Source organism: Variovorax soli NBRC 106424, assembly GCF_001591385.1.
GTDB lineage: Bacteria > Pseudomonadota > Gammaproteobacteria > Burkholderiales > Burkholderiaceae_C > Variovorax > Variovorax soli.
Window position 1 is genome coordinate 1 of sequence record NZ_BCUU01000018.1, and the last position, 57671, is coordinate 57671.

Genomic DNA, 57671 nt, shown 5'->3' on the forward strand with positions numbered 1-57671 from the left:
CGGCGGCGCTGGCGCCGCCAGCGCGCGTGCCGGGCGCCACAGCGCGTTCGGGAGCCGGCTCGGCCGGCCGCGCCGCGCCCTCCAGCCGTTCGGCGAAAAAGCGCAGCACCGGGTCGAAATCGGGCTCGGCGCAAGCCAGGCGCATCAGCTCCAGCGCGAACGGATCCACGTCCAGCAGGCTGCGCATCAGGCCCAGCCGGTGCCCCAGGCGCAGCGCTTCTTCCAGCTGCGCGCGTGCACGCGGCGCGCGCCCGCAGCGATGCTCGACGATGGCCATCTGCAGCCGCAACTGAGCCGTCAGGCGCTGGTCGCCGCGCGTGACGGCGAGATTGACCAGGGGCGCCAGCCGGGTGGCGGCATGCTCCAGGTCGCCATGCGCCAGGTCCCATAGCACTTGGGCGCGCTGCGCCATCAGCGCCACCTCGCCAGAGGCACCGCGCTCGGCACGCGGATGCTTGCGGTGCAACGCCTCCATTCGCCCGCGCAGCGCATCAGCCGCTTCGAAGTCCTGCAACTCCAGGCGGCGCTGGATCTGCGCATGCAGGCTATGCGCCAGCAGCCGGTCCAACCCCAGCTGCTGCGCATGGTCCTCCAACCGCTCCAGGTAGGCAAAGGATTCGAGCCGGCGCCCTTCCAGCCAGTGCGCGCTGGCAAGAACCGTCATCACGCGCAGCATGGAGTCGGGGATGGACAAGCGTTCCAGCACCTCCACCCGCGCTTCCAGCAGGCGCAGCACGCCGGCCATGTCGCCGCGCTCGTAGAAGGCCTCGCCCAGCAGCGCGGCGGCCATGCAGGCGGGCTCGACGAAGGCGCGGCCGCGCGATTCGGACTCATGCAGCACCTCGCCGTAGACGCGCTCGGCCTGGGCGATGTGGCCTTCCAGCGCATGGCTCAGTCCCACCAGGCAGCGGCCCTGCAGGCTGCCCGAGGCGGTGCCCAGCAGCGGCACGCCGTCGACCAGAAGCGGCGGCGTGTTTGCCTGCACCTGCCGGGCGCGCTCGTACTCGCCCAGCTGCAGGTAGATCCACGACAGCAGGTTGACGCGGCCGCCCAGTGAAAAGGCCTCGACCGTGTCCGGAATGGCCAGCAGTTGCGGCAGCAACGCGGTGGCAGCCTCGCTGTCGTCGCGCTGCACGGCCAGGGTGGCGCGCATCAGCGTGAGGATGTGGCGCTGGCGTGGCAGCAGCTCGCCGCTGCGCGCCAGCAAGCACTCGATGATCTGGGCGCACGCCTGCATCTCGCGCGCGGCCATGAGCAGGCGCAGGCTCCACAGCTGCAGGTCCACGTGGGACTCGATCTGCGCTTGCGGCAGCTGGCGCAACAGGCCGAACAGGCGCCGCAGCTCGCCGCGCGCCGACAGCGGCTGCGCCGCCTGCTCCACGCGGGCGGCGGCGGTCTCGGTCTCACCGGCCAGCAGCGCATGTTCCACCGCTTCGTCCAGATAGCCGTGGGCATCGAACCAACGGAAGGCCGCCAGGTGCAGTGCGCGCCGCTCGTCTTCGGACCGCTGGTCGAAGCGCAGGCGCAGGGTCTCGCGCAGCAGCGGGTGCAAACGGTACCAGCTCTCGCCCTGCTTGCTTTGCACCTGTGCAACGAAGAGGTCGTCGGCCACCAGGCGTTGCAGCAGACTCGCAGCCTCGGCATCGGCGCCAGTGCGGCCGGTAAGGGCAGCGCACAGCGCGGGGCCGAAACGGTTGCAGATGGACGCGCCTACCAGCAGTTCCAACTCGGTCGGCGCCAATTGCGCGATCACTTCGTGTTCGAAGTAGTCGGCGAAGCCGCGCGCGTCCTGCAATTGCGCGCGCGCCAGTTCCAGCGGCGCCGCGGCGCCCCGGCCGCCGCGCTCCTGGCGCTTCTTCCAGTCCACCGACAGCAGTTGCAGGCCGGCGGCCCAGCCGTCAGTCAGCTCGTGCAGCAGTTGCGCGTCGCGCTCGCCGATGCCGGCGGCGTGTGCTTGCAGGAAAGCAAGCGACTCCTCGGGCGTGAAGCGCATCTCGCGCATGTCCAGTTCCAGCACCAGGCCCTGTGCGCGCAGCCGCGCCAGCGACAACGGCGGCGTGCCGCGCGAAGCCAGCACCAGGTGCAGGTTGGGTGGCGAAAAGTCCAGCATCCACTGCAGCGCCGACAGGGCCGCGCGCGAACCCAGGTGGTGCAGGTCGTCGAGCATCAGCACCACCTCGCGCGGATGGGCAGAAATGCCGCGCACCAGCGCCACGATGGCGCGCTCGGCGCTGTCGGCATCCGCGCCGGGGTCGGTCAGCAGGCTGGCCTCGCGCGTCATGGCAGGGTCGATCTGCGCGAGGCTCGCCAGCAGGCAATCGAGCAGGCGCGTGAGGTCATCGTCGCGCTCCGACAGGCTCAGCCACGCCACGTCGAAGCCCAGCGGCAGCAATGCCTGGCGCCAGGCGATCAGCAGCGTGGTCTTGCCGCAGCCGCCCTGCCCCTGCAGCACTACGCAGCGCTTGCGCCGCGCCTCCAGCAATTGCGCAATGAGCCGCTCGCGCCCGGCGATGCGGCGCGGCGCCTTGGGCGGCACCAGCTTCGTATCGAGCAGGCGGTCGGCGACCGCGCTGCGCGGTGGCTGGAGGGATTTGGAAGAGGCCATGGAAACGGGCAATCAGTGCTCGGCGATGCCCGCCGGGCCTGCGGCATTGTGCGGCAGCAGGCGCCGCCTTGCAGTCGGGACGCACCCGATGCGCAGCCTGCTCGCATGCATCACACCCACGCGGCCACCCGCCTACCCGCAATGGGTAGGGCGCAAAAAGCCCCTCGCGAATAACTTTGAGCCATCGACAGCCACCCCAACCTAAGGAGTCCCACCATGGAGGTCCAGCGCAGCGTCTACCGCGAAGACCACGAGATGTTTCGCACCACGGCACGCCGCTTCATCGAGCGCGAATGCGTGCCCCACACCGACGCCTGGGCCCAAGCCGGCAAGGTGGATCGCGAGCTGTGGCGCAAGGCCGGCCGCGAAGGCCTGCTGTGCCCCATGCTGCCCACCGAATACGGCGGCGGCGGCGGCGACTTCGGCCATGCAGCGGTGCTGTCCGAAGAGATGGCGCGCGCTGGCGTGACCGGCCCAACCTTCGGCATGCACTCGGACATCATCGCCCCCTACATCCAGCGCCTGGGCACGGAAGAGCAGAAGCAGAAGTGGCTGCCGCGCTGCGCCAGCGGCGAGACCATCCTGGCCATTGCCATGACCGAGCCGGGTACCGGCAGCGACCTCAAGGGCGTACGCACCACCGCCGTGCGCGAGGGCGACGAATACGTCATCAACGGCAGCAAGACCTTCATCAGCAACGGCCTGATGGCAGACCTGATCGTGGTGGTGTGCAAGACCGACCCCAAGGGCAGCGGCTCCAAGGCGATGAGCCTGATCCTGGTGGAAGCCGACCGGGCCGGGTTCCGGCGCGGCCGCAAACTGAACAAGGTGGGTCAGCCCGCGCAGGACACGGCCGAGCTCTTCTTCGACAACGTCCGCGTGCCGGTGAGCAACCGGTTGGGCGGTGAAGGCGAAGGCATGTACGCGCTGATGCACGAGTTGCCGCAGGAGCGCTTTCTGATCGCGCTGGGCGCGGCCACGCAACTGGAAACCTGCCTGCAGCACACGCTCGACTACGTGAAGGACCGGCGCGTGTTCGGCCAGACCGTGTGGGACTTCCAGAACACCAAGTTCAAGTTGGCTGACATCAAGGCGCAGGCGGTGGCCGTGCGCACCATGGTCGACTACTACCTGGGCGAGCACATGCGCCGCCGCCTCACGCTGGAAGAGGCGGCCATCGCCAAGCTCTTTTCCACCGAGACGCTGGGCCGCGCCATCGACGAGATGGTGCAGCTGCACGGCGGCTACGGCTACATGCTCGAGTACCCCATTGCCCGCGCCTTCGTCGACATGCGCGTCACGCGCATCTACGGCGGCACCAGCGAGGTCCAGCGCGAGCTCATCGCCCGCAAGCTCTGATTCCACCTTCCCCAAAAAACAAGGAGACCCTTCCAATGACCCGCAATGTGTTCGTCGCCGGCGTCGGCATGATCAAGTTCAAGAAGCCCGGTGCCAGCGAGCCCTACGACGTGATGGGCGAGCAGGCCATCCGCCTCGCGCTGCAGGATGCCGGCATCGACTACGGCGAAGTGCAGCAGGCCTATGCCGGCTACGTGTACGGCGACTCCACCTCGGGCCAGAAGGCGCTGTATCGCGTGGGCATGACCGGCATTCCGGTCATCAACGTGAACAACAACTGCGCCACCGGCTCCACTGCGCTGTATCTGGCGCGCCAGGCTGTGCAAAGCGGCGCCGTGGACGTGGCGCTGGCGGTGGGCTTCGAGCAGATGAGCCCCGGCGCGCTCAAGTCGGTGTGGACCGACCGCGCATCGGCGCTGGAGCGCGCGCTCGACCTCACCGACGAGCTGGTGGGTCAGCCGGAAATTCCGGCGGCGATTCGCCAGTTCGCGGGGGCCGGCCTGTCGCACATGCAGAAGTACGGTACCAAGCTGGAGACCTTCGCCAAGATCCGCGCCAAGGCCAGCCGCCATGCCGCGCGCAACCCGCTGGCGGTGTTCCGCGACGAAGTGACGGCCGAGGAAGTGCTGGCCACGCCCTGGCTGTGGGAAAACGTGCTGACGCGCCTGATGGCCTGCCCGCCCACCTGCGGCGGCGCTGCCGCGGTGCTGGTGTCGGAAAGCTATGCGAAGAAGCACGGGCTGCGCACCGACGTCTTCATTGCCGGCCAGTCGATGAGCACCGACACGCCCAGCACCTACGACTCGCGCGACATGATCCGCGTGGTGGGCTTCGACATGACGCGCGACGCCTCGCGCCTGGCCTACGAGCAGGCCGGCGTGGGCCCTCAGGACGTGGATGTGATCGAGCTGCACGACTGCTTCGCGCAGAACGAGCTGATCACCTACGAAGGCCTGGGCCTGGCGCCCGAGGGCGAAGGCCCCAAGCTGGTGGACGACGGCGACAACACCTATGGCGGCAAGTGGGTGGTCAACCCCTCAGGCGGCCTCTTGTCCAAGGGCCACCCGCTGGGCGCCACGGGTCTGGCGCAGTGCTACGAGCTCACGCACCAGCTGCGCGGCACCGCCGAGCAGCGCCAGGTGGGAGGCGCGCGCATCGCGCTGCAGCACAACCTGGGCCTGGGCGGCGCGGGCGTGGTCACCATCTACCAGAAGGCCTGAGGCCCACAACCTCAAGGAGCAATTCAGATGCTGGACCCCAAGCACATCGGGCTGAAGCTGCCCGCCTTCCAGGCCACGGCTGAGGCGGGACGGCTGCGATTCTTCGCGCAGGCCATTGGCGAAACCAACCCGATCTACATCGACGAATCGGCCGCGCGCGATGCGGGTCACCCGGGCCTGCCGCTGCCGCCCACCTTCCTGTTCTCGCTGGAACTGGAAAGCCCCAGCTCGGCCTGGCGCGACGACATCGGCATTCGCATCGAACGCATCCTGCACGGCGAGCAGACGTTTGCGTATCACCGCATGGCATACGCGGGCGACACCTTCACTTTCGAAGGCCGCATCACCGACATCTACAGCAAGAAGGGCGGCGCGCTGAGCTTCGTGGTGAAGGAATCGCGCGTGACCAACCAGCGCGGCGAGCACGTGGCCGACCTGCGCAGCGTGATCGTGCACAAGAACTAGAGCCGAAAGACCATCACATGAACACCACGCTTCAAGTGGGCGACAGCCTGCCGCCCCTGGCCCTGCCGCCAGTCGACCGCACCATGCTGGCGCTGTTTGCCGGCGCCTCGGGCGACCACAACCGCGTTCACATCGACATCGACTTCGTCCGCGCTGCCGGCATGCCCGACGTGTTCGCGCACGGCATGTTGTCGATGGCCTGGCTGGGCCGCCTGCTCACGCAGTGGGTGGACCAGCGGCGCATTCGCAGCTTCGGCGTGCGCTTTACCGGCATCACCCACCTGGGCCACCGCATCACCTGCAGCGGCAAGGTGGTCGAAATCGTCGAGGTGCAGGGCGAACGCCGCGCCAAGGTGCAGATCCAGACCACCAATCAATACGGGGAACAGAAGATCGTCGGCGACGCCGAGATCGCGCTCTGACAGCCCGCCCACACATCACTTTCATTGCACCCAAGGAGACATTGACATGGCAGGAAAACTCGAAGGCAAGGTCGCCCTCGTCACCGGCTCGGGCCGCGGCATTGGCCAGGCCATTGCCCTCAAGCTCGCCAGCGAAGGCGCACGCATCGTCGTCAACGACCTGGACGCCGACCCCGCGCAGGAAACTGTGGAGATCATCAAGAAGGCCGGAGGCGAGGCCGTGGCCTGCGCCGGCAGCGTGAGTGCGCCGGACTTCGCCGAGCGCTACATCAAGACCGCCGTCGACACCTACAAGGGCATCGACATCATCGTCAATAACGCCGGCTTCACCTGGGACGACGTGATCCAGAAGATGACGGACGAGCAGTGGTACGCCATCATCGACTGCCACATGACCGCGCCCTTCCGCATCCTGCGCGCGGCCTACCCCGTCATCAAGGCTCAGGCGCTGACCGATGCCGAGGCGGATCGCGAGGTGTTCCGCAAGGTGGTCAACATCTCCTCGGTGTCGGCCCTGAACGGCAACGCCGGGCAGATGAACTACTCGTCGGCAAAGGCCGGTGTGATCGGCATGACGCGCGCGCTCAGCCGCGAGTGGGGCCGCTTCAAGGTCAACGTGAACGCGGTGGCCTTCGGCCTGATCCACACGCGCATGACCAACGCCGATGCGCATGCTGGCGCCACGGTGAAGATCGACGGACGCGACATCCGCGTGGGCCTGAACCCCGAGCTCTTGAAGATGCACGCCAAGACCAACCCGCTGGGCCGGGGCGGCACGCCCGAGGAAGCAGCCGGCGCCGTGTACCTGTTCTGCACGCCCGAGTCCAACTACATCACCGGCCAGACCATCGCGGTGGCAGGCTCGCCCCAGTAAGGCAAGCGAAAAGCGGCGGCCCGCGCCTCGCGCGCGGCGCCATGCCGGGCAAGGAGACAAGCGCGATGAACGCGAACGACATTCTGATGATGAAGCAAGGGCTGGTGCGCCACGCCGACGGCGTGTACACCGTGGGCGGCCAGGGCAACTCCCTGGTGGTGGACCTGGGCGAGGGCCTGCTGCTGGTGGACGCCGGACCAGGGGGCGCCATCACACGGCGGATGATTGCGCAGGTGCGCGAGGCCCTGGACAAGCCGGTGCTGCACATCGTCTATAGCCATGGCCACATGGGCTACAACAACGGCGTGTCGCTGTGGCTGGAAAATGCCGCCGCGCGCGGCGAACCGGTGCCGCAGGTGCTGGCGCACGAGCGCGTGGCGCATCGCTACGGCCGCTACCGCGAAACCGCTGGCCTGCAGGCCTACACCAACACCCGCCAGTTCCGCACCCCTTACCCGGCGCAGCCGCCGGCGCACTGGTTCCGTCTGCCCGACCGCAGCTACGCTGAGCGCCTGTTGATCGTGGGCCGCGACCGCGGCGTGGAGCTGTTGCACGCCCCCGGTGAAACGGACGATGGCACCGCCGTGTGGATACCGGATTCGCGCACGCTCTACGGCTCCAACGCCTTCATCAAGGCCTGCCCCAACTCGGGCTCGCCCTACCGCATCCAGCGCGACGTGCTGCGCTGGGCACGAACGCTGGAGATGTTTCTGGCGCTGAAGCCGGCAGTTCTCATTCCCGAATTCGGCAAGCCGCTGGTGGTCGACGACGAGATTCGCGACGCGCTGAACACACCGGCGCAGGCCATGCGCTACCTGCACGTGGAAGTCGTGCGCCGCATGAATGCCGGCATGGGCGAGCTGGACATCGTGCATGACGTGTCGCTGCCGCCCGAGCTCTTCAACGGGCCCTTCATGAAGCCGGTGTACGGCTGCGCCGAATACATGATCCGCGACATCTGGCGCAGCGAGAACGGCTGGTGGAACCGCAACGCCACCGACCTGCACCCGGCAGCGCCGGCCGACGCCGCCCGCGCCGTGCACGCGGCCCTGCCCGATGCGCAGCGCGTGCTGGCTCATGCGCAGCAGCTGGCCGACACAGGCCAGACGCAACTTGCCCTGCACGTGGTGGACTTGCTGGCCCTGGCACCAGGCGACGAGGTGCCGCTGCGCGCCGCGCGCGAACTCAAGGCCCGCCTGTGCCGCGAACGCGCCGCGCAGCAAAGCTCGGTGGTCTCGCGGCACCTGTACCTGAGTTCCGCCGACGATCTGCTGGGCCAGCCCATCGGCGGCACCGAAGCACGCAAGGAGGAAACACCATGGGCATGAACGCCATCGCCTCGGCCGATGAAGGCGCGACCCCACAAGCCAAGTCCAAACCCGCCGCAAGCAGCGGCACCGGCGTTCTCGCGGGTGCGCAGCGCATGCGCGACCTGGTGCCCGGCGTGCATACCCTCGGCGGCCAAGGCAACACGCTGGCCCTCGAGACCGCGCGCGGCGTGGTGGTTGTGGACGCCGGCCCCGGCGGGCCGGTCACGCGCGGCATGATCGCGCACCTGCGCACCATCACCGAACAGCGCGTACTGGCCATCGTCTACAGCCACGGCCACGGCGGCTATAACGCGGGCGTGCCGCTGTGGCTTCAGGACGCGGCCGAGCGCAACGAACCACCGCCCTTGCTGATAGCGCAGCGCAACCTCGCGCGGCGCTACCGGCGCTACCTGGAAACCGCTGGCCTTCAGGCCTGGCTGAACAGCCGACAGTTCCGCCGCCCGCTGCCGCCCGCCACGGCGGCCGAGTTGCCGATGCCGCACATGAGCTTCGACGACACGCTGCTCATCGACGGCGGCGACCGCCAGGTGGAGCTTATCGCCGCACCCTCGGAAACCGACGACGCACTGGCCGTGTGGCTGCCCGCCGAGCGCTTCCTGTACGGCGGCCCGTCCATGATCCGCAGCATTCCCAACATCGGGACGCCGCTGCGCACGCTGCGCGACCCAATGCGCTGGGCCGCCACGCTGGAGCGTCTGCACGCGCTGCGCCCGGCCATGGTGCTGCCCGAGTTCGGCCGGCCCATCACCGAAGCGCAGGAGATCGAAGAGGCCTTCCAGATGCCGATCCGCGCCCTGCACTATCTGCGCGGCGCCGTGGTGCAGCGCATGAACGCAGGCATGAGCGAGCGCGAGATCCTGGCCGACATGCACTACCCGCCTGAGCTCTTCGGCCACAAGTTCATGCGCCCTATCTACGGCAGCCCCGACTACATCGTGCGCGACATCTGGCGCAGCGAAAACGGCTGGTGGGACCGCAACCCCACGAACCTGCATCCCGCGCCACCAGCCGAGGCCGCGCGCGCTGTGTTCGAAGCCCTGGGCGACCCCGCCGCCGTGCTGGCCCATGCGCAGGCTCTGGCCGATGCTCGCCAGACCCAGCTGGCCCTGCACGTGGTCGACCTGCTGGCCGACGCCGACCCGCAGCAGCCGGTGGTGGCAGCGGCGCGCGAACTCAAGGCCAGCCTGTGCGAGGCGCGCTCGCTGCAATGCAGCTCGGTCGTGTCGCGTCAGATCCTGCGCAGTTGCGCCGAGGACCTGCGCGGGCAGCCGATCGGTGCCACCCGGGCGCAGGACCCGCCCTCGGACTTCTCGTGGGACTGACGATGACCACGGCACCTCCCATCACGCTGCACCGCGGCCCCGGCGATGGCCTGTCGCTACACTACGCCGCGTGCGGCGAGCGCGGCCGGCCGCTCATCGTCTTCCTGCACGGCTTTCCGGAATGCTGGTGGGCCTGGGAGCCCTACCTGCGCGAGTTCGGCCGCGACCATTTCGCCATCGCACCGGACACGCGCGGCATCAACCTGTCGGACAAGCCCGCCGAGCTGCGCGACTACCGCGCGCCGCGCGTGGCGCAGGACATCGTGGCCCTGGCCGAATTGCTGGGCTACCAAGACTTTCTTCTGGTGGGGCACGACTGGGGCGCCTCCATTGCCTACTCGCTGGTGCTGGCGCACCCGCAGCGGGTTCGGCGCCTGGCCATTCTCAATGGCGTGCATCCGGCCGTGTTCGCACGCGAGCTGGCGCAATCGCCAGCGCAACGCAACGCCAGCGACTACATCAACCTGTTTCGCCAACCAGATGCGGCGCAGCTGCTGACTCGCGATGGTTGCGCCTACCTGCTGGACATGTTCGCCGACGAACCCGGCGGCGCCCTGCCTGCCTGGCTCGACGACGAGGTGCAGGGCCGATACCTCGCCGCGTGGTCGCAGCCCGGTGCTGTGAATGGCGGCCTGAACTACTACCGCGCCTCGCCTCTGCACCCCGCCCAGTCCGATCCGCGGGCTGCCTTCCTGGCCGAGCCGGAGAAGCTGCGCGTGCCCATGCCTACGCTGGTGCTGTGGGGCGAGCGCGACCGCTACCTGCTGCCCGGCTGCATCGACAGGCTGGAGGCCTTCGTGCCTCAGCTGCGAGTGCATCGCCAGCCGCACTGCACGCACTGGATCGCGCACGAGGAACCTGCATGGGTGATGCGCCGCCTGCGCGAGCACTTCGCCTGAACGCGCATCACGAAAGCAAGAGCACATGAACACACCCCAACAACTCTTCGGCCTGCAAGGCCGCGTGGCCCTGGTCACCGGCGGCAGCCGCGGCCTGGGCCTGGAAATCGCCTCTGGCCTGGCTGCCATGGGCGCGCGCCTGGCCATCTCGGCGCGCAAGCCCGACGACCTGGCCGCCGCCCGCGAGCAGTTGCAGGCCCAGGGCGCCGAAGTGCTGACGGTGGCCAACGACCTGGCTGCGCCCGAAGGCCCGCGCGAGCTGGCCGATGCCGTGCTGGCTCACTACGGCGCGGTGGACGTGCTGGTCAACAACGCCGGGCGCGGCTGGGCCGAGCCGGCCGAGCAGATGCCGCCCGAACGGCTGCGCCAGCTGATGCGCCTGAACGCCGAGGCACCTTTCGAACTCGGCGCGGAGTTGGCACGACGCAGCATGATCCCGCGCGGGTGGGGCCGCGTGATCAATGTGGCTTCCATCCTGGGCCTGCGCACCCGTATGCCCGTCGGCGGCCGACCGCCCATGGCGGCGTATGCCACCAGCAAGGCGGCAGCGGTGCACATGACGCGCGCTCTGGCAGCCGAGTGGGGCCGCTACGGCATCACCGTCAACGCCATCGCGCCAGGGCCTTTTCCTTCTCGCATGAACAGCTCGCTGGGCACGGTGGAGGCCGACTTCGTTTCGCGCACGCCAACCGGGCGCCTGGGCCGCGAGGGCGATCTGAAGGCCGCCGCCATCTTCTTCGCATCCGATGCCGCAGCGCACGTCACGGGCCAGGTGCTGGCTGTCGATGGCGGCATGTCGCTAGTGATGTAAGCGCTGCTATTGGATTTCCGTATGCACACCAATGCAACTTCCTACGCCGAACGCCTGCGGTCCTTCATGGATCAGCACATCTACCCGAACGAGGAGCGCTTCTTCCGCGAGACCGAGGAACTCGGCCCCTGGGCCGTCCAGCCGGTGGTGCTGGAACTGCAGGCCCAGGCCCGTGACGCCGGGCTGTGGAACCTCTTCATGCCCGACACGCGCTTCGGTGCCGGCCTGGACAACCGCGCCTACGCGCCGCTGTGCGAGATCATGGGCCGCTCGCACCTGGCGCCGGAAGTCTTCAACTGCAACGCGCCCGACACTGGCAACATGGAGGTGCTGGCGCGTTACGGCACGCCGGGGCAGCAGCAGCAATGGTTGATGCCGCTGCTGCGCGGCGAGATCCGATCCTGCTTCGCCATGACCGAGCCGCAGGTGGCTTCCAGCGACGCCACCAACATCGAGTCCTCGATCGTGCGCGACGGCGACGACTACGTGATCAACGGGCGGAAGTGGTACACCACGGGCGCGACCGATCCGCGTTGCCGCATCGCCATCTTCATGGGCAAGAGCGCGCCGGAACACCCGGACCGGCATCGACAGCAGTCCATGGTCCTCGTGCCCATGGACACCCCTGGCGTGAAGGTGCTGCGGCCGCTGCCGGTATTCGGCTTCTACGGAGTGCCTGACCGCGCCTCGGAGGTGCTGTTCGAGAACGTGCGCGTGCCAGCGGCCAACATGCTGCTGGGCGAAGGCCGGGGCTTCGAGATGGCGCAGGGCCGCCTAGGTCCGGGGCGCATCCACCACTGCATGCGCCTGGTCGGCCTGGCCGAGCGCGCGCTGGAGCGCATGTGCCGCCGCTCGCGCGAGCGCGTCGCCTTCGGCAAGCCGGTAGCCGAGCAAGGCGTGACGCTGGAGCGCATTGCGCAATCGCGCATCCTGATCGATCAGGCGCGGCTGCTCACGCTCGATGCCGCCCGCGTGATGGACGAACAGGGCAACAAGGCCGCCAAGGTGCAAATCGCGATGATCAAGGTGGCGGCCCCAGCCATGGCCTGCCAGGTGATCGACTGGGCCATCCAGGCGCACGGCGGCGGCGGCACCGGCAACGACTTCGGACTGGCGCGCAGCTACGCCACCGCACGCCTGCTGCGCCTGGCCGACGGGCCCGACGAAGTGCATCGCAACCAGTTGGCCAAACTGGAGCTGGCCAAGTACGCCGGCTGAGCCGGCACTTGAGGGCTACCCGTGCGGCACAACGCTGCGCGACGAGATCATGCGGGCCAGGCCGTGTCCCGCAGGTCATGGCTTGCCACTTTGAACGCGGCCACACCCACGGTTAGTGCGGCGGCAGCCTGCACGCGGTCAGGATTGCCGTTGAAGCTCAGAGTGGGGGAATCCCGCCCTCCCCGGATAGGGTGGGCATTGCGAGGAGGGGGCCAGCTAACTTCACTGCGTTCTCGCAACCACCACAGAGCTCATCCCCTCATGAAAAGATCCCTCATCGCGCTGGCCGCATTGGCAACTTGCGGCGCGGCGTCTGCGCAATCCTCCGTCACGCTCTTCGGAGTTCTGGACGCAGCTGTCAGCTACTACGAGCAAACCAGCAAGTTCGACAGCAAAGGCGTGCCCAGCACAACACCACGCCCCGACCTCAAGCAAAGCCAATGGGCGCTGTCCAACAGCAACCTTGCCGGCTCCCGAATCGGGTTTCGCGGCCAGGAAGACCTGGGTGGAGGCCTTTCCGCCGGCTTCTGGCTCGAAGCGACGCTTTGGAACGATTCAGGAATCGCTGGTCGCGGGCCACTGCTCTTCGATCGTCGCTCGACTGTGAGCCTGTCCGGGCGGTTCGGTGAGGTGCGCCTGGGCCGTGACTACACCCCGACGTTCTGGAACGATGCCATCTTCGACCCGTTTACCACTTCCGGTGTCGGAACAAGTCTGATCGCCCAGACCCTGGGGGGCGCCCTGCCAACGTTGACGCTCAATCGTGGCAACTACGCGCGCAAGAGCAACTCGGTGGGCTACTTCCTGCCGGCAAGCCTTGGCGGTTTCTACGGCCAGGCGATGTACGCGTTCAACGAGAACGTTCAATCGGATGCCATCCAGAACGACCCTGCTGCCTCCAACAATTCACGAACGGCACGCTACGTAGGCGGGCGCTTCGGATATGCCAACGGCGCGGTGGATGTCGCAGCGGCCTATGGAGTTAGCACCATCGGCGACAACTACGTCTTCGGTTTCACCACCAACGTCAACACCTTCAACCTGGGCGCGTCTTACGACTTCGGTCCTGTCAAGCTGTACGGCGAGTACTCGCAGGTCGATGTCAAGACGGACTTCGCCAATCAGGCGCGCTTTCCGTTCACGCCGACGCTGACGCCCCAACGAGATGTGGACAGCACGAACTTCCTGGTCGGCGTCAGCGTCCCGGTGGGCCCGGGCATGATCAAGGCGTCGTACGCGCAGGTGAAGGCGAAGTACTCCAGTTTCACGCAGACAGGGACGGTGCCATTGGCAACGTCCGAGCCGCAGGCCGACAAGTTCGCCTTGGGCTATGTGTACAACCTGTCCAGGCGAACAGCGCTCTATTCGACCTTCGCCTATACGAAGAACAAGAATGGAGCGGCCGTCGGCGTGGTCAACGTCTCCTCGGCGGATGTCACCCCTGGCTACACGAACATCGTCAACTCGTCAGCGCCCGGCTATCGTGCCGACAAGGGCTACGGGTACGACTTCGGCATTCGTCACTCGTTCTAGTGCATCGCGCAGCCGGTCCCATCCAGCTATGCTGGGCCGGCTGGCGGGCGCTATGCTCGGCGCCTAGCCTCGCATGGCAGGTGTTTTCCAAGCGAAAGTGAGCTGCGGGATTGAGGGATTGAGGCAAGAATTCAACGCGCTCGCTGCGGGGAGCTAGCTTCCTACCGCCTCGAAGAGATTGCCGTCGCTTCACGCAGCGTGAAGATCTCAGAATCGACGACCGATTCCAAGGTGTTGGCAGACATAGATCCCTTGCGCGCCGCCGCCATTCCGGCTCCGAAGGCTAGCGAGTGGCTGCAACTTGCGCCGCCGCTATGCGCCTCCCTACCATTTGAAGCGAACGCCCACGCGGCCGCTCCAGCCGTCGCTGTTGGCGCCGTCCAGCGAGCGGTTGTAGTCCACAGAGCCGAACGCGCTCGCGTTGCGCGCGATTTGCCCTGACAGACCGACGCCGACCTGCGCCCAGGTCGAGGCGCCAATCGGTGCACTGAGCGCCACCGGATTAAAGCCCTGCAGGCTCGCGAAGTTGGTTGTCGCGTCGGAGTCGAAGGCATGCCAGATATTCAGGCGTGCCCAGGCTGTGAGGTCTTGCGCTTCGCCTTGCGCGACGCGGCGCGTCAGTCGCGCGCCGATGCGGCCATAGAAGGTGCTGGTGTCGTCGAACGAGATGCGGGCGAAGCTGTCGGCGCTGTCTTCGAGCTTCGTCCATTGATAGACGAGTTGGCCCTGCGGCTCGAGCGCCCAGCCCGGTGCGAGCACGAAGGGGTAGCCGGCCTCGAGCGAGGCCGCTACGCCCCAGCCATCGGTTTCAAGCTTCTCGGCAAAGATCGACTTCGTCTTGACGTTGTCGTAGCGCGTGCCCTGCAGCACGCCATCGACGTACCAGCCCGAAGCGCCCTTGCGCGTCCAGTAGCCGCCAAGCGAGTAGCCGTACATCGATGCCGTGCCGGCCGAGCCTCCGTAGACGGCATCGACGTTGCTGTCGATGTGGCCCATGGCGATGTATGCGCCCGCGACATCGCTTTGCCCTGAAGCGTCGACACGGCGAAGCAGCTCGATGCCGGTCTGCACACCCGCTTCGTTGTAGTCGTAGGACGGGCCGTTGTGCGTGAAGTCGTCGAGGCGATCGGGGTTGGTGCTGGCACTGCCATTGCGAGCTTCGCCGCTGGCGCCGAACACGCGCCCCCAGGCGCCCATGCGGCTGAGGCCTTCGCTCGTCGCGGTAACGCTGTCCTCACCTGCGCGGTCGTGGTACGTGCCGAGCATGGCGATGCCAAGCCGGTTCGCGAGCACGGGGAGGGACATGTCGAGCGGGACTTCGACACGGTAGTTGGGCAACAGCACTGTTGGCGCGACGGATCGCGGCGAGCCATCGGGTGGTGCAGGCGCCGGAGGCGGTGCCGCAGCTCCTGGAGCCGTCAGCGGCAAGGTCGTTCGCAAAAACCAGCTCTCGCCATTCGTCGTCCCGCCCCGGACCAACAGGTATTCGTACGCACCGGCCGCCGCCCGCGCGCCCAGCGCAAACGCCGAACCCGCTGTCGTCGCGCCATTGGCTGCATCGACCACCACGATCCCGTCGCCCGTCGTGAGCGCTCCGCCCCCACCCGCATTGGTGATCTGCAGCGTTGACGCCCCGCTCCCACTGCCGCCGTTGATGACCAGCTTGTCGGACGGCGAGTTGTCGACCCCCAGGACAGTGTTGAGCGCCACACGGCTGCCGGGCGCGCCGACATAGCTGTTGACGGTCAGCGTATTGCCGGGCGTTCCGCTGACGGCGCGGACCTGCGCCAGTCCCGCGTTTTGCAGCGTGCCATTGATCGTGAAGCCGCCGTTGCCGCCATCCAAGATCGCTGGCTTGGCAAGCGACTGCACGCCCGGCTTGCTGGACGCGGTGGCTGCAGGGGGGGCCACTGTCGCGCTCGCAATCGCATTGGCCACCTTCAACACACCGTTGTTCACCACGTCGCCGGTCACGCTGCCGTAGCCACCCAGTGTCGCGCCCGGGTTGACCAGGACCGTGCCGCCGCCACTCAGCGCGGCGCCGGGGCTGGTCGAGTCTCCGACCACGAGCGTTCCCGCACTCACTGTCGTACCGCCGCCATACGTGCTGGCCCCCTGCAGAATCAATGTTCCTGCGCCTGCCTTGGTCAGGGCGCCAGCACCCGTCATGCCTTGCTCGACGATGGCTTCAAAGCCTTGGGTGTCCAGCGTGCCCCCGCCGGCCTCGATCGAGACCGGCCGCGTCGCAGACAACTCGAAGCTGCCCAGCCATTGCAGCGTGCCGCCGTTGAAAGTCACGCCGCCCGTGGGCGCGCCGAGGACGTTGTCGGCCGGCATGGCCAGCACGCCCTGCGCGAGCAGGGTGCCGCCCGCGTAGGTGTTGCCGCCAGCCGACGAGGGTGCGAGCGTTACCGTGCCCGTGCCCTGCTGGACGACCCGCCCGGTGCCGGAGATCAAGCCGCTGAAGGTGAGCACATCGGAGCGGTTGAATGCCAGCGTGCCGTTGTTCGACACATCCCCGATGAAGCTTCCCGTCGTGCCGCCATCGCCCAATTGAAGGGTGCCGCCGTTGATGGAGGTGTTGCCGGTGTAGGTGTTGCTGCCGGTGAGAACGAGCGTTCCGGCATCGGTCTTGTCGAGGCCGCCGCTGCCCTGGATCACCGCACCGATCGTGGCGGTCATCGCGGCGCCCGCGGCAGTGCCGTCACCCACGCGGATGATGGTGTCGGGCGTCGTCGTCGTCAGCGGCTGGCCGATGACCGTGTAGCCGTCGACTGCGAACTGGGCGCCGCTGAAAGTCACCGCGCCTGCGCTGTTGTCCACCGTGACGATGCCGGGCGTGCCCTGGAAGACCGCGAAGCCGTTAGGCTGCCAAGATGCATTCACCGTGCCGGTGCCCTCGGTCCACGCGTCGATCGCGGGCGTTGCCAGCCATGTGCCCGAGCCGCCGTTCACGGTGGCGTTGTTGAACAGCGCGCTGTTGTTCCCGTCCCAGAAGTTCAGCATCAGGCCCTGCGTGTTGACCAGGTTCACCTGATTCGCCACGGAGGTCTGCACGAAGAACGGACCGCCGGCGGGCATCGCGCCGAGGTCGAGCCCCTGGTTGTTCAAGGTGCCGCCGTAGTTGATCAACCGGTAGACGCCCGGACCGAAGTTGCCGCCGGCCGGCTGCGTGACGTTCAAGGTGCCGTCGAGCGAGAGATTGCCGCCCACCACGCTCAGGTCGTTGAACGCGCCGCCCGGCAGGTTGCTCTGGCCGAGTTCGTAGTCGAGCACCGAGCCGGCCGACAGCGAGAGATCGCCGCCGATGGTCAGCATGCCCGGGCTGGCGCCCGGTGCGAGATGGCCGCCGTTCTGGACCGTCGCCGCGCCGGCGATGCTGCCGGTGCCGCCCAGCGTCGCGCCGTTCTGGACGGTCGTCGAAGCACTGGCGAGCGATCCGTTGACCCGCAGCGTGCCGGCGCTGACGGTCGTCGCGCCCGTGAGGGTGTTCGCGCCGGCGAGCGTCGTGATGCCGGTGCCGGACTGGGTCAGGGTTCCGGTCCCGCTGATCACGCCTGAATAGGTGAGTGCGTCACTGCGATTGAAGACCAGGGCGGCGTTGTTGGCGATGTTGCCCGCCAGGCTCCCGGTGGTGCCGCCCAAGCCCACCTGCAGCGTGCCCGCAGAGATGGTGGTGCCGCCGGTGTAGGTGTTGTTGCCGGTCAGCGAGAGCGTGCCGGCCCCGATCTTCGTCATGGCGCCGGCTCCGCTGGCAACGCCGCGATACTCGTTTGAGAAGCCGTTGGTGTCGATGGTGCCACCGCCTGCAAGCAACGTCACGGGACGGCCAATGAAGGACGTCGATGCCAGGTAACGAAGGGTCCCGCCATTGAACACTAGCGGGTTTCCGAGCGTACCCAGGTTATTGGGGTTGTTGAAGGCCAGCACGCCCTGGTTGATGATCGTCGCCCCGGTGTAGGTGTTGTTGGCCGTGAGGGTCAGCGTTCCCACGCCGTTCTTCGTCACCGACCCGTTGCCGCTGATGACACCCCCGTAGTTGACTGCGTCGCTTCGATTGAAAACGACCGTGCCGTTGTCGGTGATGTTGCCTGCCACGGTGCCGCTCGCTGCACCGGTGCCGATATGCAGTTGGGTTCCTGCCTGCACAGTGACAGGACTGGTCAGCGTGCCGCTCACGCGCAGCACGCCGCTCTCGACCTGGGTGTTGCCGAACGCGCCGCTGCCCGACAAGGTCCAGTCGGTCCCGGTCATCCGCAAAGTCTCGAAGTTGGCAAACGCGTTGGAAGCGGTGCCTGCCCCCTCGAGGATCACGCCGTCGGTTCCCGTGCCGCCGTCGGCGAGTCCGGTCACTTGGGAACCCGTTCGCAAGGTCAGCGAGTCATTGCCTGCACGCAGGTCGATTGCGGTGCCGACATCGCTGCGGATGACGCCGGAGTTGATCAGGTTCTCCTGGCCGTTCACCCCACGCACCGCGAAACTGCGCTCGCTGATGATGGAGCCCGTGTTCTCGATCCTTGCAACGAAGGCCCCTGCGACGGTGTTGGACAGCACCCCATCGGCATTGATGCCCGATGCCCGGATCGTGCCGCTGTTGAACAGCGCGTTGTTGTCGCCCTGCATGAAGACGCCGAAGGCGTCCCGCCCTCCAACGAGGAGATCACCGCTGTTGATGATGGTGCTGTTGCCGTCATCTGCACGCATGCCGTTGCCGCGCTGCCCGCTGGTGTTGACGGTGCCGCGATTTTCCAGTGTGTTGTTCGCGCCGGAAAGCACGTAGAGGCCATGCGCTCCCGTCCCGCTGACGTTCACCGTTCCCCCGTTGCGCAGCAGGTTGTTGGTGCTTTCGGCGATTTCCATGCCGCTGGAGCCGAGCCCGCTGGCGGTGATGACGCCGCCGGCCAGGTTCTGCAGGGTGTTGCCCTGGCCGCTGAACACGAACATGCCAAATGCACGGTTGTCGAGTTCCGAGGCGCCGCCGGAGGTGGTAATCGATCCTGCATTGGTCATCGACGAGTCGCTCGCTTCGAGCAAGAGCATCCCGTGCGAGGCCTGGCCCCGCGTCACGATGGTGCCGTCGTTGCGCAGCACGTGGCCGATTCCGCCGCTGGCCGCAATTCCGAAGGCTTCGTTCAGGTTGGATTCGATGACGCCGGTGGCGGTGTTCGTCAGCACCGTCCGGTTGGTCTGCTGTGCATACATCCCCGAACCCTGGAAGGTGTTCAGCGTGATCTGCCCTGCGTTGATCAGCTGGTTGCCATCGGTGCTGGCGGCCATCAGGCCGGTGGCGAGGTCGCCGTTGACGTTGATTCGCCCGCCGACTTCATTGCGCAGTACGCTGTTGGCCCCGATGCTGGCAAAGGTCAGGGCGTTGAATCCGGTCGCTGTGAGTGTCCCGAAGTTGCGCAGCACGCTGTCGGCGCCGAGGGCGACCACGCCGATGCTTCCCGCACCTGTGGATACCGGTTGAATGCTTCCGAAGTTGTTCAGCTGCGCGCCCGGCCCCAGCGTGATGAGGTTGGTGCTCCCGGTGAGTACCGCATCGGCGTTGATGTTGACCGTCACGCCGGATGCCGCGGACGCATCGAGCGGTACCGTCGTAGGCGCGGGTCCAGTGCAGGTGACGGTCTGGCCGTTGGCTGGCGGGTTGGGCAGGCAATCTGCCCTGGCAAGCCTGGAGCTCATCGATGCGAAGAGGCCCGCGACGACAAACGCCGAGACGGCGGCGATTTGGCGGGTCAATGGGGCGATACGTCGGCGACCCCGAGGGTCTGTGCGCTGCCTCCGCGGCGGCGGCACTGGAAGCAAAGACATGGTCGCTGGCACTCCTTGTCGTACACCTTCGCAATCCCGTCGGATTCCTGAATCGCTGCCGCGGCGTTTCTATCATCCCCACTCGCGATTGCGCAAGGGGCGGCATTTCCTACGAATTAGGGTTCAGTTCGCAGGGCGATCCCCCGCCGTTGTCGACACGATAGAGACGTACTTCACCGTCGACTGCAGCTTGGAAACGTCGGCTCAGGGCACGAAGCCGCAGATTCGGCCTGCCCTCCCCTTCAGCGGCTTTCGCTGCGGAGCCGTCTTGAACTGCAGTAGCCAGAGAGCCGAAACCGGCCGGTCGGCGGCAATTGCCCATCGTGGATACCATACTAAAAGGCCCTATGACCGATGGTCACAGGGCCAACCTCCCCTGCTACTGACAGCAAACCTTAGGGCGTGATGATCACGCGCCAGAAATCGAAGTTGTCAGGTAGGACATCAGCTCTTCCAGCTTGCCTTCGTTGCCCTGCACCTTGATCGCGCCGGAGCCCACCGCGTCCTTGACGCGTGGTTTCCTTGAGCATGATCTTGTTGAGGTGTCGCGCGTCAGGGTTCCTCGCGCCACCGCTTGTGTTGGCCCTGCCCCCCTCAAGTGGCCAGCCACCCTACCTTGAGCGCAAGAAACTTCTAGGTGATTCCGCATGTTGGGAGCAAGATGACCCATCGCAGCGTCTTCGCTTCGAGCCTGAGGAAATGCATGACGAAAGTTCCGCTGAACGCGCCCCTGCTGAACGCAAGCGCGGAATGCTTTCTCGGCCATGATGCGGCGGATGCTGTACAGGCATCCAACGCCCACTACTTCGGTTCGGAGGAGATTCTTCTCAGAAGGGCATCCCCTCGGAAGTACAACCTCCTTTGCCATGACACCAAGACGCGGGTTGTCGTTGGTGGCGAAGGCATCAACGAAGGGGACATGATCCCTTCCATCGTGTCCGAGGGGGCCATGGAAGCATTCTGTGCGTTCCTGATGCACAACCGGCGGCGAGCGCTGTATCTCCATGCGGAGTCTTCGGCTGAACCTTGCGGCCATACCGACTACTACGAGTTCTCCGCCTGGTCTCAAGAGCCGCCCCCGGCGTAGAAGCCCTTGGCCTCATTCATCAGGGTCTGGCTCGTGTCGACTCTCGATATTCTTCTACTCGTTGCATTGGTCTTGGGCATCACTCTGTCAGTGCAAATCGGATGCAGTGCGGCGCAAGCTATCAAGAGGCGCCGCCGTGCTCGCCGCGATTGCGAACGGTCACGCGAGATGCGGCGGGCATTCGAGGGGCTCCCGACCAAGTTGGTTACACCGCCTTCGGCCGCGTCCATCGTGCCTTCCGACAGCTAGGGGTGCCTTGTGCTCGTCGAAATCGTCATCCTCGCCCGCCGGTCTTGCTGGTGGATCCCCTTTGCCAGGAGCAATTGCCGAGGAGAGGTACGCAGGCAACGTGTCATCTTGGACTATCTCGACTGCAGGGGCGCTAGATTCGTCAATTGCGAACTCGTCTATGCGGGCAGTGCGTCATTGAACTTGAGCGGTTGCACCATGGACGGTTGCAGTTTCAATTTCGTTGGAGCAGCAGCTTCAACGGTGATGCTGCTCAAAGGAATCGATCGAAGTGGCTCTTGAGAAATCATCGATCGGCTATTCGAGGGGCCCTCGAATCGCTGAGCCCACGCCAGCAGCTGGATGCCAATTTGGCCGGCAGCGACAACAGGATTCGGATCGGGCGCGCCTTTGCCCTTTGCGTCTGTGACGGCGTCGAGACTCTGCTCGTGCGATTTGCTGCGGAACAACGACTGACCGGGCCGACGCGAACTGAATATGAAGTGCGAACCGCCGCTATTTAAGCAATTGCTGGCGGCAGATATTGGTGCCCGTGGCCGTGAGCCGCAGCGATCCACCTGACCACTCAAGCCAGGACAGTTCGACAAGCTCGTCGATCACAACGGCGCCAATCTCACCAGCGCGCTTGAGATGCAACAGGTCCGCTACGTGGGGCAGTTCGACGCGAAGCGCGTCCCGTCGAAGAGTGGAAAGAAGCGCTTTGCTCATACTGGCCTTTCATGCCGTTTTGGATCCAGCGTACCACTCGCGCGTAGGGGCATGATGTCTACGCAGAACACCTTCAAGATAGATCACCTATACTGACTTCATCGACCGTGGCTTGCTCGTTGCCTCGGTCCTTGAGACACCTCGCGGCAGTCGCTGGCCGCCCAGGACTCGTCTGGAGCCTTCCCATCTGCCTCCAGGCCATACCGTCATCTACTCTTCGGCGAGCTTCATCTTCGGCCCCGTCCAATGGATACGGCGCGGGCCGGCACTCATCACTCCACGGTTTGCTGCGCGGCGATTTGGCCCTTCGGGGGAGCCGGCGCTTGGGCACGCTCCTCAGTGAGCAGCCTTCATCTTTTCAGTCCTTATGCAGATTTCACAGGCCCACGAGGTGGGCAAGTACCTCGTCACCCCAATGACGAAACTCAACGAAGCCGGCCGCTATTCGGCGTCGGTTTCCATTCGCCGCGGCATGCACGATCGCGTGTTTCGCCTCATTCCCCATTTCGACAGCGCTGCAAGCGCCGCGCGCTACGCGCTGGCGCAAGGTCGCCAGCTGGTGCTGAACAACCAACTGACCTGAGCGTCTGTCCGACCGATCACTTGAGGGAGTTTTGTGGGCAAGGAAGAACTGATTGAAATGCAAGGGCGTGTCCAGGAGGTGTTGCCCGACTCGCGCTTTCGCGTCACCCTGGACAACGGCCACAGCCTCATCTGCTATTCGGGCGGAAAGATGCGCAAGCATCGCATTCGCGTCCTCGCCGGCGACCGCATCTCTCTCGAGCTGTCGCCCTACGACCTCAGCAAAGGGCGCATCACATTTCGTCACATCGAAGCGCGCGCTCCTGGCACACCCGTTCCAGCGCCTCGGCGCAGACGGTAGCCAAACTGCCGGAGATCAAGCTCTCCGGTCTCAACCAGACCCCCATCCTCCAAAGAAAGAATCTCATGGAAAACAAACTCTACGTCGGCAATCTTGCCTTTTCGATGCGCGACGACACGCTGCACCAGCAATTTGCCAGCTTTGGCCACGTCTCTTCGGCCAAGGTCATGGTGGACCGAGACTCGGGCCGCTCGAAGGGCTTCGGCTTTGTCGAGATGGGCTCCGCCGCTGAAGCCCAGGCCGCCATCCAGGGGCTCAATGGAAAGCTGGTGGACGGCAGGGCCCTGACCGTGAACATCGCGCGGCCCATGGAACCGCGCGGTGATGGCTTCGGGGGCGGCGCACGTCGCAGCAGTTCTTACGGTGCGGGTCGCAATCGCTATTGACAGCGCGTCCACCGGCATCCGCAGAGACGGGCATGACCCTTGGCGGGGTCGCGCCCGTGCCGAGGCTGTGACGCCCGTCTAGACAGTGAGTCCAGATAGAAACGCCGTCTCCGCTCAAGCAAAAGCGCTACCGAAACAATCGCGCATCTGCCCCAAGTCATCCAATCCCGCTTCAGCGGGCTTTTTCATTTGCCGATCTTCGAGTTCAGCGTCTCGGCAAGGTAGTTCGTCGCCATGCACGACAACTCCGCCCAGGCTCGTCTACACGAGATTCTTCGCGTATTCCAGTTGCTCGCGCGTTACGGCCTGATGCACTCCCCCTTTGCCTGCAGGCAACGCCGAATCACGGCGGTGAGTCGGACAAGAGCCACCACGACGAGAAGAACTATAGGTGGCTGCCTGAATGAGAATGCGCCCGCGACCACATTCCTGAGGCCCGCCGAGTGCGGGCTTTTTCACGCCTGCTTGCTCCGGTTGAGGTACTCCCAAATCCACTGCCGCGCCTTGTCGGCCAGCAGGCGCCGCGCCCCGTCCTGGTCAGCTTCAGGCGCAGCCAACGACAGCCGGCACATCGGCTCGCCTCTGCATTTGACGACCGCAATCTGCTGGCCTTCCGCGTGCAATAGCTCCATCGTCCACTCAGGCGGCGCCAGCCCCGCTCTTGGGCGGATGCTCCTTGTGGATGTTCATGGCGAAAACCTCACGTCTTGGACGTGAATCCTACGACCAGAAAAGGCCACTTTTCAAGCTCTGCTCCCCTCCGCACAGCCCTCCAATCCCGCGAAGACCGAAGGGAGTCGTCCTACCAGCGGCGGCGTGATTGCCCCACTTGCGCGCCTGTCTGCAGCGGTTACGTTGGCTCATGAACCCGCCGCTCACAGTCTTTCTGGTCGAAGACAATTCTCATGTCCGGTTGGGTCTCATTCCAGCCCTGCGGGATCTGATCGGCGCCCAGATTCTGGCAACGGCGGAGTCAGAAAACGAGGCGATCACATGGTTGGCCTCGCACAAGGAAGGATGGGACTTGGCGGTGGTCGAGCTGTACCTGAAGCGAGGCACCGGCTTGGGCGTGGTCCGCTGGACCAACGGGCGCCCGGGGCGCCAGAAGGTCGCCGTACTGACCGACTACCCTACCGAAGCGACGCGCAGACGGTGTCAAAAGGCCGGCGCCGACGCAGTGTTCGACAAAGAGACGGAACTGGATCAGTTCATTGCCTTCTGCCAGGGGCTGAGCGAGGTGTCCGCTGCTGGCCTGGGCTAGAGGAGCTTGGAGACAGGCGCATAGCGCTCCATAGCTCATGCTCCAACGCGCAACTAAATGAGGGGCGGCGACGCCACTGCGTGCGTGTTTGGGGCGCGAGCTAGAGGCAGGAGCAGGTGGCTGGCCTGGTGCACGCCGCCGGTGTGGCTTCTACACGTGTGCCGCAGATGCAAAGGGCCTGCTTGAGCGACGGACAAGTTGTCTCGCAACCGGCGCAGGTGCCGTTCACAGGAGTCGTGCATTTTGCGGACAACGAAGCTCCTTCAGTGCTTCGAAGCCTTCGTCCATCGCCTGCTCGTAATCCGCAAAACGCGCCGCGGACTCGATGACGCAGACAGAAGGGCTGGTTGGACCGGGCGCCCTCGTCAAGCACCATGAATATTCGCCGGGACGGTGCTGCGTCACTGTGACCCCCAACTGATCACTCACGTGTCGCGCTTGGGGCATCTTTTGTACGTCGACGTCCTGATTCATAGGTAACAACCTGAGGTCTTGATGCCTGTTCTTCGCCACAGGCGACGTGCCGTTTCACAGGCTCACAAGCGCAGATCGATCTGCAGGTGCTCGGCCCCTGACTGGCGCGAGACGCTCGCCTGCACGTTGCCGCCCCTGCGGTACAAGCTGAGGTCGATGGTGCCTTGGGGCAGGCGCAAGTCGCACAGCATGAGTGCATCGATCTCGGCCGGCAGAACCGGTTGCTCGACCACGATGCATCCACGCATGGCGTCAATGTCGATCCCCAGGCAGCCTTGCAGCAGCATGAACACCGAACCGGCGGCCCAGGCCTGGGGCAGGCATGCCACCGGATAGGAGACCGGCGCCTCACCCGTCACCCTGTCGAAACCGCAGAACAGTTCAGGCAGACGCATGCCCACCCGGCTTGCACATTCGAACATGTCGCTTGCCAGGCGCGCCGTGCTGTCCCGCTCCCCATAGCGTGCCATCCCGGCAGCGCACCATCCAGTGCCAGGGCGTAGAACTGCATATCTTCCTGCCAGAAGCGGGCCTCTACACGCGCTCTCCACGCCTCAGCCGCCTCCTCGTAGGTCGCGACTGCAGCGTCATGCCCCAGCCACTTCGCGAGCAGCGCCATTCCCTGCAACGCAGCAACTGCGTAACCCTGGACCTCGACCAGCGCGATGGGTCCTTCGGGCGTGCGGCCATCTTCGTGGAAGATGGCGTCGTGGCTGTCCTTCCAGCCCTGGTTGGCCAGGCCCGAAGCCTGCGCACGCGCGTAGGACAGGAATCCACCGTACCGGCTCGCATTGCCCAGGATCCAGGCGGTGGCCGCCACCAATGCGGGCCAGAGCTCCACGATGAAAGACCGATCCGCGGCGCGCCGGGCATAGGCAGCCGCCAGCACGACGAACAGCGGCGTTGTGTCCACCCCGCCGTAGTACCGGCCGAAGGGCAGTTCACCCAATGCCGTCATTTCACCCTTGCGCAGTTCATGCATGATCTTGCCGGGTTCGGCATCGTGAAATGCCGATGTCTCCCGCGCCTGATGACTGGCCAGGTAGGCCAGCACGCCGCGCGCCAGGGACGGCTTGAGCCAGAGGGTCTGCAGCGCCGTGATGATTGCGTCGCGGCCGAAGGGAGTGGAGAACCACGGAATGCCCGCATAGGGATAGGGCCCGGTGGGCAGGGCGGTGGTCAGCAGCGCGAGGTCCGCGGCCGAACGGTCCAGCCAAGCCTGGAACTGCCTGGCGGGGGTGCGCACGCGCGCACCGCCGCGCTGGCGAGTGCGCATGCTGCGCCGTGCGGCGGCACCCGCGGCCCGGAACTGTGCACGCGTCGGAGCCAGCGCGCCCGGGCCGATGTCCACATACAGCACCATATCCTCGCGACCGTTCAGGACAAGGTCGAAGCGACAGCACTTCTCGTCGACGGACGAGGGCTGCATCGAGAACACCACGCGGGTTCGTCGCTCCACCCCATCCAGCCCCCGGTATCCGAACTCGATCCCCTGGCTATGCATCTTGCAAGGCAGGAACTCGCCCCGACGGGAACGGCGCTCCCCGCGCACCTCGAAGGTGTCGCTGAAGTCGGCACCGTAGGCAAAGGTGAGCTGAAGCCGCGTGATCGCCATGCCGTAGTTCCTCAGGGTGATGCTCTCGCGCAGCAGCCCGCCCCACAGGAGGCGTCGCCGCTCGATGTGCACGACACCCTGCGGCAAGGATTCGTCGCCGAGCGGGGGCAGCGGCCGGTTGGTGGCATGTGCGGTGAAGAACACGTTGTCGCGGCTGACTCCGCTGGACAGCAGCGTCGGCCTTTCGCCGCCCAGCAAAAGGTAGAAGCACGACAGCAGGCGAGTGTCTTCCTGAAAGAATCCGTCGCCCGAGCCGGCGATGTCGCCATAGGTGTCGGCGACCACGAAACTGTCGCCTTCCTTGAGGACGTAGAGATGGTCGGGCGTGCGGGGAATGGATGCGCTTGCCAAATCGGGCGGAAGATGGGCCGCTCCTGGCGCAAGGGGCGTGTTCATGCCACCTCGCCTCTTTTCAGTCGGCGATCGCGAACGAGTTGCCAATACAGGCGGGCGTAGCGCTTTGCCATCGCTTGCGCGGTGAAGCGCTCGTCGAATGCTCGCCGCACGCGCGCGCGCGACAACCCGGCGATAGCGTGCACTCCCTTCACGGCCTCCTCGATGTTGTCGACGATGAGGCCTGAGACACCGTGCTGCACCACCTCGGGGACCGAGCCGCAGCGCCAGGCAATGACGGGTGTCCCGCACGCCATCGCCTCGATCATTACCAGGCCGAACGGCTCCGGCCAGTCGATTGGAAACAGCAGCGCCCGCGCGCCGCCCAGGAAGGCGCTCTTCTGCGAATCGCCGATCTCGCCAACGAAGTCGATCAGCGGATGGTCCAGTAGTGGCCGGATGCAAGTGTCGAAGTAGGCGCGATCCACTGCATCCACCTTGGCCGCGATCTTCAAGGGCACGCCAGCCGCCTTCGCGATCTCGATCGCACGATCGGGGCGCTTCTCCGGCGAGATCCGTCCCAGGAAGGCCAGGTAGCCTCCTTGGGCCCACGGGTTGAACTGGTAGTGATCGGGGAGCACGCCGTGCTGAACGGTGGCGTACCAGTTGGCATCCGGCAGCGGGGCGCGCTGGCTGCGCGAAATGGACACCAGCGGATACGAAGGCCAGCGCGCATAGGCGCCGCGCAAGTCGTCGATGTCGAGCCGGCCATGCAGGGTCGTGAGCGTGCGCTCCGGCATGCCCTCGAAAAAGGGAAAGTGAATCAGGTCCACATGAAAGTGAATGACGTCGAACGCATCGGCGCTCCGCCTCACCTCGTGCATCATGGCAAGGTGGCTGGCCAGGTCCGAGTTCAGGCGTCCGCTGTCCAGGCGCAGCGGACGGGCACGCGCCGCAATCAGCCTCGCCTTGGTCTGCGTCTCACCGGCGGCGAACAGCGTGACCTCGTGGCCCTGGTCGACCAGTGCGTCCGTGAGGTGCGCTACCACCCGCTCCGTGCCTCCGTACAGTTTCGGAGGCACCGCCTCGAACAGTGGCGCCACCTGTGCAATCCTCATGTTGTCGCTCCTTCGCTTTCGAACAAGGGGGCCAAGACCACTTCAAGCCCCCGAGTCTCGACGCTGCCCATGAAGCGCACTTCGGGATTGGGTCAATTCTGCGTAGTTGATCGCATCCAAGAGCTGGTCGTAGCGATAGCCGGAAAAATTGAACTGCCGGCCGTCGAAGCTGATCGCCAGTTCTTTCATCCGGGCCTGCATTTCCGCTGGGATGTCGGGCGGGGTTGTCCAGTTCGGCTCCCAACGTACGCGAACTCTCTCATTCACCAACAATTGGTCCGCTTGAGTTGTCTCAGGTAGGTGTCGATCGGACTGGGTCGAACGGGTCCATGGGATCGTTAGACCGAACGCAGGAATTCCCTTTGCGAATCGCAGGTAGGCCCAGTTTCCGATCACGTACATCAGGGGGGTGCACGCCACGATGAGCAGCGCAATCATGAAATAAATGCCTAAGGCCATGATGATCTCCAATAGGTGGCAGCGCGCCTATCGACACGAGTGCCTGGTTACCGCATGGCGGCTAGGCATCCCGCGCGCGGCAATGCGAGGCAACGGAACAAGTTGCGTCAACAGCCCCGGAAGAGCCACAACCGAGAACAAGAAGCAGCCCCGGGGGCCTCCAGACAGGAGCCTCGCTACCCCATCCGCCTCATGTTGCGTGCCTGAAGACGCACGGCTCGCAAGCGCGTGGCGAACGGGGACCGCCCCATCTCTACTTGCTGTCATCAGCGGCACCCTGGAACGGGGCAATGAGAAAGTAGAAGCCGGCAATGCCCACGAGCACATACGCGGCACGGCCGAGCACTGGCATGCCCGAGAAAATCAGGGCCACAAGATTGACGTCGAAGAGTCCGATGCAGCCCCAGTTGAGCGCCCCGATCACCACGAGCGCCCAGGCGATCCAAATGAGGGTTCCACGCGAGTTCAGCCACGCGCGGGTGTTGAACGGTGATTGAGTGATAGTGAATGCCATGAGAGGCTCCTGTTGGCGACAGCCGTCGGCATCGAGGTGCCGCCCGCAAAGGCCGGCTGCCGAAGCAACCTCTACCAGCGCCGACAAGCTGCCATGCGCAGGATGGCCCATTCCACGACGACCGTCTGTGCGCCGCCGCACAAAGTGGGTGCCGCAGCGTGCCGTGCCACGAGCGGCTGTGAAGAGGCAGGCCGCTGACCGACTGTGCGATAGCGGACAAAAGAGGCCGCCGACATGCACCACGCGGCCTATACTGGCTGTCACGGCCTCTTCCTCGTCGGCAGGGCCCCAAGGTCGTCCTCGAAGCCAGGAGGAAGCGATGGCCAACGAACCCGAATCAAGGAACAACCAGTTGCTTTGTGCGCTGCCTGATACCGAATGGCAGCGTTGGCTCCCGCACCTCGAGGCCGTCGAGATGCCACTGGGACAGGTGCTGTACGAATCTGGCAGCACGTTGAGCCATGTCTACTTTCCCACAAGCTCCATCGTTTCCTTGCTCTATGTGATGGAGGACGGCGCATCCGCGGAGATCGCTGTCGTCGGCAACGAAGGCATTGTGGGGATCTCGATTTTCATGGGCGGCGAGTCCACCACCAGTCGAGCGGTCGTGCAGAGTGCCGGCAAGGGCTGGCGGCTGTCGGCGCAGGCGATCAAGGAAGAATTCAACCGCGCCGGTCCGGTCCTGCATCTGCTCCTGCGATACACCCAGGCGCTGATCACCCAGATGGCGCAAACGGCGGTGTGCAATCGACACCATTCGCTTGACCAGCAGCTGTGCCGTTGGCTACTTCTGAGCCTCGACCGGTTGCAAGGCAGCGAGCTGGTGATGACACAGGAGTTGATCGCCAACATGCTGGGCGTGCGGCGTGAAGGCGTCACCGAAAGCGCGCTCAAGCTCCAAAGGGCTGGCCTCATCCGCTACGCGCGAGGCCGTATATCGGTGCTCGACCGTCAAGGGCTCGAACAGCGATCGTGCGAGTGCTACGCGGTGGTCAAGAAGGAGTACGACCGGCTGCTGCCGAATCAGCTGGCAATCTGAGCCTCGCCCGCGTCGGGCACGCTATGTGTGCTGGCAGACAGTCACACCCCCCGACTTCAAGCAGACTGGTGCATCCTGCGCTCCGGGAGACGCCCTTGCCCTCCGCCGAGAATCACCTCATTGAACTGTTGCCGCGGCATGACCGCAGGCGCCTGCTGGCGGCCTGTACGGCTATCGACCTTACCCTGGATGAAGTGCTCTACGAGCAAGGTTCGGCGACTCGGCACGTCTATTTTCCTGTCGACGGCAACATCTTGCTGGTGGCTCGGGGCGACGATCATCCCGGCATCGAAGTGGGTATGGTGGGGCGCGAGGGCATGTTGGGCTTGCATCTTGCCCTCGGTGTAGTGAACGCGCCCGTGCGCGCACTGGTGCAAGGCGCGGGCCACGCGTGGCGCATGACCGCTGGCGATTTCCGTCGCGAACTCAGGCATGGCCGGGCGCTGCGCCGCATATTGGACCGCTATACCGTTGTCTCCATGTCCCAGTTGGCCGTATCGGCCGCGTGCGCGCGCTTTCATCAGATCGGCCCGCGCTTGGCGCGCTGGCTCTTGATGAGCCAGGACCGTGCACACGCCGACAACTTTCATGCCACTCAGGAGTTCCTGGCATACATGCTCGGCGTGCGCCGTGTCGGCATCACCGTGGCCGCCAGTTGCTTGCAAAACGATGGCTTGATCGAATACAGCCGGGGCACGGTTAAGGTACTTGATCGCCCAGGACTCGAAGCGGCCGCCTGCGCCTGCTATGCAGAGGACACACGCAGCTACGCAGCGCTGCTTTGACCGGCAGGCTGCTATGTGCGCTGGCAGACAGACAGCAGGAGCCTCAGGCTCTACAAGGGCAACATCGGGCATCGCTCTCCCTCAAGTAAAAATGCATGCAACAGCATCGGGACTTCATCCGCCATCCGTATCGAGGGTGGGAAATACGCAGCCGTCTTGTCGGCGCCTCACTTGAAGGAATCGTGAGCGCCGCTGCAGCGCTGTTTCTCGCCGAAGCATGCAAGTGCAACATCGTTCTATGTAGGCAATTCGCCAATGACGGCGATGCCATCCGAGCGGTTGAGGAAAGAGCGGAGCTTTGGATCAATGACTTCGAAATCGATTCCATCAGGAGATATTGATGTCCCAACAACTCCATCTTCGGCGCTCGTCTCGGCACGAGACCCTCTCACCTGCAGCACCGGTCCGCCAGGCCACCTCAGAAGCCTCGACCGAGGCGCCAGGCCCTGCACAGGGTGCGACCCGCGAGCCTGATCTCACGCTCGATCAGGCCGCCGAATCGAAGAAGAAGTCCACGCCATCGATGCCCCAGCACGGTCGAGCCTGACGCGCCTTCGTCGACAACCGAGATCTCGAGGGATTCACCATGGCAGGATACAAAGATGATGTGATCCTTCGTACGAAGTACGACGCAATGGCACTGACAGCACGTGACTTGGTTGATCGTGAATATGTTGTCAGGGCCATGCGTGCAGCGTTGATGAAACCGCTACTCGAAGGTCTTTCCGTGAATGGCGCGATCGCCCGCGCCGCGGATCGCTGCACATCAGAGTTGAATGAAATACTCGACGAGGTTGGCCGCCGAGCGAACGCGAGCCATCGCGAGCCTCCCGAGCCGGGGTGATGCCCAGCGCCTGGGCCGGAGTTCGGCCTGGCCGGACCGCCCTTGTTTTCGACAAGCAGGTGTTCCGCATTTCGCCCCCTGATCGAATTCTTGGCGACGTATGAGAATACTTTCCCCTTTGGAGAAATCATGGTTGAGCTCTCGGCATCCTCGCTCGTCCCGACGGATGCCCCGCCGGATGGTTCCATACCGACGCGCATGGCGTACTCAGTTGAGCTTACCTACAAGGTGAATCAACCCGGCGCCGACTTCTTGTTCAATGTCCAAGCTGCACGCACCAAGCGCCAACGGCTCGTAAGCGAGTTTCTGGAACTATCCCCGGCCATCGCTTCACAAGAGTTCACCGATCCGCTAAGTTCCATGCGGCTATTGCGCCTTCGCGCCGACACGGGTCTTCTCGTCGTGCGCTATCGATGTGTTATTGACCTCATTCACGCCCGGAATGATCCGGCCGAAGTGCCGGAAACGTGGGTCTGCAGCCTGCCCGGGGAAGTGCTGCCTTTCCTATACCCAAGCCGCTACTGCGAATCGGACATCCTCAGCGCATTTGCGAATCAGCAATTTGGAAGTCTTTTCCAGGGTTATAGCCGCGTGCAAACGATCTGTGATTGGGTCCAGCGGCACATCGTCTTCACGCCAGGCAGTTCAGATGCGACCACGACCGCGGTGGATACGTTCAAAAATCGTGAAGGAGTTTGCCGCGACTTTGCGCATCTGATGATCGCCCTGTGCCGGGCTTTGAATCTGCCGGCGCGCTTCGCGACCGGATTTGACTACGGAGCGGATCCCGCGCTCGGCCCTACTGACTTCCACGCCTATGTCGAGGTGTACTTGGGCTGCCGCTGGTACATCTTCGACCCTACCGGCATGGCCATTCCCATGGGCCTCGTTCGGCTGGCCTCTGGCCGTGATGCGTCCGACTGCGCATATGCGACCATCTTTGGCGACGTCACCCCACTGGCGCGTTGGCTGACGGTGGCGCTACTCGCCGAGTCGGACAGCAAGACGAATGCGCCCATGCGCTTTGAAAAAGCACTGTCCACCGATGACGGCCCCACTCACTGCACTTGGCGACGCGCAGTTGCCTCACCGATGCTGCCAAGCCTCATGTAAGCGGACCGCACCGGTGACCTGACCTCTCGTCGGATGACGCGGCGGCATTGTAGTGATGCGGCCTGCTCGCCAAGGCGAGTGCTCACCGGGTCTGACTTCTGGTAGATCCATCCGTAGGTCCGCCCGGGCGGCGCTGCTTGAATAGACTGCCCAGCCTTGCCGTTGGGCCGCCAATGCGCGCTTCTCACGCAAAACAAGTCTAGGCGATTTTCACGATCGGGCGCACGATGAGTGATCGGGGCACTTCGTCTCGTGACAGGAGAACGCAATGTCAGATTCTCACCAAGGCTCGAAGCGCGCGATAGGCCGGCGAGCTAGCGCCGAGCCTGATCTCGGCTCGGCGGGATTCATCCCCTTTGCACCACTCCACAGGCTTCCAAGTCTTGATGCAGATGCGCCGGTGATGGAGTTGCTGGCGCGCAGATTCATGCTTGTAGCACCGAGCATGAAATACAGCCTGGTTTGTCATGCCACACGCACCCGCGTCGTAGTGGGTGGCGATGGACGCGTGCCGGGTCAGATGCTCTTGGCATTGGACAGTTACGGTGCAAGATCAGCCTTGGGTGCGTTTCTACTGCACAACCGCTCGCACGCGATGCTCCTGGTGACCGACGCTGGTTACGGCCCCATAGACCTTCTTGACTACTACGACTTTGGCGCGAATTTCGGCGAGGAAGCCGATACGCTTTGACGTCCAAAGCGTAGGACGCCCCGTTTCACTGACGCTCCGAAGCCAGCCAATCGACTGGAAGCGAAAGGAAAAGCGCTTTTCCCCAGATCTACGGATCTACGCACTGATCGACAACCTGGCGAACTACCGGGCCATTGGCGTCAGGTTCGTGATCGAACGACTTCTGGTTTCGCACAACGTCCAGTCTGCGCGACTCCGGTTGCAGATCATCACTCCAAGTTTGCAAACGCGTTAACAAACCAACAAGTGATTCGGTGAAGCCCCCAGATGCACAGGAGAAGAGCGAAGGCAGCGCCGGCGAATCGCCCAATCCAGGCCATCAGCTCAACAGGATGCGAGTCTGATGCAACAGAGCCGGCCAGCAGAAGACTGACCAACCCCATGATGGTCCACCATACGGTGCTTGCGCGCTTGAGTGCCGAACGGCCCACTGCGCCATGAATCAACGGCTTCATTTCGCACGCTCCTTCTCTGCAGCCGCCTGGCGGCTTATGCCGCGCCGGAAAATCCCCCCTGCGTTCTGATCTGCAGGATTCGAACGGCGACTGCGCGCAAGCCGCGCCGATCTCGCCCAGTCTCTTCTGCACCTCAGGAAGCAGAATAGAACGTACTTGAGATTTCTGTCTGTACTCAAGCGCACAAAACCCGGGCCTTCACCACCCTGCCTGTTGTCGTTGCACCCGCGGATCGGCGTGTGCCAAGAATAGGCGCCGGGTTCAGGTTGTTACCTATGAATAGGACATCGAGGTATGAATGATGTTCCAATGATTCTTTGCACGCAAAGGCAAGCCAATGAGCCAAGACATCCTCAAGCGCATAGTCAGCGGATGCTTGCCCATGCGTTTCGCAAGGCGCGCCGATATTGGCCACCTGCATAGCTTGTGCGATGCAGGCTACCTCAACGTAACGTTTGCGCCCTTCAATCCTGGTCATGAACGATCGGCTACGGTGACGGACATCACCCCGCTCGGTCGTGCGGTGATTCGCTACTTCGGCTTCTGGCATCGGGATGCCCACATATGAGCACGTGCGGCGCACGTGACCAGTTGGGGGTGACCGTAACGCAACACCATCCCGGCGAATATTCATGGTGCTTAGTGGGTGCGCCCAGTTCAATCAACCCCTCTACCTGCGTGATGGAATCCCTAGCACGTTTTGCAGACTACGACCAAGCAATGGACGCAGGCTTCGAAGCGTTGGGAGAACTGCGCTTCTAGTTACGTCTTGCAAGCGAGTGGCCTGCTTGCCGCGACCAGGTGTACTTCGCCCCGACGCACTGCACGACGCTGCTGTAGCTCTGGCTGCTCTCCACAGAAAGCCCTGGTTGGCCCATCGGCTCCATCCTTTATCCATCTGCGCGTTCACGCCCATCTTTACCTCTTGGCGGTCGCTCGGATACAAGTCCGACATCTGCGGCTGCTTGAATCCCGCGGCGCTGGACGAAGGACTGACTTCAACATATTGCCTCAAATCAGGTAGATTGCTGGATTGCTGTTTGACGCGCTTCGACAGTTCTACAGCGCTCTGCTTGCGCTCGCTGTATCGGTCGACCAGATACGGACTGACGCCGCGAGTGAGCAGCGTGAACTTGAAAAGCTCTTCCATGACATCGACGATGCGGTCGTAGTACGCGGACGCCTTCATGCGGCCGGCCTCATCGAACTCGTTGAAGGCCTTCGCGACGGAGGACTGGTTGGGGATGGTGACCATCCGCATCCACCGGCCAAGAATGCGCATCTGGTTGACCGCATTGAACGACTGGCCACCTCCGGAGACTTGCATGACGGCCAGCGTCTTGCCCTGCGTGGGCCGGACCGCCTCGGTGTTCAGTGGAATCCAGTCGATCTGCGCCTTCATGATGCCGGTCCTCGCGCCGTGGCGCTCCGGGGAGCACCACACCTTGCCCTCGGACCAGGCGGCCAGAGAACGCAACTCCTGCACCTTGGGGTGCGTGTCGGGCGCACCGTCGGGCGCACCGTCGGGCAGTGGAATCCCTGTCGGGTCGAAGACCTTCACCTCGCCGCCCATGGCTTGAAGCAGGCGAGCGGCTTCCAGCGTCGCCAGCTTGCTGTAGGCAGCCTTCCTGGGTAGGCGCTTCAAAGAGTTCCGCGTTCAGGGCCGGGAACGTAGGGTCCGTATCAGGCACGCCGTGCGCCCGAGTCGACGATGACTTCGCCGTCTTCCTTCGTGAACGGAGGCAGCTTGCCGACAGGCAGCAGTTCGAGGACTTCCTCCGAAGGCCTGCAGAGCTTCGTGCCGCGCGGCGTTTCGACGACCGGCCGGTTCATGAGGATTGGTTGCTGGCCAATGAAGTCAAGAAGCTGCTCGTCGGAGGACTTGGGATTGGTCAGGCCGAGTTCGGCATAGGGCGTTCCCTTCTCGCGCAGCAGTTCGCGCACGGTGATGCCCATGCCCGCCACCAGCTGCCTTCTCCTTCGAGGGCGGCGTCTTCAGGTATTCGATGACGGTCGGCTCGAAGCCGGCGTGACGGATGGCCGAGGGCGCCGAAGTCGATCTTCAGCAGCATAGGAATGATCATCACCCAGATGAGCACCCCGACCGGAACGTTCACCTTGGCCACCTCGAGGCGGGCCACCGCCTGAAAGACGCCGGGAAGCAACTGGCCCAATGCGATGCCGACCGCGATGTACAGGGCCACCCACACCGTGAGGTTGCGCTCGAAGAAGCTGATGGCGGCTTTGGGCTGCGAGGCAGCCGTGAGAGCGGGGCTGATCATCTAGGGTTAGCACTTGCAGGCGTCGCCTGCTACTTCTACGGCGCAAGCCTCGCCCTGGCAGCAGTTTTCCGTGAGATAGACCAGCAAGGCATTCATTTGCTCGAACGCCGCGCGGTAGATGAGGTTGCGGCCTTGACGTTCCTGCGTGACCAAGCCTGCATTCAGCAACTCTTTGAGATGAAAGGACAGCGTGTTGGCCGGGGTGCCCAGGCCCACTGCCATGACGCTGGGGGTCATTCCCTGCGGGCCAGCAATGACTAGCGCGCGGAATACCTGGAGACGGGCGGATTGGGCAAGTGCTGCGAGGGAACGCACAACATCTTTTGCATCCATGATTCCAATATCAACGAACTATTGATGATGTCAACCCAATGGCTGAAGCGAGCTAGCCGTCAGGCTGTCCACCGGCCCCGTGTGCCGTGTATATGGAACGGCCGCCTTTCTTGGGGGCCGCAACTTCCGCTCAGGGCACGCAGCGGACCTGGGCACCGTTTTGGCGAAATGGCCGTTTCGGCTGTATCGACCCGTCGTTACGGTCTTCCTCGCTCACGACCCCAGCAGGCTCCGGCAATTGGACATCCCCGCCTGGCTCGCAGCGACAGCGCCATGTGGGACAAGTCCGCGTCAAACTGATGCGCCTGGACGCATCGCTCGCCACATCTCGACTTCTCGGCTACTTGGCTACGGGCAGTTCGCCACAAGAACCGGTGCCAAGCTGCTCTGACAATTGAGTGGCAATGTCGTCTGCCCGGCCGCCGGGGGAGAGAAACTGGCCACGCCTGCTTCCAGTCACCGTCGAACGAGTTGGACGCTGATCGATTCGCCTCCTAGAACAGCCCTAGTTGAATCTTGGGAGTCCGGCCGAAGGGAATGCGGAATCACTTCGAAACGCTATGAACTCAGACTTCATATTCGTCTGGCAAACGCCTGGGCCGGACATCGAGCCCAAGTTGACCCTCTTGCGCTGGCAGGTGATCGAGCTACGCGGTGAGCGATGCGCCATCGGCTACTGTAAAGAACGAGCTGAAGGTCGAGTCAGCACGCAGATTGAAGGGTTCGATGTCGACCGCATGTACTTCAGGACAGAGTCCGGACGCCTTATACCAGTTGGAAGGCCCGCCAGGACTTGACCCGGACGCTGAGGCACTTTGGCGAAGGGTCGTGCGAGCGCGATCGCTTGACGGATGGAGAGATTGCAGTGAAAAAATATGGCGACTTCATGAAAACGCCCTTCTCGGCCGTCTGATCTGACGTGGTCGCAACGGCTGGAAAAGCAAAGGTGTTCGCGGTTCAGGACCTCGCTTCGCAGTAAGCCTCAGCATTTCGCTTGCGCGAAGCCTCGGGTCCGACTACACGCCACTCGGAAAATCACTGCTGCTCCCTCGTCCTACGCCAGAGGCACCTTGTTGGGCTCGACCGAAGCGAGCGAAGGCCATCCCGGCCGAACGAGAGTCCAGACCTCTCGAAGACCCTCGTGCAGCTGCAACAGGTGTCCGCCGTCCAGTGCTGTTGTGAGATTCTGGATGGTCGGATGTACTCCAGCCGAATCATGAATGTTGAGACCGAGGCACGCCCTGATCGCCCGAAGATGGCTTGGCGCGTGGACCTCGTACGCTTTGGTTAGAGCAGGGATCTTGCGCGACAGCAGCGCTCTTTCAGAGTCGCGGTCCCCAGCCTCTCTCGCCACCGCTGCGGCCATCTGGAACACCTTGCCGACGTTGTACTCCATAGTGGCTCGCGAACGATTTCCAAGGAGTTGAGCGACGAAATCCGACGATGCTGCGCGTCCCATCTCGTGCATCAGAACTTCAAGCGTCTCGGCGGCAGGACTAGCCAGAACAATGCGCCTTGCCCCCCCGTGTCTCACTACGATCTGCCATGCAGGAAAAGCTTTGCTCGGCCTTCGAACGTCGCTCCAAAGTACTCGAGACAACTCGCTCACCCGAAGTCTGCAGAAGTACATCAACTCGACCATTGCCTTCATTTCCAGCGTACATTGAGTGTCTAGGACCTGGCAGATATGGTGCCATTCGCGCAAGCTAATTGGTTCGGTTGGAGGGGTTCTTCCGCGGGCCATGCGCCTTGCTGGCTGTAGGCCGTTGTCCACCTGGCGAATCACACCAAACCGCAGGTGAGCATAGCCATGGCGATTCATCCAGAGAACCATCGAGCTGATCACGGCACGCATTAACGAGATGTTTGAAATTTCCATTGGCTTGCGCAAAGGAGCGCGTTGGTCTTCGGAACTGACCAGCCAGCTACGGGGAGGATTTGCCAAGGCATCAAGAAAGCCGTCCAGATCTGTTGCGCTCATAGACGAAACGGCTTTGTGCTGGTAAAACCAAGCCCAATTGAGAAGCAGTTCAGCTGCAAGCCGATACTTTCTCCACGTACTGTCGATGTCCTCATAGTCGGCCAGCCAACGCTTCACCGCGGACAGATCATCAAGGCAGCCCACTAAGTCACAATCGGCCAGTGGATACCGATAGGCCCCATCCACGCCGTCGAGACCGAATGGCGCCACAAGACGTTCGAAGCGAATATATTCATCCGACACACTTGCCTCCAGTCTTCTAGGATGTTCCCCACGACTCCCGAAATAGCACAACCCTCGGCCCCGATTCGCTTGTTCCAATCGAAGAAGACACCGCAGTTAGGGACGCTGGCCACGCGCGCCTCTTTGGACTAAGGTGGTCAGCAAGCTCCTGTACGACTGGTAGAAGCAGCCAGCGACGTGATTCAGATCCGGCCGCGGCCAACGCCAAGCGCATGCGCTCGTTCCAGCGACGCGCGCTGGCGCAGTCAGCTTGCAAGCAAGCAAGCGCAAAAACACCCCATGCTCGCGCTTCCGAGAAGAGTTCCGCGCCATCTGCTTTGTCCCGGAGGTTGAGCGACAGTCCCCGTTCTCCTCGTGGCCTCTTCGCCGCAGTTTGTGAAGCTTCAAATCGAGCTCTCCACAAATGAAACGCGTGGCGGAAGATCGAAATGCTTGAATCACACGTCAAGATGCAGCCGGACCCATCAGAGATCAGATCGTCGTCATAGAACCAATTGAAGCTTGGAAATCGGATGGACCATTTCCGTGCAAAGTGACGCCGAATCGACTTGTAGATCTGACGTCGATCGTGCCTGCATTCCTGCTCTTGCTCCAATTCCGTGGGTCGAGCTGGGGAGCCTTCAAGGGTGAACTCAACGCGGAGTGGAACGTCGCGCAGAATCTTTTTTGGTAGTTCCAGTGGGACGAGTCGTCGGAGCACGTGAAACGCAGTTTCTCGTTGCTCCTTTAGAGAGACCCCTGATGGCCAATCCTGCAAACCCCGCCAGTCCACGCCCGCGTGATTGATTTGCCGGCACCACCGATCAAGATCTATCAACGCCTTGCACCGACGAGGTGCCTTCCAAACCGAGATCAGGTCGCGAAGGTCCCACCCGCGAGCCAGACTTTCCTTGCAGGCCGTGCATCGCATTGGCTCGCGAAATGCACTACGACAGACCGCGTACCTAGGCGTCGGCGCAGAGCATTCCCGACACGAGGAGAGCAGCAGGTCTCCGTGAATGGGACATCGAACCAATGCGTCAATCTGAAACCCGGCAGCGGCAAAACCGCAGGACAGGCAGGTCGGACAGTAGCGAAAATTTTCATCGCCCGCTATTGCGGTACACCAAGGGAACGCGCTGCCCAACGAGGTCGCCCTTAGTCGCTCGGCGATACCCAACACGCCGGTCTCAGTCCCTGTCCAGCGCGTCATGAGGAGGCTCCTGCCGATACCTCTGACTGCATGATTTATGCCTCCGCCGCCGAGAACGACCCGATTGATCCCGTGGTCGTCCAGATCGTTGACGAGCGCAAACTTGGCCAGAATCGTGAATGGACCTTCGTGCGCGGAACTCCAGCCGCGCGACCAGAGATATATCCTATTGCGGTCCTCCAGGGCCACATCCGAACCTACCAGGCTCGCTTCGCTGCGACAGTACAGAGTGGTCAGTCCAAGACCTTGTTTAGTCCTTCCCATCCGGGTCCCTTCTTCGTTGGGCAGGTCGTATAGCATCGATCCAGATACTCTGCCCCCAGATCTCTTGATGTTCTCGATCATTTACAACGAAGAAGAAGTTGCGGATCGATCTTGCGACGACGTTCATGCTGATTGAGTTGCTTCGATCATCTACCCGAAATTGCGTCGACTGCTGAAACGCAGCCCAAGCGCCCTCCGCCTCGGCGGCGAGGCGCCATCCTTGGCGAAAGGCGCGCGGAAGAAGAAACTCCGAGAAGGACAGTCCGCTTCCTTCCGGAAACTGATGGAAGCGCGCGTCGTCGTAAGCTGCGAGCACCTCCCTCACATCGTTCAGGCTTCCGGTGCCCAAGAACTCGTTGCCGTCCACGAGATAACGATCAACGAGGTCCGTCCGGCTGTGACTCAGCAACTTTGATCGCTCGACTTCAATGTTGGTGTGCGCAAAAAATATGGTGATGGTCGTGATGTTTCCGGTCCGCCTGAGATCGTTTTCTAGATCCTTCAAGAGTTCCAACTCAAACTCTCTCCAGTTCTGTCCCTCGTCGACGAACATCAGAAAGCAATCACTTCGCTTACTTCGACATTGCGCGATGACCGTCTTGAGAAAGTGAACACGCTTGTCGGAGACTCTTCCTCCCAGACCTCCGTGTCCAAGATCGAAAAGAAGGTCGGTAAAGTAGGTCAGCTCAGAATGTGTCCGGTGTGCTTTGGCCCCGAAGACAGCCACAAACGCCTCTGGGAACTTGCGCGCGATCATCTCTGAGATCAATGCAATCGCAGACGTCTTTCCGCTTCTCGGTGGTGCTACCCAATACCCGCCTACTTCTCGGTGATAGACGAGTTCCGAAATGCGCTCCTCAGCCGCCTTGACGGAAGGAGTCGCAATCTTCGCTCGGTCAGTCACCACGGGATGCTTGGCATACGCCTCTTCTCGTTCAGGGCCTTCTGCGAGAAGACGCGCACGGTGATCAGCATGCATCTAGTATTTGCTCCAATCCGTGTTGCGAAGATGCTTCGGAATGCGACCGATCGGACGGACTGGGGTAGTGTCATCCGTACCACCCTTCTTCGGCGCCTTGACTGATACTGGCTTCTTAGTTTCGTGCGAGGCCGCTGCGGCGCGTGTTCCATCTTTGGATACCTTCGGACGAGCCGGGTTGTGACCGTCGTACGCCGCGCGAGCAGAGAGTGCGATGAATTGCTCGATGGGATTGCTTGCCGCGTTATCGATGTACCCACGGCGCACCGCCTTGTTCACTTGCTTTCTGAGCCATCTGCTGTGTTTATTCTCTCGCCAGTACAGCTTGTCGGGAACCGCAGTACCAAGTGACGCTCCTTTTTCGGAGTACAGAGGTACCTCGCGCATGTCGCTCCCGTCAACGTGCGCAACTACCCTCTCACCAATTAAGTCGAACCTCTCCGCTAGGGAGGGACTGGTGTACCTGGATTCATCAATCTCGACGTATGGCCGCCTGCCCTCTTCGTAGTTTCCACGCACGGGAAGTCGTTCGATTGAGACCCCTAGGGGAGGCGACAATGCCGTTCTCGGAGGAACAGGCCGCTGTATCACAGCGTCTCCGAGATCGAGGTGGCCAGTCAATGCCTCTAGGGGAGATATTCCACCCAGCGCCTTGCACTTTGACGAGTTGTATTCGGCAAAAAGAACGTCCACCAAATCGACGAGGTCGTCGAATCGGATTCCATGTTTTGTGGCTTCTTTCGCGGAGTTTCCGCGATGCACGTCCTGAGTGTTCGAACCGGTGGACGATGGGAGTATTTGAAACCCATGAGTTTCTAGAGTTCTGAACAAACGCTCAGTGATGGCATTACTCCACCAGCATCCAACAGGACCCCAGGTCAATGTGCAACCTAGCGATCTACGTAGGCCGTTCTGGACCTGTTTCGAATAGTGTGCGGCCGCGTTGTCGAGCTTGATGCACGAGGGGCGACATGGTCCCAGACCCTTAATAGTTCCATACGGGAGGCCGCTCCCGCTGCGATACACGTAATCGCCAATTCGTGCCGCACGCCGCTCCCAAAGTACAGTTCCACACTTGACCGCAGCGACCAGATCGTCTGCACGCACTTCAGTGGAGATCGCCACAGAGTAGCCAAGCACCGCTCTCGAACCCTCATCGCAGCAGGCATATATCCAAAGGCGTTCAATTGGGATCGCGCGTGCACCTCCTGGTCCGTCTATAACTACGGTTCCGATGCAGTGGATCTCGTGAGCGTCAATACCCACGACCGAGTAGGGCACAGTCGCCAACTTAAAACTGTGGAGTCCGTTACCGAGGGTTAGCTTCTTATTTGCCTCTTCTCCATGCCATACACCCGCGAGTTCCGGGTGAGCAATTTTGTATGCCTTGACGAAGCGCTCGACAGACCGTCGTGCCTTGCTCTCGGTGTTATTCGGATACTCGTCTTGCCCTCGCAGCTTCGCGCATTCGCGCACGAACACGCCGAAAACGGCAGCAACCAGCGGAGCTTTTGACGGTTTCTTTTCGCCCCCTCCATTGTTGATGCACTCGATCAACTTGCTCTCAAGGTCGGGGTATGCGGCAAGGAGAGCGTTGAATGCTCCTGCACTCCCCTTCCTCGCCGAGTTCTTACCCTTGGGGAGCCCCTTTCGCCTTCTGTAGACATTCAATCGCACGCCGTCTACTAAGGCGATGAAGCCCTCGGGCATACCGTCCTCGGCAATAGATATGCAACGCTCGCACAGCTTTAACAGACGAGTAGGCGAGCAGCCGGCGATCTTCGCTGCACGTCTCGCCCTCCCAGTGTCCAAGTAGTGCATTACTCCTTTGCGCAATCGGTCAAACCGTTCACGATCTGAGGAGCCCAAGCCTTCAGGGCTGTAGTCTCGCCACGCTGCGTAGTTCCTTTGGGCGGGCTGGATGTCCCGATGCCTCATGGTTAGGCGATCTTGAATCGCGTGTACTTGCAGAACGGCTTTGCATCGAGATCGCTCCGAATAGCCCCCGTCTGGACGGCACGCAGTATGGCGGCACCATAGATGGCCTGGTCATTTCTCCCCCCAAGTTCAAGAATCTGAGAGAACATGACCGTGCCTTTCCGCATGATGAGAGCCGCGATCTCATCGACCTCCTGTTCAAGAGGGACGTCGCGAACTTGAGCAATCCACGGGATAGCCTGATGCCAATTCCGAAGCAGCATCGGATTCGCCAGTAGCTGCCGTTCGGTCACCAACTCGTACCGGTCGCCGATGCGGCTGCTTTGTTTCGACTGTGCCAGCAGCTGGAGCTCAGCTCGGGCATCTGCGTTTGCGGCAAGGCTCGCTTCGCTCTTGACCTCTCGCCAAATGACCACACCGGTCGCCAGCTTTATCTCAACGTCAACAACGCTGGCGATGTATTCGCCAGCGACGCGAGTAACACGCTTCTTGGGCGCGTAGTCGACAGACGCAATGGACGGGTCTGCTTCAACGCTAAGAAAGTGGTAGTACTCGAGATCGCTGCGAAGGGCCCAATCCTTGTCGCTCCGAGGGCTGTAGACATACCAGAGGAAGCTCCTCCCTTTTCCTCGCTCGCGGTAAGGTGCCTCCATGGCGCCACGGACTTTGGGTTTGGCATTGGGGATACGGTCGAGTGCCATTGCGCAGAGCCTCGACGCCGCAACAGAGAAATGCACCGCGCCAGAATATTGGCGTGAAGAATCAACTTGACGAGTTGATCCGTGGGGCTTAGTATCAGCTCCAGCCTTAACTACGAGGGCTATTTCTCCAGGCCCGGCTCTGTTGGTAGCAGTGCTGGGCCTTTCCTTTTGTTGCGCGCGCGTTAGCAGTCCTCATTCAAGTTGAACAGGCCTGCATTTCAGCGCGAGTCGCAACCGATCGCAAGTACTCACCGGTTGTTCGCGCATTTGTGTCGCACTTGCCTACTGGGCGTTGCGCGCGAACGAGCGAGAGGCGCCTTCTTGGCCCGTACCTACAGGGCCCCTTGCAGCGTGATCAGGCCGGCACGGAACAGTTGGTCCAGGCAGAGGCCCATCGGTGGTCGCTGAGCCGTCATTTCTTGGGACTACTCCTATCCGCAGGCGGAAGTACCGAGGGTTCTCACAGCGTATGCGACCAGGTCGGTCTGGAATGCCTCAAAGTACTCACCGAATGTTCATGGATTGCTGTCGCTCCGTAGGAGAATCACGCGAAGGTGTCGCGCTACATGACGACAGCAATCGAGGAACGAACAACAACTAGAGTGGCGTTTCCTGGCGGGGGCGTCCTGCGAACGCTGGTGATCACTTTGTTGTCGCCCCACTGTCCGGCAAGTCACGCTATGCAAAGGCACGCGTTCGCGACAGTTCGGACTTGAGCCAGGCGGTGACGACGCCCGGCTTGGCCTCCACGTTCAGGATCAGGTCCAGACCCACGGTCCATTCGGTGAACGGATAGGCTTCAAGGGCCAGCTCCTTCAATTCGCCGCAAGCCAGTTCCGGCTCGATGAGTCTCTTGGGCACGATGCCCCACCCGAGACCACTCTTCAACAGATCGATGAGCGTCGTCTGACTCTGGACGTGCCACTTCTTCGCCGAGATCAGGTATTCACTCGTCAGCAGATGGGCGGATTGCGAAGCCAGCATCAATTGCAGGTGTTCGGCAAGCTGCGCGAACCGCACGCGAGGCAGTTGCGAGAGCGGATGATCGCGATGCGCGACATTCACCAGCGTCACCTGCCCCAGTCGCACGAAACCCACACCCTGCGGATAGTTCGCACGCGCGCAGCCAAGCCCGAGGGCGGCGGCTCCCTGCATCACCATGTCGAGCAATTCGGAGCTCGAGGGTTGCAGCACGGTCAATTTCACGCCGGGGTGTGCCTGGTGCATCTGCTCCAGCAGTGGCGCCAGCGATGCGCTCGGGAAGGCGTCTTCCACGGCAATCGTCAGCTCCGTCTCGGCGGAGCCTGTCAGTGCACTTGCGCGTTCCTGCATGCTTTCGCAGCGCGCCAGGATGGCCTCTGCTTCTGCGAGTAGCGCCTCGCCTTCCGGCGTGAGCATCGGGTAGCGCTTGCTGCGGTCGAACAGCGACACGCCCAGATCCACCTCGAGGTCGGCAATGGCGGTGCTGATCGCCGACTGCGTTTTTCCAAGGCGGCGTCCTGTCGCCGAAAAAGACTTCTCCCTCGCTGCGGCGACGAAAACCTGCACCTGATCGAGCGAGAACAACATGCCGGCAATCCATCTGAAATTTTGATGGATTCCATTTTTACACCGCCGGAGCGTTCTCGAAAAATTCCTGCTGCGCGGCCAAACGCATGGCCCCGCGTATCAAGAAAAGGAATGGAGACATGGACTCAAAGGTCGCACAACCTCACCCCGTCGACCAGCACCTCCCCGCTGGGCAGACAGCCTTGCTGGGCTTTCAGCATGTGCTGGTGATGTATTCCGCTTGCATCGTCGTGCCGCTGATCCTCGGCGCGGCGCTCAAGCTCCCGAAGGAACAACTGATCCTCATCATCAACGCCGACCTGTTCGCCGCCGGCCTGGCATCCCTGATCCAGTCGCTGGGCTGGTGGAAGTTCGGGATGCGCATGCCCGTGATGATGGGCGTGACCTTCACCGCAGTCACGCCGATGATCGCCATCGGCAGCAATCCCGCCCTGGGCCTGCCCGGCATCTTCGGCGCCATCATCGCGTCGGGCATCTTCGGCGTCTTGATGGCGCCCTTCATGGGCCGCTTCCTGCGCTTCTTTCCCTCCGTCGTCACCGGGTCGGTACTGCTGGTGATCGGCATCAGCCTGATGAAGGTCGGCATCGACTGGTCCGCAGGCGGCCAGGCGCTGATGCCCGACGGAAGCGCGAACCCCGACTACGGACGGCCGCTCTACCTGTCCATCTCGCTGGGCGTCCTTGTCGTGATCCTGCTGTTGTCGCGCTTCGCGCGCGGCTTCGTGAGCAACATCGCGGTGCTGCTGGGTGTGTTCGCGGGCTTCTGTGCGGCCTGGCTGGCCGGGGAAGTCAGGCTCGACGGGCTCGGCTCGGAGGCATGGCTCGCACCGATCAGGCCCTTTGCCTTCGGAATGCCGGTGTTCGATCCGCTGGCCATCGTCTCGATGTGCCTGGTCATGCTGGTGACGATGGTCGAATCCACCGGCATGTTCCTGGCGCTCGGCCAGATCGTCGGCAAGCCCACCACGCCCGAGCGACTGATCCGGGGTTTGCGGGCGGACGGGCTGGGCGCCGTGATCGGCGGCGTGTTCAACGCCTTTCCGTACACCTCGTTCTCGCAGAACATCGGCCTGGTGACCATGACGGGCATCAAGACCCGATTCGTCTGCGTGGCGGGCGGCCTGATCCTGATCGCCCTGGGCCTGTTCCCCAAGATGGCCTACATCGTTGCCGCAACCCCGCCTTTCGTGCTGGGCGCCGCGGCGCTCGTCATGTTCGGCATGGTCGCGGTCATGGGCATCCGGATCCTGGCGACGGTCGACTACGAAAGCCAGCGCGGCAATGCGCTGCTGGCGGCGATCAGCGTGGGCATGGGCGTCATTCCGCTGCTGTCGCCCTCCTTCTTCTCGCACCTGCCCGCGTGGAGCCATGTCGTGACGGACAGCGGAATCATCCTGACCACCATCACGGCCATCACCCTCAACCTGCTCTTCAATGGCCTGGGCACGCGCCAGCAGTCTGCGGACGCGGCAAGCCGCAACGCATTGATGGCGGATGCCTGAGTTGCACACCCCCCGATACAAGGAAAGACAGATCCAATGAACGCACAGATACTTCACGCCGACCACCTGCTCACGATGGACGCGGACAACACGGTCATCGCGCAAGGCGCCGTGCTCATCGACCAGAACGGCCTCATCGGCGCCACCGGCACCGCGGCCCAGCTCAGCGCCCAGCATCCGGGCGTGCCGGTACGACGGCTGGCCAACCGGCTGCTCATGCCCGGGCTGGTCAACACCCACGCCCATTCGGGACTGCTGCGCGGCACGGCGGAAGGCCTGCCGGTGTGGGAATGGCTGCAGCAGCACATTGACCCGATGCACCGCGTCTTGAATGCCGAAGAAGCCGAGATCGCATCGCGCCTGTGCTATGCCGAGGCCCTGCTGTCGGGCACCACGACCATCGTCGACATGTGGCGCTACATGGACGGCAGTGCGCGCGCGGCCAGCGACCTGGGCATTCGCGCGGTGCTGGTGCCCTATGTGGCCGAGCATCCCGACCACAACTACTTCGAGACGCTCGACACCAACGAGGCCTTGATCGAGCGCTGGCACGGCCGTGCGGAAGGACGCATCCAGGTGTGGGTCGGCCTGGAGCACATGTTCTATGCCACGCCGCAGGCTTGGCGCCGCTGCGCCGAGATGAGCCGGCGGCACCAGGTGGGCTTTCACACGCACAGCAACGAGAGCCGCTTCGACGTCGAAGAGACGCAGCGACGGCACGGCATGCGGCCCATTCAGGCGCTCGAGGAATTCGGGCTGCTCGATGCCCATCACGTCATGCTGGCCCACTGTGTCTGGCCATCTGAAGAGGAAATGGACATCCTTGCCGCCCGCCGCATTGGCGTGGCTCACAACCCGGTGAGCAACATGAAGCTGGCCAGCGGGGCAGCGCCGGTGGAAGCCATGCTGGCGCGCGGCATCGCGGTCGGGCTCGGCACCGATGGAGAGAAGGAAAACAACAACCTCGACATGTTCGAGGAGATGAAGACAGCGTCGCTGCTGGCCAAGCTCAGTCGCCTGGATGCCGCCGCCCTGGACGCATGGTCGGTGTGCCGCATGGCGACTATCGGAGGCGCCAGGGCCCTGGGGCTGGACAAGACCACTGGCTCGATCGAGGCGGGCAAGTCCGCCGACCTGATCGCGCTGCGCACCGATACGCCGCGCATGACGCCGCTCATCGGCGGTGCCGACGGCAACCTTCATCACAACCTGGTCCATGCGGTGCAAGGCGGCGATGTCGACATGACGATGGTGGCCGGCCGCATCGTCGTGGAGAACGGCCAGTTGCTCTCCGGCGATCTGGCGCACGCCATTGCGCAGGTCAATCGGGCCGTGCCGCCGCTCTTCGAGCGCCGCGCCGAGTGGCTGCGCCTGAACGGGACGATCGATGCGCTGCATGCCTAGCCGCGCCGGGAATGCGGCCTGGCCTCTCGACGCATGGCTGCATGGCGGTGCGACTGGAGCACGGTCGCCGCGGGCGGCCCCAACTGTGCTCCCTGCTCGCTTGAGCAACTGTGTACCCTCATCGAAGCACGGGAAACGAACAATCCCTTGAGCCGACCTGGCGCCTGACCTGTTCGTTCCTTCTCGATGTCCCTGCGCAATCCACGACGAAATCCACTCACTCCCAGCCACCCACGACCCACTGATCGACCTGCGCCACAGGCCGGGGCGCCGAAGTGATGCGGCGCCTGGACCCGGCCGCCGCCCCCGTACTCGCCGCGCTGCGCCAGCTGCATGAAGACAAGGCCAGCGCGTCGCTCGCGGCCCTGAGCCAGCAGCTGGGCCTTCCGCCGGGCACCGTCATGCGAACCGTCTCGGCGCTCATCGACGCGCAACTGGTGCAACTGCGCAGGTTGCGCGATCAGAATATCGGCGCCGAACTGACCAAGTCCGGCCTGGAATTCGTGCGCCGGTCGCAGGGGGCCGTGGATTGAAACTCAAGCTCTACGAAAAGCTGTTTCATGAACTCGAGCGCGCCATCAAGGATGGCGTGCTGCGCGCGGGCGAGCGGCTGCCCTCGATCAGGCAAACCTGCCGCACCCGCCAGCTGAGCGTCACGACCGTGACGCGGGCCTACCTGCAGCTGGAAAGCCAGGGCCTGGTCGACAGCCGGCCGCAGTCGGGCTACTTCGTGCGGGCCCGTCAGGCAGAGCCTGCATCCGAACCCCTCTTGCCCTCGACGCCGCCCGGCACCTCGACCGATGTGGACGTGAGCCAACTGGTGCTGTCGACGCTGAAGTCGATCCGTTCCCGGCGTGCGGTGCCCCTGGGCTCGCCCTACCCCGACCCGTCGCTGTTTCCCTGGCTGCGCGTGCATCAGCAGATCGGCGGCATTGCCAAGCGCCTGCGCGACGAGCGATCGGTGCTGGACGACCTGCCGCCCGGCAATCCGGAACTCATCCGCCAGATCGCGCGGCGCCACCTGGAATCGGGGCTGGCCGCGGACCCGGGCGAGGTCATCGTCACCGCCGGTGCCACCGAGGCCATCAACCTGTGCCTGCAGGCGGTGGCCAGGCCCGGCGAGATCATCGCGGTCGAATCGCCCACCTACTACGCGATGCTGCACGCCATCGAACGCATGGGCATGCGCGCCGTGGAGATCGCCACCGACCCGCACGAGGGCATCGACCTGGGCGCCCTCGCCCGCGCCATCGAGCGGCAGTCCGTCGCCGCCTGCATGGTGATGCCCAACTTCCAGAATCCGCTGGGCTTCATGATGAGCGACGAGAAGAAGCGAGAGCTGGTGGCGCTGTGCACCCGGCATGGGCTGCCGCTGATCGAGAACGGCGTCTACAACGAGCTCTACTACGGCGAGGCGCCGCCCAGCACCCTCAAGTCCTTCGACACGCAAGGCCTGGTGCTGCACTGCAATTCCTTTTCCAAGAGCCTGACGGCCGGCGTGCGGATCGGCTGGGCGCTGCCCGGCCGCTATCGGCAGGAAGTGGAGCGCCTGAAGTTCCTCAACACGCTCAGCACGCCCACGCTGCCCCAGCTGGGCGTGGCCGAATACCTGAAGAACGACGGCTTCGAGCACCACCTGCGCCGGGTGCGGCAGACGCTGGCCCAGCAGGCCGACATCATGCGCTCGATGGTCAGGCGCTTCTTTCCGGAGCACACCCGCCTGTCGCGTCCCCAGGGCGGCTACGTGCTGTGGGTGGAACTGGCGCCGCAGGTGGACACCATGGCGCTCTACCGCGAGGCGCTCGAGCGCGGGCTGACCATCGGCCCGGGGCGCATGTTCTCGACCTCGAACGCCTACGGGCACTTCATGCGCCTGAATTTCAGCTACGCGTGGTCGCCCGAGATCGAGGCGGGCGTGATCGAGCTGGGCCGCATGGCGGCGGCCATGTCCGGAAGGAACGCACCATGACGATGACAAAAGACGATGCGCTGCTGGCGACCATGCTGTCGCGCCGCTCCATCTCTCCACGGCGCCAGGCGTGGCCCGGCCCCAGCGCCGCCCAGTTGCGGCAGATGGTGCAGGCCGCGCTGCGCGCACCCGACCACGGCCGCAAGCTGCCGTGGCGCCTCATCGAGTTCGACGACAGCCGGCGGGCTGAACTGGCGCAGCTGTTCGAGGACGAGAAGCGGCGCAGGACACCCGATGCGGGTGCGCAGGACATCGAGCGCGCCCGGGCCCATGCCACCCAGACACCGGCCATGCTGGCATTCGTTGTGCGGCCCGTGCCGGACGGCAAGGTGCCCGAACACGAGCAGTGGCTCAGCGCCGGCGCCGCGCTGGGCAACCTGCTGCTGGCGGCGCACGCGATGGGATTCGGCGCCATCGTGCTCAGCGGCGACCGCTGCAAGGACGAGATCCTTCGCCGGTCCCTGGGCATTGCGCCTGAGGAAACGCTGGCCGGCTTCGTGAGCATCGGCACCATGGCCTCGCCGCCGCCGCCCGTGGTTCCGGTCGATGTCGAGCGCGTCCTGTCGACCTGGACACCGTAGAAGAAAAAAGAGCGCAGTCCGCGCCGGCATCGGCGACCAACTGTGTCTTGGCCCGCGCAGGCCGTTCCGATACTTTTGATCAAGCCCGGGAAGTACTCCGGGGACACATCACGGAGTTGAAGAATGACCGCTCGACGCGACGTACCCGGCATCCGGAAATACGACGGACCCGCCGGAGGATGGGGCGCCCTTCGCGCCACTGCGCAGGCCATCCACCTGCAGATGGAGAAGTTCAAGGCGCCCATCACCCTCATGCGCACCAACCAGCCCGACGGCTTCGACTGCCCTGGCTGCGCATGGCCCGACAAGGAGCATCGCTCGACCTTCCAGTTCTGCGAGAACGGCGCCAAGGCCGTGACGTGGGAAGCCACCAGCAAGCGGGTGCGCCCCGAATTCCTCGCGCAGAACACCGTCGCGTCGCTGCTGCGCAAATCCGATTTCGAGCTCGAGGACCTGGGCCGGCTCACGCATCCGCTGGCTTACGACCGCGCCACCGACACCTTCCGCGCCGTCTCGTGGGAAGACGCCTTCGCACGCATCGGCGAGATCCTGCGCGGGCTGCAGCCGGACCAGGTGGAGTTCTATACCTCGGGCCGCGCGTCCAACGAGGCGGCCTACCTCTACCAGCTGTTCGCGCGCGAGTACGGCACCAACAACTTCCCCGATTGCTCGAACATGTGCCACGAGGCCACCAGCGTCGGGCTGCCGCAGTCCATCGGCATCGGCAAGGGCACCGTCTCGCTCGACGACTTCGAGAAATGCGAGCTGATTCTCTCGATCGGCCACAACCCCGGCACCAACCATCCGCGCATGATGGGCATGCTGCACGAGGCATCGCGGCGCGGCGTGCCGATCATCGTGTTCAACCCGCTGCGCGAACGCGCGCTCGAGCGCTTCGCCGATCCGCAGAACCTGTTGGAGATGGCCACCTACGGCTCGACCCGCATCGCCTCGACCTACTACCAGGTCCGCGCCGGCGGAGACGCCGCCGCGCTCAAGGGCATCATGAAGGCGCTGCTCGCGCTGGAGGCGCAGCAGGGTCAGGTGCTCGACCACGCGTTCATCGCGGCGCACACGCAGGGCTTCGACGCGCTCGTGGCCGACCTGGAGGCGACGGGCTGGCCCGAGATCGAAAAGGCCAGCGGCCTGCCGCGCGAGGCGCTCGAGCCGGTCGCCCTCGCCTACGCCCGATCCAACGCCACCATCGTCACCTATGGCATGGGCGTCACCCAGCACAACCGCGGCACGGCCACCGTGCGCCTGATCGCCGACCTGCTGCTCATGCGCGGCAACTTCGGCAAGCCGGGTGCGGGCATCTGCCCCCTGCGCGGCCATTCCAATGTGCAGGGCAACCGCACGGTCGGCATCACCGAGAAGCCCTCGGCCGCCTTCCTGCAGCAGATCGAGGACGCCTTCGGCTTCAAGCCGCCGCCATCGCACGGGCACGATGCCGTGAAGGCGATGCAGGCCATGATCGACGGCACGGCCAAGGCGCTGCTGTGCCTGGGCGGCAACTTCGCCGTCGCCCTGCCCGACCCCGAGCAATGCTTCGCGGCCATGGCGACGCTGGACCTGAGCGTGCATGTCGCCACCAAGCTCAACCGCTCCCACCTGCTCGTCGGGCGCGAAACCTACGTGCTCCCTTGCCTCGGCCGCACCGAGCTGGACATGCAGGCCGGCGGCCGGCAGTCGATCACGGTGGAGGATTCGATGTCCATGGTCCACGCATCGGCCGGCAAGCTCGCGCCGGCGTCGGAGCACCTTCGCTCGGAGCCGGCCATCGTCGCCGGCATGGCACGCGCCACGCTGCCGGGCAGCCAGGTCCCGTGGATGGACCTGGTGGCCGACTACGACAGGATCCGCGACCTGATCGAACGGACCGTGCCCGGCTTCGAGAACTACAACGCCCGCATCCGCATACCTGGGGGCTTTCGGCTTCCGCTGCCGCCGACCGAGCGCCAGTGGGAAACCCGCTCCGGCAAGGCCATGTTCTCGGCCGGCGGCGGCGTGAAGGAAGATGTGGACGTGGACGTGCATGCGGGCGACGTGCTGCGCCTGGTGACCATCCGCAGCCACGACCAGTACAACACCACCATCTACGCGCTGGACGACCGCTACCGCGGCGTGTTCGGCCGCCGCGACGTGCTGTTCATGAGCGAGGCCGACCTGGCCGCCTGCGGGCTCGAGCATGGCGACCTGGTGGACATCGAGACCGCCCTGCCCGGCCGCCACCTGCGCCTGCCGAACATCACCGCCATCGCCTACGACATCGCGCCCGGCTCGGTGGCCGCCTACTACCCCGAGGCGAACGTGCTGGTGCCGCTGGACTACATCGACGAGGAAAGCGGCACGCCGTCGTACAAGTCGGTGCCGGTGCGGGTGAGGCGGTCGCCCGCGGCCTGAAACGTCGATCAGGCGGAAGCCGGCGGCTTCAGCAGCGGCTCGTCCTGCGCATGCAGCACCGACTCGGCATGCTCGATCAGGAAGTAGCGAAACGCCTCCGCCGCGGGTGACAGCACCTTGCTCTGCAGGTGCACCACCTGCCAGGTGCGCATCACCGGCGTGCCTTCCACGTCCAGCAGCTTGATCAGCCCGCCGCCCAACTCGAGCCACAGGGTGTGCAGCGACAAAAAGCTCACGCCCATGCCCGCCATCACCGCCTGCTTGATGGTCTCGTTGCTGCCCATCTCCATCGTGATGCTGGGCTCGAAGCGGTGCTCGGCGAAGAAGCGCTCCATGGCGTCGCGCGTGCCCGAGCCCTGCTCGCGCACGATGAACGGCACCGAGGCCAATGCGCCTACCGGAATCTGCCCCATGGCCAGCAGCGGATGATCGGGCGGACAGGCAAAGACCAGCGGGTGCGCGGCGAAGGCTTCCGAGCGCACCGCCAGCTCGCGCGGCGGCCGGCCCATCACGGCCAGGTCGCATTCGCTTGACTGCAGCAGCTCCACCAGGGCCTTGCGGTTGGAGCTGACGACCAGGCGCACGTCGACGCCCGGATGCTCCTTGCGAAACAGCGCCAGCAGGCGCGGCACGAAGTACTTGGCGGTGCTCACCATGCCCACCGTGAGCAGGCCGTGCTCCAGGCGCTTGAAGCGGCTCATGGCGTTCTCGGCATCGCGCAGCGCGCCCAGCATGCGCTTGGCATGCACCACGAAGTACTCGCCGGCCGTGGACAGGGACAGCGTGCGCCCGACGCGGTCGAACAGCGGCAGGCCGACCTGGTTCTCCACCTCCTTGATCTGCATGGACACCGCCGGCGGCGTCAGGTGCAGCACCTCGGCGGCGCGGCTCACGCTGCCCTGGTGGGCCACTTCCAGGAAGACGCGCAGCTGTCGGAAGCTCAGGTTCATTGTTAAGGAAAAGCTGAACTGAAAGCCAAGAAAGTCTAACTGGTGTTTATCAGTCAGGCCACCGAACATTCCCTCCACAGCCACTGGAGAAACCGCATGAACGCCCTCTTGGACACCGTCACCCCTGGCCTTCGCGCCGACGCCACGCAGATCACCGACCAGAAGCAGCGCTACAGCGCCGGCGTGCTCAAGTACCGCCAGATGGGGTACTGGCAGCCCGACTACCAGCCCTCGGAAACCGACACGATCTGCCTGTTCCGCATCACGCCGCAGGACGGCGTGGACCCGGTCGAGGCCGGCGCCGCCGTGGCCGGCGAATCGAGCACCGCCACCTGGACCGTGGTGTGGACCGACCGCCTCACGGCCTGCGAGAACTACCGCGCCAAGTGCTACCGGGTCGAGCCGGTGCCGGGCCGGCCCGGCGAGTACTTCGCCTGGGTGGCCTACGACATCATCCTGTTCGAGGAAGGCTCCATCGCCAACATGACGGCGAGCCTGATCGGCAACGTCTTCTCCTTCAAGCCGCTGAAGGCCGCGCGGCTGGAAGACATGCGCATCCCGGTGGCCTACGTGAAGACCTTCAAAGGCCCGCCCACCGGCCTCGTGGTCGAGCGCGAGCGCCTGGACAAGTTCGGCCGGCCGCTGCTGGGCGCCACCACCAAGCCCAAGCTGGGCCTGTCGGGGCGCAACTACGGCCGCGTGATCTACGAGGGCCTCAAGGGCGGCCTGGACTTCATGAAGGACGACGAGAACATCAACTCGCAGCCCTTCATGCACTGGCGCGACCGCTTCCTGTACGTGATGGACGGCGTGAACAAGGCGGCCGCCGCCACCGGCGAGGTCAAGGGCAGCTACCTCAACGTCACCGCCGGCACCATGGAAGGCATCTACGAGCGCGCCGAGTTCGCCAGGAACCTGGGCAGCGTCGTGATCATGATCGACCTGATCGTCGGCTGGCCCTGCATCCAGAGCCTGGGCGAATGGTGCCGGCGCAACGACATGGTGCTGCACCTGCACCGCGCCGGCCACGGCACCTACACGCGGCAGAAGAACCACGGCGTGAGCTTCCGCGTCATCGCCAAGTGGCTGCGCCTTGCAGGCGTGGACCACATGCACACCGGCACCGCCGTGGGCAAGCTCGAAGGCGACCCGCTCACCGTGCAGGGCTACTACAACGTGTGCCGCGACGCCTACACGAAGACCGACCTGCCGCGGGGCCTTTTCTTCGACATGGACTGGTGCGACATGAAGAAGGTGATGCCGGTGGCCTCCGGCGGCATCCATGCCGGGCAGATGCACCAGCTGATCGACCTGTTCGGCGACGACGTGATCCTGCAGTTCGGCGGCGGAACCATCGGCCACCCGGGCGGCATCCAGGCCGGCGCCGTGGCCAACCGGGTGGCGCTGGAGGCCATGGTCAAGGCCCGCAACGAGGGCAAGGACATCAGGAACGAAGGCCCCGAGATCCTGCGCAAGGCCGCCCAGTTCTGTACCCCGCTCAAGCAGGCGCTCGATACCTGGGGCGAGGTCAGCTTCAACTACACGTCCACCGACACCAGCGACTACGCCGTGACCCCGGGCGTCGCCTGACCCACTACCCAAGGAGCTTTCATCATGATGACCAACCCCACCGGCCGCGTCACCCAGGGCCAGTTCAGCTTCCTGCCCGATCTCACCGATGCCGAGATCGCGGCGCAGGTCGAGTACGGCCTGGGCAAGGGCTACGCCTGGAGCGTCGAATACACCGACGACCCGCATCCGCGCAACACCTACTGGGAAATGTTCGGCATGCCGATGTTCGACCTGAAGGACGCCGCCGGCGTCGTGCAGGAAGTCAAGGCGTGCCGCAAGACCTTCCCCGGCCACTACATCCGGCTGATGGCCTTCGACTCCACGCGTGGCGTCGAATCGATCGCGATGAGCTTCCTGGTCAACCGCCCGAAGGACGAGCCCGGTTTCGGCCTGGTGCGCCAGGAGGTCGAGGGCCGCACGATCCGCTACACGGTGCACAGCTACTCCACCGACAAGCCGGAAGCGCAACGCTATTGAACCGGCAGGGGCAGCATCATGTTTCGCATCGCACCCTCGATCCTGTCGGCTGACTTTGCACGCCTGGGCGAGGAGGTGCGCAAGGTGATCGCCGCCGGCGCGGACTGGATCCATTTCGACGTGATGGACAACCACTACGTGCCCAACCTCACCATCGGCCCGGCGGTGGCGCAGGCCATCAAGCCGCACTGCCGGCGCGAGGACGGCGCCCCGGTGCCGCTGGACGTGCACCTCATGGTGGCGCCGGTCGACGCGCTGGCCCAGGCTTTCGCCGAGGCGGGCGCGGATCTGATCAGCTTCCACCCCGAGGCCTCGGCCCATGTGGACCGCACGCTGGCGCTGATCCGCAGCCTGGGCTGCCGGGCCGGCCTGGTGTTCAACCCCGCCACGCCGCTGGACCTGCTGGAGTGGGTCATCGACAAGGTCGACCTGGTGCTGGTGATGAGCGTGAACCCGGGCTTCGGCGGCCAGGCCTTCATCGACGCGGCGCTGCGCAAGATCGAGCGTGCCCGGCGGCTCATCGAGGCCACCGGCCGCGACATCCGCCTGGAGGTGGACGGCGGCATCAAGGTGGACAACATCCGCCGCGCCGCCGACGCCGGCGCCGACACCCTCGTGGCCGGCAGCGCGATCTTCGGCAAACCGGACTACCGCGCCGTCATCGACGCCATGCGGCGCGAGCTGGCCGCCGGCATGGACGACACCAGGAGAGCGGCATGAACCCACCGCTCTACGCCGTTCCCGCCGCCGCGGGCGAGGCCGCGCCCACCGAACCGGGAGCGCCCGCCACGGATACGGCCGCCATCCCACGCAGCGTCGGCGACGTGCTGCGCAACAGCCAGATCGAGACCGTGTTCGACGAGCTCGACCGCGACCTGGTCGGGCTGGCACCGGTCAAGCAGCGCATCCGCGACATCGCCGCGCTGCTGGTGATCGACCGCCTGCGCCTGGCGCTGGGCCTGCAGGCCCACGCCCCCTCGCTGCACATGAGCTTCACCGGAAACCCCGGCACCGGCAAGACCACCGTGGCCATGCGCATGGCGCAGATCCTGCACCGGCTGGGCTACGTGCGCAAAGGCCACCTGGTGGCCGTCACCCGCGACGACCTGGTGGGCCAGTACATCGGCCACACGGCGCCCAAGACCAAGGAGGTGCTGAAGAAGGCGATGGGCGGCGTGCTCTTCATCGACGAGGCCTACTACCTCTACAAGCCCGAGAACGAGCGCGACTACGGGCAGGAGGCCATCGAGATCCTGCTGCAGGTGATGGAGAACCAGCGCGACGACCTGGTGGTGATCCTGGCTGGCTACAAGGACCGCATGGACACCTTCTTCCGCTCCAACCCGGGCATGAGCAGCCGCATCGCGCACCACCTGGACTTTCCGGACTACAGCCACGGCGAGCTGCAGCAGATCGCCGACCGGATGCTGGACGGCATGAGCTA

47 protein-coding genes and 4 pseudogenes (1 of these 51 running past the window's edge) are annotated in these 57671 nt (G+C 64.2%); 32 read left to right on the top strand and 19 right to left on the bottom strand.

From position 1 onward, the window contains the following. Nucleotides 1-2605: winged helix-turn-helix domain-containing protein (locus tag VSO01S_RS07890; RefSeq protein ID WP_068641261.1), on the bottom strand; the 2605-nt coding region annotated here is incomplete at its 3' end. A gap of 216 nt (nt 2606-2821) precedes the next feature. Between VSO01S_RS07890 and VSO01S_RS07895 the strand changes: the two genes are divergently transcribed. The 11 genes from VSO01S_RS07895 to VSO01S_RS07945 all read left to right on the top strand — a co-directional run bounded on the left by VSO01S_RS07895 (nt 2822) and on the right by VSO01S_RS07945 (nt 14059). Then, nucleotides 2822-3964, top strand: coding sequence for an acyl-CoA dehydrogenase family protein (locus VSO01S_RS07895; RefSeq protein ID WP_068641262.1), 1143 nt, complete (start codon nt 2822-2824; stop codon nt 3962-3964). A gap of 35 nt (nt 3965-3999) precedes the next feature. Then, nucleotides 4000-5184, top strand: coding sequence for a lipid-transfer protein (locus VSO01S_RS07900; RefSeq protein WP_068641263.1), 1185 nt, complete (start codon nt 4000-4002; stop codon nt 5182-5184). Between the two features lie 27 nt (nt 5185-5211). Beyond that, nucleotides 5212-5649 carry a MaoC family dehydratase N-terminal domain-containing protein gene (locus VSO01S_RS07905; protein ID WP_068641264.1) on the top strand — a complete coding sequence of 146 codons (438 nt, stop codon included), beginning with the start codon at nt 5212-5214 and terminating at the stop codon, nt 5647-5649. A gap of 17 nt (nt 5650-5666) precedes the next feature. Continuing rightward, nucleotides 5667-6071 (top strand): MaoC family dehydratase, encoded by a 405-nt coding sequence (locus VSO01S_RS07910; RefSeq protein WP_068641265.1) that lies wholly within the window; start codon nt 5667-5669, stop codon nt 6069-6071. 46 nt (nt 6072-6117) lie between these two features. Then, a complete protein-coding gene (locus VSO01S_RS07915) occupies nt 6118-6945 on the top strand; it encodes an SDR family NAD(P)-dependent oxidoreductase (protein WP_068641266.1) in 828 nt (275 codons plus the stop codon). Nucleotides 6946-7010: 65 nt separating this feature from the next. Next, nucleotides 7011-8273, top strand: coding sequence for an alkyl sulfatase dimerization domain-containing protein (locus tag VSO01S_RS07920; protein WP_068641267.1), 1263 nt, complete (start codon nt 7011-7013; stop codon nt 8271-8273). Continuing rightward, nucleotides 8264-9598 carry an alkyl sulfatase dimerization domain-containing protein gene (locus tag VSO01S_RS07925; RefSeq protein ID WP_306301705.1) on the top strand — a complete coding sequence of 445 codons (1335 nt, stop codon included), beginning with the start codon at nt 8264-8266 and terminating at the stop codon, nt 9596-9598. The genes VSO01S_RS07920 and VSO01S_RS07925 overlap by 10 nt, the downstream gene beginning before the upstream one ends. Nucleotides 9599-9600: 2 nt before the next feature. Continuing rightward, entirely contained in the window at nt 9601-10497 is an 897-nt protein-coding gene (locus tag VSO01S_RS07930) for an alpha/beta fold hydrolase (protein WP_068641268.1), read from the top strand. Nucleotides 10498-10522: 25 nt separating this feature from the next. Next, complete coding sequence (locus VSO01S_RS07935) at nt 10523-11308, top strand: SDR family oxidoreductase (RefSeq protein WP_068641269.1); 786 nt, start codon at nt 10523-10525, stop codon at nt 11306-11308. Nucleotides 11309-11329: 21 nt separating this feature from the next. Beyond that, entirely contained in the window at nt 11330-12526 is a 1197-nt protein-coding gene (locus VSO01S_RS07940; RefSeq protein ID WP_068641270.1) for an acyl-CoA dehydrogenase family protein, read from the top strand. Between the two features lie 261 nt (nt 12527-12787). Further along, nucleotides 12788-14059, top strand: a complete 1272-nt coding sequence (locus tag VSO01S_RS07945) for a porin (protein ID WP_068641271.1) — start codon at nt 12788-12790, stop codon at nt 14057-14059. 324 nt (nt 14060-14383) lie between these two features. On the opposite strand, the gene VSO01S_RS07950 is transcribed toward VSO01S_RS07945, so the two are convergent. Then, a complete protein-coding gene (locus tag VSO01S_RS07950) occupies nt 14384-19801 on the bottom strand; it encodes an autotransporter outer membrane beta-barrel domain-containing protein (RefSeq protein ID WP_161944422.1) in 5418 nt (1805 codons plus the stop codon). A gap of 733 nt (nt 19802-20534) precedes the next feature. On the opposite strand from VSO01S_RS07950, the gene VSO01S_RS07955 reads away from it, so the two are divergent. Then, on the top strand, nt 20535-20960 hold the full coding sequence (locus VSO01S_RS07955; RefSeq protein ID WP_153305164.1) for a hypothetical protein: 426 nt from the start codon (nt 20535-20537) through the stop codon (nt 20958-20960). Between the two features lie 744 nt (nt 20961-21704). Here the strand turns inward: VSO01S_RS07955 and VSO01S_RS07960 are convergent. Beyond that, entirely contained in the window at nt 21705-21917 is a 213-nt protein-coding gene (locus VSO01S_RS07960; RefSeq protein WP_068641274.1) for a hypothetical protein, read from the bottom strand. A 391-nt stretch (nt 21918-22308) separates the two neighbouring features. Here VSO01S_RS07960 and VSO01S_RS07965 point away from each other — a divergent pair, with 391 nt between their 5' ends. The 3 genes from VSO01S_RS07965 to rbp all read left to right on the top strand — a co-directional run bounded on the left by VSO01S_RS07965 (nt 22309) and on the right by rbp (nt 23186). Then, a complete protein-coding gene (locus VSO01S_RS07965) occupies nt 22309-22500 on the top strand; it encodes a hypothetical protein (RefSeq protein ID WP_306301706.1) in 192 nt (63 codons plus the stop codon). Nucleotides 22501-22533: 33 nt separating this feature from the next. Then, entirely contained in the window at nt 22534-22800 is a 267-nt protein-coding gene (infA, locus tag VSO01S_RS07970; RefSeq protein WP_068641276.1) for a translation initiation factor IF-1, read from the top strand. A 65-nt stretch (nt 22801-22865) separates the two neighbouring features. Continuing rightward, nucleotides 22866-23186, top strand: a complete 321-nt coding sequence (gene rbp / locus VSO01S_RS07975; protein ID WP_068641277.1) for an RNA-binding regulator — start codon at nt 22866-22868, stop codon at nt 23184-23186. Between the two features lie 455 nt (nt 23187-23641). On the opposite strand, the gene VSO01S_RS27040 is transcribed toward rbp, so the two are convergent. Next, nucleotides 23642-23818: a hypothetical protein gene (locus VSO01S_RS27040; RefSeq protein WP_153305165.1), complete on the bottom strand. Its 177-nt coding sequence runs from the start codon at nt 23816-23818 to the stop codon at nt 23642-23644. 230 nt (nt 23819-24048) lie between these two features. Here VSO01S_RS27040 and VSO01S_RS07980 point away from each other — a divergent pair, with 230 nt between their 5' ends. Then, nucleotides 24049-24447: a response regulator gene (locus VSO01S_RS07980; protein ID WP_068641278.1), complete on the top strand. Its 399-nt coding sequence runs from the start codon at nt 24049-24051 to the stop codon at nt 24445-24447. A 536-nt stretch (nt 24448-24983) separates the two neighbouring features. Here the strand turns inward: VSO01S_RS07980 and VSO01S_RS07985 are convergent. From VSO01S_RS07985 to VSO01S_RS08000, 4 genes and pseudogenes are all read right to left on the bottom strand, one after another. After that, nucleotides 24984-26932, bottom strand: a pseudogene (locus VSO01S_RS07985) (amylo-alpha-1,6-glucosidase). Continuing rightward, a complete protein-coding gene (locus tag VSO01S_RS07990; RefSeq protein ID WP_068641279.1) occupies nt 26929-27987 on the bottom strand; it encodes a glycosyltransferase family 4 protein in 1059 nt (352 codons plus the stop codon). Before VSO01S_RS07990 ends, VSO01S_RS07985 begins: the two are co-directional and overlap by 4 nt. A gap of 42 nt (nt 27988-28029) precedes the next feature. Continuing rightward, nucleotides 28030-28446, bottom strand: coding sequence for a hypothetical protein (locus VSO01S_RS07995; protein WP_068641280.1), 417 nt, complete (start codon nt 28444-28446; stop codon nt 28030-28032). A gap of 253 nt (nt 28447-28699) precedes the next feature. Continuing rightward, nucleotides 28700-28960, bottom strand: a complete 261-nt coding sequence (locus VSO01S_RS08000; protein ID WP_068641281.1) for a DUF378 domain-containing protein — start codon at nt 28958-28960, stop codon at nt 28700-28702. Nucleotides 28961-29279: 319 nt separating this feature from the next. On the opposite strand from VSO01S_RS08000, the gene VSO01S_RS08005 reads away from it, so the two are divergent. The 5 genes from VSO01S_RS08005 (at nt 29280) to VSO01S_RS08020 (ending at nt 33432) form a co-directional block, all read left to right on the top strand. Continuing rightward, the gene (locus VSO01S_RS08005; protein ID WP_068641282.1) at nt 29280-29999 is read left to right on the top strand and encodes a Crp/Fnr family transcriptional regulator; all 720 of its coding nucleotides are present in this window, start codon (nt 29280-29282) and stop codon (nt 29997-29999) included. A 95-nt stretch (nt 30000-30094) separates the two neighbouring features. Beyond that, nucleotides 30095-30784: a Crp/Fnr family transcriptional regulator gene (locus tag VSO01S_RS08010; RefSeq protein WP_068641308.1), complete on the top strand. Its 690-nt coding sequence runs from the start codon at nt 30095-30097 to the stop codon at nt 30782-30784. 586 nt (nt 30785-31370) lie between these two features. Continuing rightward, a complete protein-coding gene (locus tag VSO01S_RS27045; protein WP_153305166.1) occupies nt 31371-31628 on the top strand; it encodes a hypothetical protein in 258 nt (85 codons plus the stop codon). A gap of 129 nt (nt 31629-31757) precedes the next feature. After that, nucleotides 31758-32741, top strand: coding sequence for a transglutaminase-like domain-containing protein (locus VSO01S_RS08015; protein WP_084241747.1), 984 nt, complete (start codon nt 31758-31760; stop codon nt 32739-32741). Nucleotides 32742-33009: 268 nt separating this feature from the next. Beyond that, on the top strand, nt 33010-33432 hold the full coding sequence (locus VSO01S_RS08020; protein ID WP_153305167.1) for a hypothetical protein: 423 nt from the start codon (nt 33010-33012) through the stop codon (nt 33430-33432). Between the two features lie 209 nt (nt 33433-33641). Here the strand turns inward: VSO01S_RS08020 and VSO01S_RS27050 are convergent, their stop codons facing one another. Continuing rightward, a complete protein-coding gene (locus VSO01S_RS27050; RefSeq protein ID WP_153305168.1) occupies nt 33642-33887 on the bottom strand; it encodes a hypothetical protein in 246 nt (81 codons plus the stop codon). A gap of 337 nt (nt 33888-34224) precedes the next feature. Between VSO01S_RS27050 and VSO01S_RS27055 the strand changes: the two genes are divergently transcribed. Continuing rightward, nucleotides 34225-34455 carry a hypothetical protein gene (locus VSO01S_RS27055; protein WP_153305169.1) on the top strand — a complete coding sequence of 77 codons (231 nt, stop codon included), beginning with the start codon at nt 34225-34227 and terminating at the stop codon, nt 34453-34455. A gap of 462 nt (nt 34456-34917) precedes the next feature. On the opposite strand, the pseudogene arsH reads toward VSO01S_RS27055, so the two are convergent. The 9 genes and pseudogenes from arsH to VSO01S_RS08055 form a co-directional block, all read right to left on the bottom strand. After that, nucleotides 34918-35532, bottom strand: a pseudogene (gene arsH, locus VSO01S_RS08025) (arsenical resistance protein ArsH); the annotation flags it as partial. Between the two features lie 38 nt (nt 35533-35570). Then, nucleotides 35571-35925: pseudogene (locus tag VSO01S_RS08030) on the bottom strand (ArsC/Spx/MgsR family protein). A 1-nt stretch (nt 35926) separates the two neighbouring features. After that, nucleotides 35927-36169: pseudogene (locus tag VSO01S_RS26655) on the bottom strand (arsenic resistance protein); the annotation flags it as partial. Nucleotides 36170-36175: 6 nt separating this feature from the next. Continuing rightward, a complete protein-coding gene (locus VSO01S_RS08035) occupies nt 36176-36502 on the bottom strand; it encodes an ArsR/SmtB family transcription factor (RefSeq protein WP_068641284.1) in 327 nt (108 codons plus the stop codon). A gap of 1054 nt (nt 36503-37556) precedes the next feature. After that, nucleotides 37557-38726, bottom strand: a complete 1170-nt coding sequence (locus VSO01S_RS27060) for a site-specific integrase (RefSeq protein ID WP_153305171.1) — start codon at nt 38724-38726, stop codon at nt 37557-37559. A 1442-nt stretch (nt 38727-40168) separates the two neighbouring features. Next, a complete protein-coding gene (locus VSO01S_RS08045; RefSeq protein ID WP_153305172.1) occupies nt 40169-41161 on the bottom strand; it encodes a hypothetical protein in 993 nt (330 codons plus the stop codon). Further along, entirely contained in the window at nt 41162-42982 is a 1821-nt protein-coding gene (locus VSO01S_RS27065) for a hypothetical protein (RefSeq protein ID WP_153305173.1), read from the bottom strand. 119 nt (nt 42983-43101) lie between these two features. Further along, nucleotides 43102-43800 (bottom strand): hypothetical protein, encoded by a 699-nt coding sequence (locus tag VSO01S_RS08050; protein ID WP_153305174.1) that lies wholly within the window; start codon nt 43798-43800, stop codon nt 43102-43104. Between the two features lie 678 nt (nt 43801-44478). Beyond that, nucleotides 44479-45369 carry a LysR family transcriptional regulator gene (locus VSO01S_RS08055; protein ID WP_068641288.1) on the bottom strand — a complete coding sequence of 297 codons (891 nt, stop codon included), beginning with the start codon at nt 45367-45369 and terminating at the stop codon, nt 44479-44481. Between the two features lie 119 nt (nt 45370-45488). Here VSO01S_RS08055 and VSO01S_RS08060 point away from each other — a divergent pair, with 119 nt between their 5' ends. The 6 genes from VSO01S_RS08060 to VSO01S_RS08085 all read left to right on the top strand — a co-directional run bounded on the left by VSO01S_RS08060 (nt 45489) and on the right by VSO01S_RS08085 (nt 53228). After that, the gene (locus VSO01S_RS08060; RefSeq protein ID WP_068641289.1) at nt 45489-46871 is read left to right on the top strand and encodes a nucleobase:cation symporter-2 family protein; all 1383 of its coding nucleotides are present in this window, start codon (nt 45489-45491) and stop codon (nt 46869-46871) included. 36 nt (nt 46872-46907) lie between these two features. Further along, on the top strand, nt 46908-48275 hold the full coding sequence (locus VSO01S_RS08065) for an amidohydrolase family protein (RefSeq protein WP_068641290.1): 1368 nt from the start codon (nt 46908-46910) through the stop codon (nt 48273-48275). Nucleotides 48276-48553: 278 nt separating this feature from the next. Beyond that, a complete protein-coding gene (locus VSO01S_RS08070; RefSeq protein WP_068641291.1) occupies nt 48554-48808 on the top strand; it encodes a helix-turn-helix domain-containing protein in 255 nt (84 codons plus the stop codon). Next, on the top strand, nt 48805-50244 hold the full coding sequence (locus VSO01S_RS08075; protein WP_068641292.1) for an aminotransferase-like domain-containing protein: 1440 nt from the start codon (nt 48805-48807) through the stop codon (nt 50242-50244). The genes VSO01S_RS08070 and VSO01S_RS08075 overlap by 4 nt, the downstream gene beginning before the upstream one ends. Continuing rightward, entirely contained in the window at nt 50241-50825 is a 585-nt protein-coding gene (locus VSO01S_RS08080; RefSeq protein ID WP_084241748.1) for a nitroreductase family protein, read from the top strand. The genes VSO01S_RS08075 and VSO01S_RS08080 overlap by 4 nt, the downstream gene beginning before the upstream one ends. 123 nt (nt 50826-50948) lie before the next feature. After that, nucleotides 50949-53228: an FdhF/YdeP family oxidoreductase gene (locus VSO01S_RS08085; RefSeq protein WP_068641294.1), complete on the top strand. Its 2280-nt coding sequence runs from the start codon at nt 50949-50951 to the stop codon at nt 53226-53228. A gap of 8 nt (nt 53229-53236) precedes the next feature. On the opposite strand, the gene VSO01S_RS08090 is transcribed toward VSO01S_RS08085, so the two are convergent. Beyond that, nucleotides 53237-54178 (bottom strand): LysR family transcriptional regulator, encoded by a 942-nt coding sequence (locus VSO01S_RS08090; protein ID WP_068641295.1) that lies wholly within the window; start codon nt 54176-54178, stop codon nt 53237-53239. Between the two features lie 96 nt (nt 54179-54274). Here VSO01S_RS08090 and VSO01S_RS08095 point away from each other — a divergent pair, with 96 nt between their 5' ends. The 4 genes in view from VSO01S_RS08095 to cbbX are tightly spaced (at most 24 nt apart) and all read left to right on the top strand, a layout consistent with a single transcriptional unit that may run on beyond the window. Beyond that, complete coding sequence (locus tag VSO01S_RS08095) at nt 54275-55768, top strand: ribulose-bisphosphate carboxylase large subunit (RefSeq protein ID WP_068641296.1); 1494 nt, start codon at nt 54275-54277, stop codon at nt 55766-55768. A gap of 24 nt (nt 55769-55792) precedes the next feature. Next, complete coding sequence (locus VSO01S_RS08100) at nt 55793-56227, top strand: ribulose bisphosphate carboxylase small subunit (RefSeq protein ID WP_068641297.1); 435 nt, start codon at nt 55793-55795, stop codon at nt 56225-56227. Nucleotides 56228-56245: 18 nt separating this feature from the next. Continuing rightward, on the top strand, nt 56246-56947 hold the full coding sequence (rpe, locus tag VSO01S_RS08105; RefSeq protein WP_068641298.1) for a ribulose-phosphate 3-epimerase: 702 nt from the start codon (nt 56246-56248) through the stop codon (nt 56945-56947). Continuing rightward, nucleotides 56944-57671 carry the 5' portion of a CbbX protein gene (cbbX, locus tag VSO01S_RS08110; protein WP_068641299.1) on the top strand. It continues 223 nt past the right edge of the window, so 728 of the gene's 951 nt are visible here — the first part of the coding sequence; the start codon lies at nt 56944-56946; its stop codon lies beyond the right edge, outside the window. The genes rpe and cbbX overlap by 4 nt, the downstream gene beginning before the upstream one ends.

Coding starts and splice junctions, on each gene's coding strand:
- VSO01S_RS07895 (WP_068641262.1), top strand. CDS start 2,822: ATGGAGGTCCAGCGCAGCGTCTACCGCGAAGACCACGAGATGTTTCGC.
- VSO01S_RS07900 (WP_068641263.1), top strand. CDS start 4,000: ATGACCCGCAATGTGTTCGTCGCCGGCGTCGGCATGATCAAGTTCAAG.
- VSO01S_RS07905 (WP_068641264.1), top strand. CDS start 5,212: ATGCTGGACCCCAAGCACATCGGGCTGAAGCTGCCCGCCTTCCAGGCC.
- VSO01S_RS07910 (WP_068641265.1), top strand. CDS start 5,667: ATGAACACCACGCTTCAAGTGGGCGACAGCCTGCCGCCCCTGGCCCTG.
- VSO01S_RS07915 (WP_068641266.1), top strand. CDS start 6,118: ATGGCAGGAAAACTCGAAGGCAAGGTCGCCCTCGTCACCGGCTCGGGC.
- VSO01S_RS07920 (WP_068641267.1), top strand. CDS start 7,011: ATGAACGCGAACGACATTCTGATGATGAAGCAAGGGCTGGTGCGCCAC.
- VSO01S_RS07925 (WP_306301705.1), top strand. CDS start 8,264: ATGGGCATGAACGCCATCGCCTCGGCCGATGAAGGCGCGACCCCACAA.
- VSO01S_RS07930 (WP_068641268.1), top strand. CDS start 9,601: ATGACCACGGCACCTCCCATCACGCTGCACCGCGGCCCCGGCGATGGC.
- VSO01S_RS07935 (WP_068641269.1), top strand. CDS start 10,523: ATGAACACACCCCAACAACTCTTCGGCCTGCAAGGCCGCGTGGCCCTG.
- VSO01S_RS07940 (WP_068641270.1), top strand. CDS start 11,330: ATGCACACCAATGCAACTTCCTACGCCGAACGCCTGCGGTCCTTCATG.
- VSO01S_RS07945 (WP_068641271.1), top strand. CDS start 12,788: ATGAAAAGATCCCTCATCGCGCTGGCCGCATTGGCAACTTGCGGCGCG.
- VSO01S_RS07955 (WP_153305164.1), top strand. CDS start 20,535: ATGACCCATCGCAGCGTCTTCGCTTCGAGCCTGAGGAAATGCATGACG.
- VSO01S_RS07960 (WP_068641274.1), bottom strand. CDS start 21,917: ATGAGCAAAGCGCTTCTTTCCACTCTTCGACGGGACGCGCTTCGCGTC.
- rbp (WP_068641277.1), top strand. CDS start 22,866: ATGGAAAACAAACTCTACGTCGGCAATCTTGCCTTTTCGATGCGCGAC.
- VSO01S_RS27040 (WP_153305165.1), bottom strand. CDS start 23,818: ATGGAGCTATTGCACGCGGAAGGCCAGCAGATTGCGGTCGTCAAATGC.
- VSO01S_RS07980 (WP_068641278.1), top strand. CDS start 24,049: ATGAACCCGCCGCTCACAGTCTTTCTGGTCGAAGACAATTCTCATGTC.
- VSO01S_RS07990 (WP_068641279.1), bottom strand. CDS start 27,987: ATGAGGATTGCACAGGTGGCGCCACTGTTCGAGGCGGTGCCTCCGAAA.
- VSO01S_RS07995 (WP_068641280.1), bottom strand. CDS start 28,446: ATGGCCTTAGGCATTTATTTCATGATTGCGCTGCTCATCGTGGCGTGC.
- VSO01S_RS08000 (WP_068641281.1), bottom strand. CDS start 28,960: ATGGCATTCACTATCACTCAATCACCGTTCAACACCCGCGCGTGGCTG.
- VSO01S_RS08005 (WP_068641282.1), top strand. CDS start 29,280: ATGGCCAACGAACCCGAATCAAGGAACAACCAGTTGCTTTGTGCGCTG.
- VSO01S_RS27045 (WP_153305166.1), top strand. CDS start 31,371: ATGGCAGGATACAAAGATGATGTGATCCTTCGTACGAAGTACGACGCA.
- VSO01S_RS08015 (WP_084241747.1), top strand. CDS start 31,758: ATGGTTGAGCTCTCGGCATCCTCGCTCGTCCCGACGGATGCCCCGCCG.
- VSO01S_RS08020 (WP_153305167.1), top strand. CDS start 33,010: ATGTCAGATTCTCACCAAGGCTCGAAGCGCGCGATAGGCCGGCGAGCT.
- VSO01S_RS27050 (WP_153305168.1), bottom strand. CDS start 33,887: ATGAAGCCGTTGATTCATGGCGCAGTGGGCCGTTCGGCACTCAAGCGC.
- VSO01S_RS27055 (WP_153305169.1), top strand. CDS start 34,225: ATGAGCCAAGACATCCTCAAGCGCATAGTCAGCGGATGCTTGCCCATG.
- VSO01S_RS08035 (WP_068641284.1), bottom strand. CDS start 36,502: ATGGATGCAAAAGATGTTGTGCGTTCCCTCGCAGCACTTGCCCAATCC.
- VSO01S_RS08045 (WP_153305172.1), bottom strand. CDS start 41,161: ATGCATGCTGATCACCGTGCGCGTCTTCTCGCAGAAGGCCCTGAACGA.
- VSO01S_RS27065 (WP_153305173.1), bottom strand. CDS start 42,982: ATGCACTACTTGGACACTGGGAGGGCGAGACGTGCAGCGAAGATCGCC.
- VSO01S_RS08050 (WP_153305174.1), bottom strand. CDS start 43,800: ATGGCACTCGACCGTATCCCCAATGCCAAACCCAAAGTCCGTGGCGCC.
- VSO01S_RS08055 (WP_068641288.1), bottom strand. CDS start 45,369: ATGTTGTTCTCGCTCGATCAGGTGCAGGTTTTCGTCGCCGCAGCGAGG.
- VSO01S_RS08060 (WP_068641289.1), top strand. CDS start 45,489: ATGGACTCAAAGGTCGCACAACCTCACCCCGTCGACCAGCACCTCCCC.
- VSO01S_RS08065 (WP_068641290.1), top strand. CDS start 46,908: ATGAACGCACAGATACTTCACGCCGACCACCTGCTCACGATGGACGCG.
- VSO01S_RS08070 (WP_068641291.1), top strand. CDS start 48,554: ATGCGGCGCCTGGACCCGGCCGCCGCCCCCGTACTCGCCGCGCTGCGC.
- VSO01S_RS08080 (WP_084241748.1), top strand. CDS start 50,241: ATGACGATGACAAAAGACGATGCGCTGCTGGCGACCATGCTGTCGCGC.
- VSO01S_RS08085 (WP_068641294.1), top strand. CDS start 50,949: ATGACCGCTCGACGCGACGTACCCGGCATCCGGAAATACGACGGACCC.
- VSO01S_RS08090 (WP_068641295.1), bottom strand. CDS start 54,178: ATGAACCTGAGCTTCCGACAGCTGCGCGTCTTCCTGGAAGTGGCCCAC.
- VSO01S_RS08095 (WP_068641296.1), top strand. CDS start 54,275: ATGAACGCCCTCTTGGACACCGTCACCCCTGGCCTTCGCGCCGACGCC.
- VSO01S_RS08100 (WP_068641297.1), top strand. CDS start 55,793: ATGATGACCAACCCCACCGGCCGCGTCACCCAGGGCCAGTTCAGCTTC.
- rpe (WP_068641298.1), top strand. CDS start 56,246: ATGTTTCGCATCGCACCCTCGATCCTGTCGGCTGACTTTGCACGCCTG.